Raw genomic sequence first — 55,359 nt, forward strand, 5'->3', positions numbered from 1 at the left:
TGCGGGTAGGCCGCCGGGCCCTCGACGAGGGCGCCGACCTGCGCGAGGGCGGCGGCGGCCTGCCGGGGCACCGGGTGGCCGAGGACCTCGGCCTCGCCGCTCGTCGCGTGGACGAGGCCGAGGAGCATCCGCACGGTCGTCGTCTTGCCCGAGCCGTTGGGCCCGAGGAAGCCGTACCGGTCGCCCGGCCGCACGAGCAGGTCGAGGCCGTCGACGGCCGTGACCCGCCCGAAGCGCTTCGTGAGGCCCCGCGTGGCGACGGCGGGGGTGTCGGGGCTGGGGTCGGTCACTGGTCCTCCCGGAACGGGGGTGGTGAGGCGAGCAGGGCGGTGGCGACCTCGTCGAGCAGCGCGGGCTCGACGAGCCCGGCCACGACGTAGGCGTGGAAGCGGTCCTCGCCGCGGACGAGCTCGACGTTGAGCAGGCTCGAGCCGATGCGGACGACGGAGCCGCCGGGCAGCTCCTCCTCGACCGAGCCGGCGCGCGTCGCGTTGCCGACGACCTCGCGCGCCACGCGGCCGGGCAGCGGCAGCACGAGGACGCGGGTCAGTCCCGTGCCGTAGGTGCTCGCGCCGTCGAGGACCTGCGTCGACGCCGGGAGGCCGGCGAGCTCGTCCGGCAGGTCCCACGGGGAGCGCTGCGCGACCCGGGCGACGAGGTCCGGGGCGGAGTCCAGGGAGCGTCGCGCGGTCGGCGGCGACGGCGGGTCGAGGACGTCGGCGGGGGGCCGTCCGGTGCGCACCCCGCTCACCTCGCTGACGAGGGCGTCGGCCCCGCCGCGCGCGGTGACGACGACGCGCAGCGGCAGGCCGGTCTCGCGGTCGACCCAGACGTCGGCGCGGGCGAGGGTGCTGCGGGCCGAGGCGGGGACGACGCGCAGGCCGTCCGTGGTGCGTCCGTCGATGCGCTGTGGGGGCAGGGCGGACAGGCGGTCGTCGGGTCCGACGGCGGACAGCAGGCGGCGGCCCGCGTTCGGTGCGACGAGGTCGTCGGCCCGGGGCAGGCGGACCGACGGGTCGCCGGTGACGGTGGCGAGCCGCCGGCTGCCGTAGTCCCACGTCGTCGTCGAGGTGGCGAGGCCGTAGGTGTCGCGCTCACCGGCCGCGTCGACGGTGTCGACCCGCCAGCGCCGCGGGCCGTCCCACCAGATGCGGGTGCGGGTCGTCCCGCCGAGGAGCGTCGCGAGGTCGCCGAAGCCGCCGACGTCCGGCAGGGCCAGCCCGCCGCGGCTCTCGCCGACGGCGGTGTAGGCGACGGAGGCCGACGCCAGGGCCCGCTGCCGCACCTCCGCCGGGGTCGTCGTCGCCGCCCCGACCGCCACGGTCGACCGGAGGACGGGCACCGCGGCGAGCATCCCGACGAGCACGCCGGTCGCGGCGACGACGGCCGCCCACCGCCGCCGCGCGTCACGGCTGACGACGGTGCCCATACGGCATCCTCACCCGGGAACCGGCCGGGGACAACGTGTCCGATCGTCCGTCCACCGGCGCCGTCCAACCGTGCCCGCCGCGGCGCCGCTTCTCGCACCGCCTTCTCCGCGCGACCTGCGCAGGTCCGGGTGCGACCGCACGCGGATCCGCGCGGGTCGCCAGGAGGAGAGGCTGGACCCGTGCACGCGCCGCGGCGGCCGGCCGGGTCGGTCAGGTGCGCTGCTGCACCGTGATCGGGTGGTCGGGGTGGCGGCGCAGCCACTCCGCCGCGAACGGGCAGTCCGGCCGGACCGTCCGGCCGTGGGCGGCGAGGTCGTCGACCGCGGCCCGGACGAGCGCGCTCCCGACGCCGTGGCCCTCGAACTCCGGCCCGACCTCGGTGTGCACGAGCACGACCGCCGAGCCGTCGAGGCTGTCGCGGTAGGCCAGCTGTCCCGCGGCGTGCCCGTCGACCCGGGCCATCCAGGCCTTGTCGTCCTTGATCACCTCGACGTCGGACACGTCGCACCACCTCCTGCGCCCATGCTGGCACCTCCGGGCCGGATGATGCGCCGGTGCGGGGCCACTGTCCGAACGGCCCGTTGCCCGCGGCGCGTCGTCGGGGTGTACTGCGAGGGTGTCGAGCAGGACGGCCCGGCGCGGCGCCGGTGGCCCCGACGGGGTCCGGTCGGTCGTCGCGGAGTCCTGGCTGCGCTCGTCCGCCGCGGGCGTGGACCCCGAGGGGCACCTGCCCCCGGTCGTCCTCGACGGCGGTGACCTCGCCGACTACCGCACCGCGCACGCCCTCTCGCACGTCTTCCCGCTGCTCTACGACGTCCTCGGGCGCGCGGCGGTCGACTGCGACGCACTGATGGCGGTCGGTGACGCGAGCGGCCACCTGCTCTGGGTCGCCGGGGCCCGGCACGTGCTGCGGCGCGCGGAGGACATCAACTTCGTCGAGGGCTCGGCGTGGAACGAGCACTCCGCCGGCACCAACGCCCCGGGGATGGCCCTGCACCTCGACGGTCCCGCCGTCGTGCGCGCCGGGGAGCACTTCAACCGGCTCGTCCACCCCTGGTCGTGCGCGGCGGCGCCCATCCACGACCCGACGACGAGCGCGGTGCTCGGCGTCGTCGACATCACGGGCGGACCCGACGTCGCCTCCCCGCAGAGCCTCGCGATGATCCGGGCCGCGGCGCGGATGGCGGAGTCCGAGCTCGGCCGGCTCGCGCTGACCGGGACGGTGCTCGGGGGCGGGGAGCATCCCGGCGCCGGGCTCGGGCCGGGGGTCGTGCGGGTGCGCGGCCTGGGTCTGCCGGAGGCGGTCGTCGAGGTCGACGGGCGCACGCACCGGCTCAGCCGCCGGCACAGCGAGATCGTCGTCGCGCTGACCGAGAACCCGCGCGGCCTGTCGGCCGAGCAGCTCGAGACCGAGGTGTACCCGGGGCGGGTGACCTCGTCGACGTTGCGCGCCGAGATGACCCGGCTGCGGACGCTGCTCGGGCCGGAGGTGATGCTCTCGCGGCCCTACCGCGTGCAGGCCGAGACCGAGACGGACTGGTCCGGCGTGCTCGCGCACCTCGCCGCCGGACGGGTGCGCGACGCGCTGCGGGCGTACAAGGGGCCGCTGCTGCCGGGGTCGGAGGCGCCGGCGGTCGTCGAGCTGCGCGAGGTGCTCGAGGCGCGGGTGCGCGCCGCCGTGCTCGCCTCCGGCGAGGCCGACCTCATGGTCGGGTGGACCCGCTCGCGCTGGGGCGCCGGTGACCTCGAGATGTGGGAGCGCCAGCTCGACGCGCTGCCGGCGGCCTCCCCGCTGCGCCCCGTGGCCGAGGCCGAGGTCGCGCGCCTCCTGCGCGACGACGCCTGACCCGCCACCCCCCGTCCCCACCCGCCCCACCCGCCTCCCGTTTTCGGGGTCACCCCGAAATGTCCCCGAGACACGGCCTCGGAGCCGGGGTCTCGCGGACGAACCGGGGTGCAGCACGGTGACGGGGCGACCTCGCCGTGCCGGGGTGGTCCCGACGTGCCGAGGTGCTGTGGCAGGGCGGCGGGGCGAGGTCGGGGCGGCAGGGTGATGTGGGGGCGGCGGGGCGCGGTGGAGGCGGCGGGGCGAGGTCGAGGTGGGCCCGCGGTGCCGGGGTGGTCCCGTGGTGCCGGGGCCGCGCTGCAGCGTGGTTGCAACGTCGCCGCGCCTACGGTCCGTCCATCCCGCACCGGGCACCCCACGATCGAAGGAGATCGAGTCAATGACGACGTACACCCCGCCGGGCCGCGACGGCAGCAGCATCGAGGTCAAGGGCCGCTACGAGAACTACATCGGGGGCCAGTGGGTGCCGCCGGTCAGGGGCAACTACTTCGAGAACATCACCCCCGTGACGGGGCAGGCGTTCACCGAGATCGCCCGCGGCACCGCCGAGGACATCGAGCTCGCCCTCGACGCCGCGCACGGTGCCTCCGCCGCCTGGGGCCGCACGAGCGCGACCGAGCGCTCCAACACCCTCCTGAAGATCGCCGACCGGATGGAGGCCCACCTCGAGGACCTCGCCGTCGCCGAGACCTGGGACAACGGCAAGCCGGTCCGCGAGACCCTCGCCGCCGACATCCCGCTCGCGATCGACCACTTCCGCTACTTCGCGGGCGCCGTTCGTGCACAGGAGGGTTCGATCGGCGAGATCGACGAGTACACCGTGGCGTACCACATCCACGAGCCGCTCGGCGTCGTCGCGCAGATCATCCCCTGGAACTTCCCGATCCTCATGGCGGTCTGGAAGCTCGCCCCCGCGCTCGCGGCCGGCAACTGCGTCGTCCTCAAGCCGGCGGAGCAGACCCCGTGGTCGATCCTCAAGCTCGTCGAGCTCGTCGGCGACCTGCTGCCCGACGGCGTCCTCAACGTCGTCAACGGCTTCGGCGTCGAGGCCGGCAAGCCGCTCGCGTCGAGCCCGCGCATCGCCAAGGTCGCCTTCACCGGCGAGACGACGACCGGCCGCCTGATCATGCAGTACGCGAGCCAGAACCTCATCCCGGTCACGCTCGAGCTCGGCGGCAAGAGCCCGAACATCTTCTTCGAGAACGTCTCCGCGCAGCGGGACTCGTTCTACGACAAGGCCCTCGAGGGCTTCGCGCTCTTCGCGCTCAACCAGGGCGAGGTCTGCACCTGCCCGAGCCGCGCGCTCATCCAGTCCTCGATCTACGACGAGTTCCTCCAGGACGCCGTCGACCGCGTCGGGAAGATCGTCCAGGGCAACCCGCTCGACACCGACACGATGATCGGCGCGCAGGCGAGCAACGACCAGCTCGAGAAGATCCTGTCCTACATCGACATCGGCAAGCAGGAGGGCGCGAAGGTCCTCATCGGTGGCGCGCGGGCCGACCTCGGCGGCGAGCTGTCCGGCGGCTACTACGTCCAGCCGACCGTCTTCGAGGGCGAGAACTCGATGCGCATCTTCCAGGAGGAGATCTTCGGGCCGGTCGTGTCCGTCACCCGCTTCGAGGACGAGGCCGACGCGCTGAAGATCGCCAACGACACCCTCTACGGCCTCGGCGCCGGCGTGTGGAGCCGTGACGGCTCGCAGGCCTACCGGGCCGGCCGTGAGATCCAGGCCGGCCGCGTGTGGACGAACAACTACCACGCGTACCCCGCGCACGCGGCGTTCGGCGGCTACAAGCAGTCGGGCATCGGGCGCGAGACCCACAAGATGATGCTCGAGCACTACCAGCAGACGAAGAACCTCCTCGTCAGCTACAGCCCCGACGCGCTCGGCTTCTTCTGAGCCGATGAGCGTCCCGGCCACCGCGAGCCGGGTCGACGTCACGGGTGGGGCGGCGGAGCTCCTCCGCCGCCTCACCGCGACGTACGGCCCGCTGATGTTCCACCAGTCCGGCGGGTGCTGCGACGGGTCGGCCCCGATGTGCTACCCCGACGGCGACCTCATCATCGGCGACGCCGACGTCCACCTCGGGACGCTCGACGTCGGTCTGGACCGGGCTGTCCCCGTGTGGATCTCGCGGGCGCAGTTCGAGTACTGGCGCTACACGCACCTGACGATCGACGTCGTGCCCGGCCGCGGCGCCGGCTTCTCGCTCGAGGCGCCCGAGGGCGTCCGCTTCGTCATCCGCTCCCGGATGCTCACCGTCGACGAGCTGCACGACCTCGACGACGACTGACCGGCAGGGCCGCGGGACCGTCCGGCCGGGCGGTCCCGTGGCCGGTCCGGGCGTGCTTGGCTGGGGGGATGGACCGCGCCACCCTCCGCCAGATGCAGGCCCCGCTCCGCGAGCGCTACGCCGCCGACCCGTCCTCCGCGCACACACCGCTGCACGCCACCGCCGACTTCCGGGACGAGGGCGTCACCTGCACCGTCGACGGGTTCGCGGGACCGGTGCGGGCCGGGCTGCACCGCGCGACCGGCGGCGACGGCTCCGACGCGTGCAGCGGCGACATGCTCCTCGAGGCGCTGCTCGCCTGTGCCGGGGTGACGCTGCGCAGCGTCGCGACGGCCATGGACCTGGCGCTCGGCGAGGTGCACGGGGTCGCCGAGAGCTCGTTCGACGCCCGTGGCACCCTCGGCCTCGACCGCGCCGTGCCCGTCGGCATCGGACCCGTCACCCTCACGTTCACCGTCGCGACGGACGCCGACGACGCCGCGCTCGAGCGGCTGGCGACCTCGACGGAGCGGTACTGCGTCGTCGGGGCGAGCCTCCGTGAGGCCCCCACGGTCGTCGTCCGCCGGGCATAGCCTGTCCCCAGCACGGCGACCCGGCCGCACGAGGAGGACAGCAGGATGAGCGCACCCCCCGGATGGCACCCGCAGCCCGACGGCCGCGACCGCTGGTGGGACGGCCAGCAGTGGACCGACCACTTCCGGGACCCGGTGGCCCCCGCCGCTCCGGCGCCCTACGGCACCCCGGGCGCGCCCCAGGGCCAGTGGCCGCCACCGAAGCGCGGGATGAGCGGCGGCGCCAAGGGCTGCCTCGTCGCCGCGGTCGTCGTGGTCCTGCTCGTCGTCGTGGCGCTCGTCGTCGGCGGGATCTTCCTCGCGCGCACCGCGAACCGCGTCGTCGAGGACGTCCGGACGTCGTTCCCGACCTCGAGCGCGTTCCCCTCGGGGCTCCCCAGCGACCTTCCCGGAGGCGGCGAGCCGGTCGAGGTCTCGGTCGGTGAGGGGTTCGAGCTGGGATCCGCGAGCGTCGAGCCCGGCTGGACCCTCGGGAGCCTGGCCGGCGTCGGCGCGACGGTCGACGGGATGACCGTCACCTTCGGCGGCGGCAACGCGCTCCCGGTGGTGTTCTCGATGGACTTCGACAACGGAGCGTCGACGACGTGCACGGCGAGCCCGGCGGAGGGCGCCGACTCCGGTGACGTCTCGTGCCTCCCGATGGTCGACAACGCCCCGGACGACGGCGCCCGGGTCACGGTCACCCCACGGTTCTGACGCTGCGGGTCACGGCCGCCGGGTCACGGCCGCCGGCTCACGACCCGGTGGCGTTGACGACGTCCTGGACGAGCTCGTCGGTGCGCAGGTCGGCGGGGTCGACCTCCGGCGAGAACCCCATCCGGACCACGACGAGCCGCTGCGACGGCACGACGTAGACGCGCTGGCCGTCGTGCCCGCTCATCCAGTAGGCGTCCGCCGGCAGGAGCGGCGTGACGAGGGAGCCGTCGGCCTGCCGGTTGACCCACCAGCCGGCCGCGTAGCCCTTCTCCTCGCTGCGGTCGACCGGCTCGGCCGTCGTCGAGCGCTGCATCCAGCCCTCCGGCAGCAGGCGCTTCTCCTCCCAGACCCCGTCCTGGAGCGCGAGCTGCCCGAGCACTGCCCAGTCCCGAGGCGTCGCCCACAGGTACGAGCTGCAGACCGGCGTGCCCGCGGCGTCGGTCTCCCAGACCGCCGACGACAGGCCGAGCGGGGCGAACAGCTCGGTCCGGGGGAAGTCGCGGTCCGGGGTGTCGGCGAGCGAGGACAGCCACGAGCAGACGAGATTGGTCGAGCCGCTCGAGTACTGCTGGTAGGTGCCCGGCCGGTGCGCCAGCGGCTGGCTCGCGACGTACTCCGCCATGTCCGGCGCGTCGTAGAGCATCTCGGTGATGGGGGTGCCCAACGAGTAGGTCTCGTCCCACCGCAGCCCGCTCGTCATCCGCATGAGCTGGTCGACGGTGATGTCGGCGCGCCCGTCGGTCCACTCCGGGCGCAGGTGGTCCTCGCCGAGGTCGAGCCCCCGGTCCAGGACGTACCGGCCGACGAGCAGGTTGGTCGCGCTCTTGGCCATCGACCACCCGAGCTGCGGTGTGCCGGGGGTGAACCCGTCGGCGTACCGTTCGGCCACGAGCTTGCCGTCCTGGACGACGACGACGGCCCGCGTGCCGAGCCGTCGCTTGGCGGCGTTGGTCAGGTCGTCGCCGAAGGCCCGGGCCATGGCCCGGCTGAGCGCCTTGTCGGCGCGCGGCACCTCGGCCCCCTCGAACGGGTTGCCCTCCGGCTCGACCTTGGTCGCCCGGCGCTGGTCCTGCGGCTGCTCGGGCGCGACGGTGCAGCCGTACCCCGGCGTGTACCAGGCCTTCTGCTTGGCGAGGACCCAGGCGACGGCGGAGGTCGAGGAACCTCCGGCCTCGTCGACGTAGCCGGTCAGGTAGGGCACGAGCGGGTTCGGCGGCAGGTCGGCCCCGGGGTCCTTGCGCCCGGCCACGAGCTCGACGGCACACGCGTTGTGCGCGGCGTAGCCGGTGCCGGTGCGCAGCAGCGGTCGGTACTGGCGGTACCCGAGCACGGCGCCGACGACGACGAGCACGAGCAGGACGGCGAGGATCCGGCGCAGGACACGCATGGCGGGACGGTACCGCCCGGTGGCACGCGCTGCGGGGACGTCGGCCGAGCGGCCGGGACCCGCAGGTCAGGCGGCGGGCAGGGCCTCGAGGCGCAGCCGCAGGCGGTCGAGCAGCTGGGTGAGCAGGCGCGAGACCTGCATCTGGCTCACACCGATCGACTCGCCGATCTCGCGCTGGGTGCGCTCCTCGACGAAGCGCATGCGGATGATGACCTGCTCGCGCGGCGTGCAGCGACGGACCTCCTCGCGCAGCGTCGCGGACAGCGCGAGGTCGTCGGCCCAGTCGGCCGACCCGGTCAGCAGGTCGCCGACCCGGCCACCGCCGGGCAGCGGCGCGTCGAGGGAGTCCGGGGTGAACGCCGACCCGGTGGCCCGGGCGTCGCGGACGTCGACCTCGCTGCGGCCGATGGCCTCGGCCACCTCGCCGGCGGTCGACTCGCGGCCGAGGCGGTGCCGCAGGGCCTCCTCGGCGGCGACGAGCTCGGAGCGCAGCTCCTGGAGGGCGCGCGGCGGGCGCACCGCCCAGCCGGCGTCCCGGAAGTGCCGCTTGAGCTCCCCGCGGACCGACGGCACGGCGTAGGCGACGAAGCCCCGCCCGGCCCCGGGCCGGTAGCGCCGCACGGCGGCGACGAGCGCGGCCCGCGCGACCTGGACGAGGTCGTCGGTCTCGATGCCGCGCCCGGCGTACCGCAGGGCGAGCGAGTCGGCCAGCGGCAGGGTCTCGGTGACCACCGCGGTGAGGACCCGGTCGTGCTCGGGGCCTGCGGGTGACCCGTGGAGCTCGACGAGGAGCGACTCGAGCCGCTCGTCGTGCTCGCGACGCTGCAGTTCGCGGCCGGAGACGTGGTGGTCCCGGGTGGGGACCTGCTCGACGGCGACGATCTGGGACATGGCACTACCTCCGGTCCACGACGAAGACCGGTGGCACCTTGCTCGACCACCGCAGACCCCGATCGGGGTCTGGTCCCGACGCTAGACGGACCTTCGACGTCCGAGGGCGGGAGGGTCACGGAAGTTCGACAAACTTTCGGCAGTACCGAGCGGCCGACGATGCGGCTCGCCTCGAACTCCCCTGCCGGACAACGACTTCGCCCCCTCCCGCGCGAATCGGCGGAAGGGGGCGAAGGTTCGACAGGTCGTGTCCGCTCAGTCGTCGGAGACGTGGATGACGAGCTTGCCGCGGACGTGGCCCTCCTGGCTGCGGGCGAAGGCGTCACGCACCTCGTCGAGGCCGTAGCGGCCGGCCACGTCGACGGTCAGGCCGCCACGGGCCGCGAGGTCGGCGAGCCACTGCAGCTCCTCGCCGTCGGGCCGCACCCACACCCACGACCCGCCGTGCTCGATGACCGACGGGTCGGCGACCGAGGCGTGCCGGCCGCCCTCGCGCAGCACGCCGAGCGTGTCGTCGAGGACCCCGCCGACGAAGTCGGCGACGGCGTCCACACCGTCGGGAGCCAGGGCACGCACGCGCTCGACGAGGCCGTCGCCGTACGTCACGGGCTCGACGCCGAGCTCGCGCAGCCGGTCGTGGTTGGACTCGGAGGCGGTCCCGATGACGCGCGCGCCGAGCTCGCGGGCGACCTGCACCGCGAGGAGCCCGACCCCGCCGGCGGCGGCGTGCACGAGCACGGTGTCGCCCCGGCCGACCTCCAGGCGCTTGAGCGTGCGGTAGGCGGTCTGGCCGGCCAGGGGGAGGGCGCCCGCGCTGTCCCAGTCCAGACCGGCCGGCTTCTTCGCTGCCGCGCGCACCGGGACGGTGACCAGCTCGGCGAAGGTGCCGCCGTGGACCCAGTCCTTGCGCGCATAGGCCAGCACCTCGTCACCGACGGCGAGCTCCGGGGTGTCCGGTCCGACGGCGCGGACGACGCCGGCGACGTCCCAGCCGGGGACGACGGGGAAGGTGGCCTCCATCATCCCGTCGAGGCCGCCGGACATCAGCTTCCAGTCGACGGGGTTCACCGAGGCGCTGCGCACCTCGACGAGGGCCTCGCCGGGGCCGACCTTGGGGTCGGGGAGGTCGTCGCGGACCTCGAGGACGTCGAGGTCGCCGTAGTGGTCGTAGGTCACTGCTCGCATGGGAGAGTCAGCGCCACGGACCCCGGGCGGCATTCCCGCGCGTCCCCGCACCCTCGACGCGTCACGCCGCGCGGAAGCTCGTCGATCGGTGTTTGTGCCGGTCACGGGCGGGGTACGGTCGGGTGGCCCCGCCACCGCGGGGAGCACGAACGGACGAGGAGGTCCGGGGGATGACGACCGTTCACGTCGCCGAGGGGGCGACCGGCGCGGGGGACGACCCGCTGCTGGCGTCGCACCTCGCCGAGCTGCGCACCGCGCTCGCCGACCACCCGTTCCCCACCCACCAGGACGACCTCATCGCGTCCTGCCTCGCGCTCGGCACGCCCGCGCGGGTCTGCTGCCGGCTCTCCCTCCTGGATCGAACGCACGAGTACGCCTCGCTCGACGAGGTGCAGGCCGCCATCGTCGCGGCCTGCCCGCCGCCCGGCGCCTGACCCCGGCCCCACACCCGGCGACACCGCAGTCATGGTCGCGATCACGACCACTCCTGCGGTGTAGCCCGCGTCCGGCGTCCGGCGGCGGGGGGTGCCGACGGGTCCGGGACGCGACCGCGACCCACTAGCGTGGCCTCCCACGGGACCCCGGACGGCCGGGGCCACGACCGAGAGGAACCACCCCGATGGCCGGTGGGCTCGTCGCACTGCTCGACGACATCGCCGCGATCGCGAAGCTCGCGGCCGCGTCCGTCGACGACGTGGGGGCCGCGGCCGGGCGGGCCAGCGCGAAGGCCGCCGGCGTCGTCGTCGACGACACCGCCGTCACGCCCCGCTACGTCACCGGGGTCTCGCCGGAGCGCGAGCTGCCGATCATCAAGAAGATCGCCATCGGCTCGATCCGCAACAAGCTGCTCATCATCCTGCCGGTGGCCCTGCTGCTCAGCCAGTTCCTCCCGTGGCTGCTCACGCCGATCCTCATGCTCGGCGGCACCTACCTCGCGTACGAGGGCGCCGAGAAGATCTGGGAGAAGCTCGCCCACCACGAGGCGCACGCGGAGCCGGTCACCGAGGTCGGGCCCGAGCAGGAGCAGCAGATGGTCTCCGGCGCCATCCGCACCGACCTCATCCTCTCCGCCGAGATCATGGTCATCGCGCTCGACGACGTCGCGTCCGAGCCGTTCCTCACCCGGGCCGCCGTGCTCGTCGTCGTCGCGGTCCTCATCACCGCGCTCGTCTACGGCGTCGTCGGGCTCATCGTCAAGATGGACGACATCGGGCTGCACCTGGCCGGCCGGGAGTCCAGCGGCGCCCGCCGGGTCGGGGAGGGCCTGGTCCGGGCCATGCCCAAGGTCCTCTCGTTCCTCTCGACCCTCGGCATCGTCGCGATGCTCTGGGTCGGCGGTCACATCCTCCTCGTCGGCGCCGACGAGCTCGGCTGGCACGGCCCGTACTCGCTGGTCCACCACGCCGAGGAGGCCGTCCACGACGCCACCGGTGCGCTCGGTGGCCTGCTCGGCTGGCTGACCAACACCCTCGGCTCGGCGGTCGCCGGCGCGGTCGTCGGCGCCGTGGTCGTCGCGGTCGTGCTCGCCGTGAAGCGGGCCCGCGGCGGCGACCAGCAGGACGCCGCGGTGTCGCACTGACACCGCGGCGTCCCCCGCGCGTCAGGCGCGGGTCGCGGTGAGCAGCAGGTACTCCCAGCGCATCCGGCCGTCGGCGTCCGTCCCCTCGCGGGCCACGCCGTCGATGGCGGCCTCGAGGGCAGCCCGCTGCTCGGGGTCGTCGGCGACCGAGCGGTGCACGGCCACCGTCGGCCCGTAGCGCTCGACGAAGAACGTCCGGAACTCCTCCGGGGTCGCGAAGCCCTCGACGACGAGCTCGCGGCGCTCGGCCCGCAGGTCGCGCACGCCGTCGCCGAGCAGGCCCTCGACGTGCTCCGGCCGCCCCCACAGCGGCGGCGGCTGCGCCCCGGGCGGCGGGGGCGGCGCCCACGGCCGGATGGCGGCCAGCAGCCGGCCGATGAACCCCTCGGGTGTCCAGGACAGCAGGGCGACGCGCCCTCCGGGCCGGCAGATGCGCAGCAGCTCGCCGGCCGAGGCCTCGTGCACCGGCGCGAACATCACGCCGACGCAGGAGAGCACGACGTCGAAGGTCGCGTCCGGGTAGGGCAGGTCCTCGGCGTCGGCGACGTCCCAGAGGACCTCGAGCCCGGCGTCCCGGGACCGTTCCCGCCCGACCTCGACGAGCTCGGGCGTGAGGTCGGACGCGGTGACGTCGGCGCCGGCGCGCGCGGCCGGCAGCGAGGCGTTGCCCGCGCCCGCGGCGACGTCGAGGACGCGCTCGCCCGCGGTGACCGCGGCGGCCTCGACGAGCACCTCGCCGAGGTGCGGGATGACCCGGTCGGCGACGCTCGGGTAGTCGCCGAGCGCCCAGAGGGCGGCATGGCGGGCCTTGACCTCGGGCGGGGCCGGCGGGGCGTGGTGGACGGTCATGGTGGTCTCCTCTCGTCGGGCGACCAGCGTCCCGCCGGGCCGTGCCGGCCATCCAGTGCCGGATGTGGACCGCCTCCGGTCCACGATCTGTACTGGCGCGCCGGGCCCGGCCAGCGGTTCACTGGACGCACCGGCGTCGGCGGCGACCACCCGTCCGCCGTCCGGGGGAGGTGTGCGATGGCCTCGACCTACGGCCAGTTCTGCCCGGTCGCCAAGGCGATGGAGGTGCTCGACGAGCGGTGGACGCTGCTCGTCGTGCGTGAGCTGCTCTGCGGCAGCACCCACTTCAACGACCTGCGGCGCGGGGTGCCGCGGATGTCGCCGACGCTGCTCTCGAAGCGGCTGCGGAGGCTCGAGCGCGCGGGGGTGGTGGAGCGCCGGGTCGTCGGCGGCCGGACGTCGTACCACCTGACGCGCAGCGGGGAGGAGCTGCGCGGGGTCGTCGAGGCGCTCGGGGCCTGGGGGGTGCGCTGGGTCGGTGACCTCGGCCAGGAGGACCTCGACCCGCACCTGCTCATGTGGGACCTCAAGCGGACGCTGCCCCTCGACCGCTGGCCGCGGGAGCGCACGGTCGTCGCCTTCACCTACACCGACGTCGAGCCGCGCGCCCGGCGCTGGTGGGTCGTCGTCGACGGGGCGTCGGTCGACGTGTGCGACGCCGACCCGGGGTTCGAGGTCGACGCGGCGCTCACGACGACGCTGCGCACGATGACCGAGATCTGGCGCGGTGACCGGGCGTGGGAGGAGGCGGTGCGGGGGCGGCTCGTCGCCATCGACGCGCCGGCCGACGTCGTCCGCGCCGTGCCGGGCTGGGTCGGCATCTCGACCCTCGGCGCCGTCCCGCGCCCGGCCTGACGCTGCGGTCGGGCCGGGCGGTGGGAGGCATCCGCCGGGGTGGGGCGGGGTGTCAGGACGAGGGGGCGGCGGCGCGCAGCTTCTCGAGGAGCTCGGGGGCGACCTCGTCGAGGAACGGCGTCTGGTGCTCGCCGCCGACCTGGACCAGCGCGATGTCGGTGAAGCCGGCCTCCCAGTAGGGCGCGACGGCCTCGACGATCTTGTCGAGGTCGGGGCCGCACGGGATGGACTCGGCGACGTCCTCCTCGCGGACGAACTGGGTGGCTCCGCTGAAGCCCATCGGGGTCGGCAGGTCGGCGTTGACCTTCCAGCCGCCGGCGAACCAGCGGAACTGCTCGTGGGCGCGGGTGACGGCCGTGGCCTCGTCGCGGTCCCAGCAGATCGGGATCTGGCCGATGGCGCGGGCGCCGGAGCCGATCGTCGAGCCGGCGAGCTCGTTCCACTGCTCGACGAGCTCGGCCTCGGGCTGGACGGCGATGAGGTGGTCGGCGAGCGGGCCGAACCGCTCGATGCCCGCACGGCCGCTCACCGCCACGCCGATCGGGACGCCCTGCTCGGGCAGGTCCCAGAGGCGCGCGGAGTCGACGTCGAAGTACTCGCCGCGGTAGGTCGTCAGCTCGCCGGTGAACAGCTCGCGGATGATCTCCATCGCCTCGGCGAGCATGTCCTGGCGCTGGGCGACCGGCGGCCAGCCCTGCCCGATGACGTGCTCGTTGAGGTTCTCGCCGGAACCGAGGCCGAGGGTGAAGCGGCCGTCGGCGAGGATCTGGAGGGTCGCGGCCTGCTGCGCGACGACGGTCGGGTGGTAGCGCATCGTCGGGCAGGTCACGTAGGTCGCGAGGTCGACCGTGCTCGTCGCGTGGGCGACGGCGCCGAGCATCGTCCAGGCGTGGGGGGCGTGGCCCTGCTCGGTGAGCCAGGGCGAGTAGTGGTCGCTGGAGACGAGCAGGTCGAAGCCGGCGGCCTCGGCGCGCACGGCGGCGTCGACGAGCTCCTTGGGGCCGCTCTGCTCGGTCATCAGGGTGAAGCCGAAACGGGTCACGCGTCCTGCTCCTCGGGTCGGGCGGGGGCCGGCGGGTCCGGCCGCTCGCCCGTCCTCGTACCCCGCGGCGCCCCGCGCCGAACCCCTCGCCCGCGTCCACCCCGCCTCCCTCCCGCGAACGCGTGTTGACCCGCCGGTGGACCCCGGCGGGTTCACACGCGTCCGCGCTGGCCGGGGGCGTGGATGGCGCCTACCGTCGGGGGATGGGGTACCCACCACGCCTGTACGACGGGGACGACGGCGAGGTCTCGGCCTGGACGCACCCGGCCGACCGCCCGCCGGACCTGACCTACCCGAACGGCAACGAGGTGCACTACCTCGCGTCGGGGGCCTCGACCGGCGGCCTCTTCGGCCTCTACCGGTGGACCTTCGCGGGGCCACCGAGCGGGCCGGGGCCGCACTTCCACCGGACGCTCAGCGAGTCCTTCCACGTCCTCGAGGGCCTCGTGCGGATCTTCGACGGGCGCGACTGGGTGCGCGCCGGCCCGGGCGACTTCGTCCACGTGCCGCCGGGCGGCGTCCACGGCTTCCGCAACGAGGACGGGCCCGCGCGGATGCTCCTGCACTTCGCGCCGGGGGCGCCGCGCGAGGGGTACTTCGAGGGCCTCGCCGCGGGCACCGGCGGCTGGAGCCGCGAGCACTACGACGCCTTCATGGCCGAGCACGACAACATCTGGGTCGACGGCTCCTGAGCCCGACCGCCGCCCCTCCATCCGCGAACGCGTGTGAAACCGCCGGGGACGTCCGGCGATTTCACACACGTTCGCGAGAGGGAGGGAGGGTCAGGTCAGGGGCGGCGGGGGCCGAGGCGTCGGGCCAGCACCCCGGCGGCGACGAGCAGCAGCACACCGGCGCCACCGGCGAGGAGGATGGTCGTCGCGTCCTGGCCGGCCGAGGCGCCGACCGCGACGTAGGCGACCGTCCCCGGCACCACGCCGAGCGCCGTCCCGAGCAGGTAGTCGCGCCGCCCGACCCGGCTCACGCCGGCGCCGTAGTTGACGACCGTGAACGGGACGAGCGGCGTGAGGCGGGCGATGACGACCGCCAGCAGCCCACGCTCGCGCAGCACCCGCCGCACCCGCTCGACCCGGGCCCCGGTGATGCCGTCGACCGCGTCGGCGCCGAGCCGGCCGGCCAGCTCGAACGTCACCCAGGCGCTCGCGACCGCACCGACCCACGACAGCGCGCTGCCCGCGCCGAGGCCGAAGAGGGCGCCGGCGATGCCCGCGAGGAGGTTCTTCGGGACCGGGACGAGGGTGAGGACGACGTGCAGCACGACGAAGACGACCGGACCCCACGCGCCGCTGGCGGCGACGGCACGGCGCACCGTCGCGAGGTCGCCGCCGAGCAGGAGCAGCGCCAGTCCGCCGGCGAGCAGCACCCCGACGACGAGCCCGACGAGGCGCAGGCGGGCGGCGGTCGAGGACGGCATCCCGGTCAGCCTAGGCGCGGGTGGGGACGTCGCCCGCGCCCGCATCCGGGCTTGCTCGAGCGGCGCCGAGGCCGCTCAGCGAGCGGGTGCGCAGGTGTCGGCGGTCGCCAGCCGCCGGACGAGGGCGCCGACGCCGAGGGCGGCGACCGGCACGAGGGCCCGCGTCGTCACGGCGACGCCGTCATCAGCCGGGCGCGGGCGAGCAGGACGAGCGGGCTCGCAGCCCAGGGGGCGGTGGCGAGGACCCGGGCGGGCGGTCACCGCCGGTCGGTGGCCTGCTCGGCGGGCTCGTCGGCGCAGGTGCAGCGGGCGGGCGGCGGGACGGACGCCATGACCATGTCGGCGTGCATGCCGCAGCCGGCCCAGGTGGTCTTGCCGCAGACGTGGCAGGTGGCGGGGGAGCACATGGGGACCTCCGGGAGGGCAAGGGGGGAGCGGTCGACCACAGGATGACACATACCCATGGGGGTATCAAGTCACGAACAGCGACCCGGTCAGGCGAGTCCCGCCGCCCGGGTGCCGGTGGACCGCGAGCGGACCGCGACCACCCCGGCGGCGAGCACGACGGCGGTGATCACGCCGAACCCGAGGCGCGGCTCGAGGGGCACGAGGATGCCGATGGTCCCGCCGACGACCCAGAAGGCCTGGAGGATCGTCTCGGACCACGAGAACACCCGCGCGCGGACGACCTCGGCGACGTCGCGCTGGATGAGGGCGTCGAGGCACAGCTTGGCCAGCTGCCCGAAGACCCCGCCCGCGAGCCCGACGAGGGCCAGCACCCAGACGGAGTAGAAGAGTGCCGTGGCGAGCGCGGCGGCCGCCGCGACGACCGCGATGGCGGTGGCCATCACCTCCGGCGCCGGGGTCTCCTTGCGGTTGCCGATGAGCGACCCCACGCCGTTGCCGACGCCCGCGGCCCCCGCGACGACGGCGAGGACGAGCGGGCCGTTCCAGCCGGGGATGGGGTGCTCGCGCATGAGGAAGGTGAGGAACAGGGTGAGGAACCCGGTGAGGAGGCGTGCGCCCGTCGTCAGCCACAGCACGTAGCGCACGGTGACCGGCAGCGCCCGCAGCCGGCGGGCGCCGCGCTCGGGCGAGCCGATGGGCTCCTCCCCGACCGGCGTGCCGTCGACGTCGAGCTCGCCGAGGCTGGAGTCGACCCGCGCCGGCAGGCGGATGGCCAGGACGGTGGCGGCGACGAAGATCACGAAGGCGACGCGCAGCGACCAGTCGGGCCCGATGCGCGACGCGGCCCCGGCGACCCCGCCGCCGAGGACCATCCCGACGATGCCGGCGATGTTGAGGCGCGAGTTGGCGCTCACGAGACCGATGCCCGCGGGCAGCAGGCGCGGGACGGCGGCGGCGCGGGCGACGGCGTAGGACCGAGATGCCACGAGGCACCCGAGGGCTGCGGGGAAGAGCCACGGGCTGTCCTCGAGGACGGCCGTGGCCAGCACCCACGCGAGGAAGCCGCGCATCGCGAGGGTCGTGCCGAGCGCCCAGCGGCGCCCGTGCCGGAAGCGGTCGAGCAGCGGCCCGATGAGCGGCGCGAGGAGGAGGAAGGGCGCCATCGTCAGGAGGAGGAAGAGGGCGACCCGGCCGCGGGCCTCGTCCGTCGGCATCGCGAAGACGGTGCCGGCGAGCGACACGGTGACGGCGGCGTCACCCGCCACGTTGACCGCGTGCAGCTCGGTGAGCCGCGCGAGCCCGGTGTCGGCGGCGCCGTCGGCCCCCGCGAAGCGCCGGAAGCGCTGCCCGGCGGCCCGGCCCCCGCGCCCGACGACCCGCGCGGACGCGGCGCCCCCACGGCCGACCGCCCGCAGGCCCCGGCCACCCCCGCGGCCGACGGCGCGGGCCCCGTCGGTGAACCGGCGCGGGCGCGCGGCGCGCGGCTCCTGCTCCGGTGGGGTGGAGGGCGGGACGGTCACGCACCGATCCTGCCTCGTGCCGGGCGGGTCGTGGGGGACCGGGCCGCCGTCGTGTCCGTCCCGTGGTCGCCCGCCCGCGCCACCGGGCCGGAACAGCCGCCGTCGACGTGGCGTTGAGCGACGCATGACCACCTCCGAGACCGGCATGGCCGAGCGCTACCAGAGGGCCCGGGGGCTCTTCGAGCACGGCGAGTTCCAGGCCGCCGCGGAGGAGCTCTCGCAGCTCGTCGACACGAGCGCCTACGAGCCGCCGCTGCACGGGACCACCGAGCTCCGGCTGCTCCTCGCGCGCTCCTACTTCCACTCCGCGCAGCTGTCCCGCGCCGAGACCGTGACCCGCGCCATCCTCGTCGACGACCCCGACGAGGCCTACGCGAACCTGCTCCTGGGGCGCACCCTCCAGCGCCAGGGGCGAGCGGCCGAGGCCAAGCCGCACCTCGTGATGGCCGAGCTGCTCGGCGGCTACGGCGACGAGGGCCGGCTGCCCCCGGTCGTCAGCGACGAGGGGGTCGGGGGCGTCGTCGACGTCGAGCCGCCGGCGCGGGGTGTCGACCGCGGCACCGACGAGCCCCACCCGGGCACCCCGTGACCGACTACGGGCACGCGCTCGAGCTCGGGATCTTCCCGACGCCCGAGGTCTCCTCGGCCGAGCGCGTGCTCGAGCTCGCCCAGCTCGCCGACGTCCTCGGCCTGGACCTCGTGACCGTCCAGGACCACCCGTACCAGGCGCGCCACCTCGACGCGTGGACCCTCCTGTCGGTCATCGGGGCCCGCACGACGGCCGTGCGGGTCGCGCCGAACGTCGTCAACCTGCCGTTGCGCCCGCCGGCGGTCCTCGCGAAGTCGGTGGCGACGCTCGACGTGCTGACCGGCGGCCGGGTCGAGCTGGGCCTCGGCGCCGGTGCCTTCTGGGACGCCATCGAGGCGGCCGGCGGCACCCGGCTCTCGCCCCGCGAGGCGGTCGACGCGCTCGAGGAGGCGGTCGCGGTGCTGCGTGCCATGTGGTCCGGCGAGGGCACGGTCCGCGTCGACGGCCGCCACCACCGCGTCCACGGCCTGCACGCGGGGCCCGCGCCGGCGCACCCGGTCGGCCTCTGGCTCGGCGCCTACAAGCCGCGGATGCTGCGCCTCACCGGTCGCGTCGCCGACGGCTGGCTGCCGAGCATGGGCTACGCCGACCCGGACGCGCTGGGGGCGATGAACGCGGTCGTCGACGAGGCGGCGCTCGAGGCCGGCCGGGCACCCGAGGACGTGCGGCGGCTCTACAACGTCTTCCCGGCGCGCTCCGGCGGCGGCAGCGGGCTGCGCGGCCGGCCGTCCGACTGGCCCGAGCAGCTCGCTGCGCTGACGCTCGAGCACGGGATGTCGACCTTCGTGCTCGGCACCGACGACCCCGGGCTGGTGCAGGCGTGGGCGCGGGAGGTCGCGCCGGCGACGCGCGAGCTCGTCGAGGCCGAGCGGGCGCGGCGGGCCTCCGGATCGGTGCCGGCACCGGCCGAGGAGCCGGTCGAGGTCCAGGGCGAGCCGGCTCCCGGCATCGAGACCTCGCGCCGGCAGGCCGCCACCGCACCGCCGTTCGTGCCGACCCCCGACGACGGCCGCCGGCTGACCGGTGACCTGCCCTGGGACGAGGCGTCGCGTCCGAGGTACCCGGACTCCTCCGACTCCTCGGGCTACACCGAGGCGCAGCTGGCCGTGCCGCGCCACCTCGTCGACGTCCACGACCACCTGCGCACCGAGCTCGCCCAGGTCCGCGACGTCGTCGACCAGGTCGCCCGCGGGATGCTGTCGGTCGGCTCGGCCCGCTCCGCGGTCAACGCGATGACGATGCGCCAGAACCAGTGGACGCTCGGCGCGTACTGCGAGTCGTACTGCCGCGTCGTCACCGGGCACCACACGCTCGAGGACGCCTCGATCTTCCCGCACCTGCGGTGGACCGACCCCGCCGCGGCACCGGTCATCGCCCGGCTCGAGGAGGAGCACGAGGTCATCCACGACGTCCTCGACGACGTCGACCGCGCGCTCGTCGCGCTCGTCGCCGACGAGGACGGGGCGATGGACCGGCTGCGGCACGTCGTCGACGTGCTGACCGACACCCTCCTGTCGCACCTGGCCTACGAGGAGCGCGAGCTGATGCACCCCCTCGCGCGCCACGGCTTCCACTGACCCGACTTCCTGCCCGTCCGCCACCCGGACGCCTCGAGAGCCCGACTGATGGCGAGTTCCGCCGCTCGACACGCCGCTGAACGGCGTGTCGAGCGGCTCAACTCGCAAGAAGTCGGGAAGGGCCGGGGTCAGGGGTGGGCTGGGTGGGAGGCGTGGGCGGCCTCGAGGGCGAGGAGGTGCTCCTTGGCCGCGGGACCGCCGGCGTACCCGCCGACCCCGCCGGCCGCCGGCAGCACCCGGTGGCAGGGCAGCGTGACGCACAGCGGGTTGCCGCCGAGCGCGGTGCCGACCGCCCGCGCGGCGCCCGGGTGCTCGACCGCGGCGGCGAGGGCCGCGTACGTCGTCCGCTCGCCGTAGCCGACCCGCGCCGCCAGGCCGGTCAGCACCTCGCGCTGGAAGGGCGACGCGAGGGCGAGGTCGGGTTCGACGTCGACCCGGCGCGTGCGTCCGGCGAGGAAGTCGCCCAGGGCCCGGCGCGCGGCGTCCGTCGGGGCGGGATGGCGCAGCACCCGCGGGCTGACGGACGCGGCGAGGCGGGCGAGCCAGCGTTCCTCGGCCGCGTCGTCCGGGGCGAAGGCGGTCGCGAGCACCCGACCGTCGTCGCGCACCGCGACGAGCATCCGCCCGACCTCGGTGTCGTCGAGGACGTACGAGACGTCGGTCGGCGCGAGGCGGGGCGGTCCGGCCAGGGGCGGGTCGAAGGAGGTGAGGGCGGTGAGGGCAGCGGGCGTGGTGGTGGGGTCGGTCATCGGAGGTCCTCCGGGTCGGTGAGGTCGAGGCGCAGGGCGGCGAGGGCGTCGCTGACCAGCCGCCGGCTCATCCCGGGCGACGTGCCGAGAGCGGCCGCGACCGCGCGGTGGTCGAGGTCGCCGACGAAGCGCAGGACGACGGCGTCACGCTGCCGGGGCGGCAGGGCGGCCACCCGCGCCCAGAGCCCGTCGTCGGGCGGGGTCGGCGGGTCGACGACGGGGGCCTCGGCGAGGACGGCCGGGTCCTCGTGCGGGGTCGTGCGCCGGGCGGCACGGTGGTGGTCCATCGCGCAGCGGTGGGTGACGGTGAGGAGCCACGAGCGCAGGTTGCGGGCGTGGGTGAGCCGGGGGTACGCGGCGAGCGCCCGGGTCCACGCCTGCTGCGCGACGTCGTCGGCGTGCACCGGCCCGACGAGGCCGTTTGCGAGACGGGCGACGTCGCGCCAGTGCTCGTCGACGAGGTGCTGGAAGGGCGGGAGGCTCACGATGGTCCAACGGTAGGGCGGCCGGGAGTGTGAGTGGCGTGACCGCGGGCCGGCCGCACCACCCGCGGGTCGGCCGAACGGCGCGTCCTCGGCCCCGAGGCGTCGCGGACGGCCGTGACCGTGGATGATGGTGTCCCGTGACCGTCGAGCAGCAGACGACCACCCGTCCCCTCGTCGTGGCCCACCGTGGCGCCAGCGAGGAGGAGGCCGAGCACACGCTCCGGGCCTACCGCAAGGCGTTCGCGCACGGCGCCGACGGGGTCGAGTGCGACGTGCGCCTCACGGCCGACCACCACCTGGTCTGCGTGCACGACCGGCGCGTCGAGCGGACGTCGAACGGGTCCGGTGTCGTCTCGACCCTCGAGCTCTCCCGGCTCGAGCAGCTCGACTGGGCGTCCTGGAAGAGCGGCCCCGGCGAGTCCGAGCGCCCCGAGTCCGACCCCGAGCGCGGGCACCTGCTGACCCTGCGACGCCTGCTCGACACCCTCGTCGACACCGGTGACGAGGTGCTGACCCTCATCGAGACCAAGCACCCGACCCGGCACGGCGACGACGTCGAGAAGACCCTCGTCCAGGTGCTGCGCTTCTTCGAGCTCGACCGGGGCGACCGCCCCGGCCGACCGCACGTGCGGGTCATGTCGTTCTCCGCGCGCGCGCTCGCGCGGGTGCACCGGCTCTCGCCGCAGATCCCCCTCGTCCACCTCCTCGCGGCGACGGGCCGTCCGCTGCCGCCCGACGGGACGCTGCCCAAGGGGGTCGGCACCGTCGGCCTCGACATCGTGTTCCTGCGCAGGAAGCCGTCGGTGGTCGAGAAGTACCGCCGGCACGGCCACGACGTGTTCGTGTGGACGGTCGACGACGAGGCCGACATGGACCTGTGCCGCGAGCTCGGGGTCGACGTCGTCATCACCAACCGCCCCGGGACGGCCATCGCCCGGTTCGGGAGCAGGTTGTAGCGTGACGCCCGTGACCTCGGAGAACACACCCCCGACTCCCGACGTCGAGGAGGAGGTGCTCGGCGTCGTCGAGTCCTCCGGGCCCGGCGCCGACAGCATCATCTGCACCGTGCGCGTCCCGTCGGACGCCTCGTCGGTCGGCCGCGTCCGCCGCGCCATCGTCACCGACCTCACCGAGCGCGACCTCGACGAGGACCTCGTCGGCGAGGCCGAGATGGTGACCTCGGAGCTGCTGACCAACGCCGTGCGCCACGCCCGTCCGCTCTCGGACGGCACGATCCGCGTGCGGTGGAAGATCCGCGGCGACGTCGTCGAGGTCGAGGTGACCGACGGCGGCGGCGCCACCGTCCCCAAGCCGGCGCCGCGCACGGTCTGGCTCTCCTCGGGCCGCGGCCTGCGCATCGTGCGCTCGATGGCCCACGAGTGGGGCGTCACCGAGGACCGCACGGGCAACGTCGTGTGGGCCACGCTCGGCGGGCCCAGCCGCCGCCGCGCCACCTGAGCGACGTCCCTTAGGGTGCTCGCATGGGCAAGGCATCCCGACGTCAGCGCGGCTCCGACCGCACCCCGAAGGCCGCGCGCCCGGCGCCGGCCCCGTTCGAGGCGCGGCCCTTCGCCGGCCTGCCCGGCGAGACCGACTGGGTCGCGATGCGCGAGATCCTGCCGGCGGCCACCGCGGTCGTCCGGGTGCGCCCCGAGCACGTCCCCGACGGCGCCCCGTCGGAGGTGACCGTCGCGACGGTCCTTCCGATGGCCTGGCCCGCGCTGCACCGCACCGACGGCACCGTGCTCATCGGCACGCAGTCGGGCAACGCGAGCGGCGACGCCTCCCGCGACCTCGCCGCGCAGCTGCTCGCCGGCCTCGCCGCCGAGCAGGGCACCCCGGTGACGAGCACCCCGCAGGTCACCGCCGACAGCCCCCGCCTCCAGGACGTCCTCGCCGAGGACACGACCTTCGAGGTCACCGTCCACGAGGGCTTCGACTTCTGGGTCGAGGGCCAGGAGCTCGAGGGCGAGGCGCAGGAGTCGCTGGAGCGTGCCAACTCCTCCGTCGTCCCGACCGTCGCGATGACCTCGCTGCCGTCGGCGTACTGGGTGCGCATCGGGGACCGTGCGCACGTCCGGCTCGTCCTGCCCGAGGACGAGGACGTCGCCACCGACGCGCTCGCCCGCCTGCACGCCGCCGGTGAGGACGGCCTGGGCGAGGGGACCCGCCTCCTCGGCGCCTTCCGGACCGGCGGCCTGCTCGTCCCCGTCTGGGACCTCGACCCCGAGCTCGAGGCCGGTGACCACGAGTCCGAGCTCGCCGCGTTCGGTGAGCGCTACCGGGCCGCGCTGGCCGCGGACGCGCCCCTGACGCCCGAGGAGCGGCGCGCCCGCTCGGGGCTGCTCAGCCGCCAGGTCACGCTCCGCTGATGGCCGGGGTCGCGGCGGTCGTCCCCTGCAAGGACGAGGCCGACCGCATCGGGGCCACCGTCGCGGCGGTGTCCGCGCTCGACGTCGTGACCCGCGTCGTCGTCGTCGACGACGGCAGCTCCGACGGCACGACCGCCGCGGCCGAGGCCGCCGGCGCCGACGTCGTGCGCCACCCCGTCAACCGGGGCAAGGCGGCGGCCCTGCGGACCGGTGTGGCCCGGGTCCGCGAGCTGGAGGCCGCGGCCGGAGAGGCGCCGGCCGCGCTGCTCTTCGTCGACGGCGATCTCCAGGAGACCGCGTCCGCGCTCGGCGTCCTCACAGACGCGGTGCTCGACGGCAGCGCGGACATGACGATCGCGACGCTGCCCGCGCAGATCACCGCCGGTGGCGGGCGCGGGCTGGTCGTCGGCCTCGCCCGGCGAGGCATCGAGCACCTCACGGGTTTCCGTGCGGTGCAGCCGCTCTCGGGGATGCGCTGCCTGTCCCCGGGGGCCTACGAGGCTGCGTCGCCGCTCGCGCGTGGCTGGGGGGTCGAGACGGCGCTGACCGTGGACGTGCTCCGTGCCGGGCTGCGCGTCCTCGAGGTGCCCTGCGAGCTCCAGCACCGGGTGAGCGGCCGCGACTGGCGCGGCCAGCTGCACCGGGCCGGCCAGTACCGCGACGTGTGGCTGGCCCTGGTCCGGCGCGGTTGGCGGCCGTGGCAGCGGGGCTGAGCGCCGCCCGGCACGACCCCCCGACCGTCGCGTCGGACGGGCCGGTGCGCACCGACAGGGTGCGCCGGCTGCTCCTCGGTGCCTCCGTGGCGCTCCTGCTCGTCGTCGGCCTCGCCCGGCCGAACGCCGCCCAGCCCGACCTGTCGCCGCGCGGCTGGGCACCGGGCACGCTGCTGCCGCTCGACCTCTCGCCCGCCCTCGTCACCGGCGTGCTGTGGGCCGCGTACCTCGTCGGTGCCGCAGCGGTCGTGCTCGGGCTGCGCTCGGGCACACCGGCCCTGCGGGGATGGCGGGTGCCGGGAGCGCTGGCCGTCGCCGCGCTGCTCACCGCGCCCTTCGGCTCCGCCGACCACGTCAGCTATGTCGCGTACGGGCGCATCCTCGCCACCGGGGGCAACCCGTGGGTCGAGTCGCCGAGCGACTGGATGAACGGCACCGACCCCGTGACGAGCCGGGTCGAGGCGCCCTGGACCGAGGAGCCGAGCGTCTACGGGCCCTTCGCCACGCTGCTGCACGGACTGTCGGCCCTCGTCGGCGGACCCCAGCTGCGGCAGGAGGTCTGGATCTGGCAGCTGCTCGTCGTCCTCGCCTGGCTCGGCGCGCGCTGGGCGCTGAGGTCGGCCCTCCCGGCGCGCCTGCACGGCCGGGTGGACGCGGCGTGGACCCTCAACCCGCTCGTCCTCGGGGCCGGGGTGCTCGGGGCGCACGTCGACGTCGTGGCCGCGGCGCTGCTCGTCGTCGCCGTCGCGCTGCTGGTCCGGCTGCCCGGCCCGGCCGGGCTCGCCTGCGCCGGTGGGGTGCTCGCGCTCGCGGCCTCGACGAAGGTGACGTACGGGGTCGGCCTGCTCGCCGTCGTGACGGCCCTGTGGCTGGCGCGCGACCGGTCGGCGCCGGTCGCGTCGGCGCTGCGCCGCGTCGCCGTGCTCGTCGGCGGCTTCGTCGTCGTGGCCGGGCTGCTCCAGCTCTGGGGCGGGTCGCACGTCTACGACCAGCTGCTGCGCTCGCGGCAGGCCGTCTCGCTCGCGACGCCGTGGCGCCCGCTCCTCGAGGCGCTGCGCTCCTCCCTCGGCAACGCGGACGCCCGGACGCTCGTCAGCGCCGGGGCCGCCGTGCTGGCGGTGCTGCTCGCGGTCCTCCTGGGGCGCGCGACGCGTGGAGCCGTCCGCAGCACCGACCCCGCCTCGCAGCGCCTCGCCGCCACCGCCCTGCGCTGGACCGCCGTCCTCTCGCTGGCCTACTCGCTCGCCGCCCCCTACTCGCTGCCCTGGTACGACGTCCTCGTCTGGGCCGCGCTGCCCGCGCTCGCCGCCGGCTGGGTCGACCGGCTCGCCCTCGCCCGGCTGCTGCTCATGTGCCTCGCGTACGTCCCGGGCCGGGTCCTCGGGATGACGCCCGGCGTCGAGTCCGTGACGCTCGGGTTCCGGCGCGAGGTCGCGCCGTGGCTCGCGCTGCTCGTGTGGCTCGTGGCGGTCGGGGTCAGCGTCGCCGTCGGCCGGCGCGGGTCGGCGCCGTCGTCCGTGCCTCCTCGAGCAGGTACCCCACCGACACCGACACGATGAGCGGGACGGCGAGCGTCGCCCCGACCGCGGGGATGGCCACGCCGGAGTCGTTGACCGCGAACCCGATCGCCAGCACGAGGAACAGCGCGACGAGGCCGGGGCGGAACGTCGGTGCCGCGTCGAACGAGCGCTGCAGCGAGCGCGAGCCCCACGACGTCGGGCGCGCGAGGACGTAGGCGACGAAGAGCAGGGCCGCCGGCACGAGGAGCGTCAGGGGCGCGTTCTCGCGGAGGATCTCGAGGTTCTGCTCGGCCTTGCGCACGACGATGTCGTCGGCCGTGCCGTCGATGATCGACTGGACGAAGCGGCCGAGGTGCGTCCGGCTGCCCGGCGGCCGCAGCCAGTCGGCCCCGGCGGCCGCGAAGAACACGACGACGACGGAGACGACGATCAACCCCCAGCGCTTCCACGTGAGGCGGATGCCGAGGATCGTCAGGACGAGGTAGACGACCGCGGGCAGGAGCGCCGGCGGGCCGCCGAGGTCGGCGCCCCAGAACGGCGCCGCGTCGACGAGCAGCGCGACGAACCCGATGCCCCCGACGGCGACCGCCGCGGCGACCCGCGCCCCGCGCAGGACGAGGACCGACGAGACGGCCGTCGCGAGGAGGATCGCCGCCGTCCCGAACAGGGCGAACGTCGGGTTCCCCATCCCGTAGAAGCGCCCGGCGACGACCGGCTGCAGGCCCATCAGAGAAGACAGCTGGAGGCGGGAGCCGGTCATGACGTCGGCGGCGAGGACGACCGCGGTGACCGCCGAGACGAAGGCCATCGGCCCGAGGGGGCGCTTGCCCCACGGCCCGCGGAGCGCGACGCCGGCGATGACGGCGACGAAGGCCAGCACCGTCGCGACGACCGCGAGCATCTCGACGGGGAAGCGCCACCACGGCACGAGGTTGGCGAGGAAGGTCGAGACCGGGACGGCGGCCGCGGCCACCGACAGCACGCGCACCCGCGTCAGCACCGTCGTCCGGGTGGCCTCCGAGCCGATCCGGCCCTTCCAGACGAGGAGCACGAGCAGGTAGACGACGAGCTGGCCGTACGCGAAGACCTGGAAGAACGGCTCGACGAGGCCGTGGACGTCGTGGCTCGCCTCGTCGAGGTCCCGCAGGTGGGTGAGCCGCTCGGTGGCGCGGCGCTCGGAGCCGTCCGGCGCGGGGTCGGTCGTCAGCGGCGAGCCGGCGACGGAGTCGGGGACGGGCAGGCCGACCCCGGCGAGCACCGTCGCGGTGAGGTCGGGGGCCTGGGCGAGGCCGTCCTGCCGGGTCGAGCCGGAGACGAGCGTGCCGGGGCCGAAGTGCGGGCCACGGGCGAGGACCATCCGCAGCCGCTCGGAGAGACCGGCGTCCGACAGGCTGGCGACGACGAAGTCGGCGCCGTTCGGGCCGGCGTCGAGGACCTGCCCGATGCGCTGGTCGACCGCGCGCACCTGCTCGACGCGCGAGCCGGTGGCCCGCTCCCCGGGTGCGAGGTCGTCGGGGTCGCGGACCGTGCCGACGTCGACGAGCGTGACGGGGCAGGTGTTGAGGTCGACGAGCAGGTCGTCCGGGACGAAGTCCATCTGCTGGGTCACGCGGCCGTCGGGCAGCGCGCCGCCCAGCGCGGCGTACGGGCCGACCGTCGCGACGCACATCTTCTGGGCGTCGACCTGCTGGGCGAGCAGCCCCAGCCGGGTGTCGAACTTCTGCTCCGCCGCGGCCGCCTCGTACTGCGGCCACTCCGTGACGCGTCCGTCCTGCACGGTCGGCGGGCCGGGGCAGGCACGGTCGGCGGGGTTGGCAGCGTCGCCGGTGCGCGGCACGGCGGCCCGCGAGCCGGCGGACAGCCCGAGCCACCCGTCGGCGGGGCAGGTGTTGGACCACACGGAGCGGACCGACAGCGTCGCGCCGGAGCCGTTGCGCAGCATCGACCAGAGGGTCGGGGTGTCGCGGGCGTTGACGTCGGACCACGACAGGCCGCCGGTGCCGACGAGGACGACGGCGCCCGTGGGCTCGCGCGCGGCGGTGGCCGAGGACCCCGGGACCGCGAGCAGGAGCCCGCCGACGACGGCCACCAGGGCCACGGCGACGGCGAGGGCTCTGCGGGTCACGCGGCCCAAGGGTAACGACCCGTGGTGAGAATGGTGTCGTGACCTCCCCGCCCGCCCGACGCCCCGCCGTGCCCCGGCACCGCTGGATCCTCGCGGTGGTCCTCGTGGCGCTCGCCGCCTCGCCGGTGGCCCTGCGCTACCTCGTCTTCTGGCCGCTGGACCAGTGGCAGGTCGACGTCGACGTGTACCGGCAGGCGGGGGTCTCGATCCTCACCGGGCGGCCCGTCTACTCGGCGATGACCGAGGCGCCGCAGCTGCTGCCGTTCACCTACCCGCCGTTCGCGGCGTTCCTCGGGATCCCGTTGGCGCTCATCCCGTTCGGTGTCGTCGGCTGGCTCTGGACGGCGATGCAGGTCGTCGCGACGACGGCCATCGTCTGGTACGCCGGCCGGGCGCTGCTGGCCCGCTCCGGGTCGTGGCTGCCGCTGGCGCTCGCGGCCCTCACGGCGCCGATGCTCTGGCTGCACCCCGTCGGCGACGGCATCCGGTTCGGGCAGGTCAACGCCTTCATCGTCCTCGCCTGCGTCATGGACCTCGTCGAGCCCCGACCGCGCCTCGCGCGCTGGCTGCCCAAGGGCGCGCTCATCGGGCTGGCCATGGCGGTCAAGCTGACGCCGGGGGTCTTCGTCGTCCACTTCCTCCTGACCCGGCGCTGGAAGGAGGCGGCGACCGCCGTCGCGTCGGCCGCGGTCGCGACGCTGCTCGCGGCCGCCGTGCTGCCCGGCACCTCGTGGACGTACTGGACCTTCGCCCTGCGCGACCCCACGCGGCTCGGGCCGAACGCGGGGACGGCCAACCAGTCGGTGCGCGGCTTCCTGCTGCGCCTCGGCCCGGAGGGGCTGCCCGGCACCGTGATCTGGCTGGTCGTCGTGGCCGGCATCGCGTGGGTGGGGTTCCGGCTGGCCGCCCGGATGTACCGCGCCGGCGATCCCGTCGGCGAGCTCGCGGTCGTCGGCATCGTCGCGTGCCTCGTGTCGCCGGTGTCGTGGGTGCACCACTACCACTGGGTCGTCGTCGTCGTGCTGGCGCTGCTCGGAGCCCGGCCGTGGGAGGAGCGGCACCGGCTGTGGGCCGCGGCGGCCGTCACGGTCTTCTTCACGCTGCGCCTGCCGTGGTGGGGCATCGACTGGCTCGCGCAGCGGGACTGGCCGCAGTGGCCGGGGCGGGTGCTGCAGAACGCCGACGTCGCCGGTGGGCTGGCGTGCCTGGCGCTGCTGTGGTGGACCGCCCGTCGGCGGGACCGGGAAACTGGGGCGGGCGCCGGCGCCGGTGCGGACCCGGACGTCGAGGCGCGGCCGTCGTCCCCGGCCCTAGCCTGAGGGCATGCTCGACATCGGACCGGCGGAGGCGCTGCTGCTCGCGGTCCCCGCGCTGCTGCTCCTCGCCGCGGTCGCGCTCGTCGTGCTCCTCCTCGTGCGGACGGCCGGGCTGCGCCGGCGGGTCGACGCCCTCGAGGCGCACCGCCCGGCCGGCGACACCGACGTCAGCGCGCTGCGGGCGGAGGTCGCCCAGGCGCTGCGGCACGTCGCGGTGGTCCGCTACGACGCGTTCGGCGACATGGGCGGCCGGCTGAGCTTCAGCGCGGCCGTCGTCGACGACCGGGGCGACGGCCTCGTCATCAGCTCGATCCACGCGCGCGGCGAGTCGCGCACCTACGCGAAGGGGGTCGTCGGCGGCGCGTCCGAGGCGACCCTCTCGCCCGAGGAGCAGCAGGCCCTCGCCGCCGCCCGCACCGGCAAGGAGCAGCCATGACCACCCGCTTCGGCTACCTCGGACCCGAGGGGACGTTCACCTCGATGGCGCTGGACGCGTGGCCGGCCGCCGGCGACGGGGCTGAGCGCGTCGCGTTCGGGTCGGTCGGGGCGGCGCTCTCGGCGCTGCGGGCCGGCGACGTCGACGGGGCGATGGTGCCCATCGAGAACTCCGTCGAGGGAGGTGTGTCGGCGACGCTCGACGCCCTGGCCAGCGGCGACCCCCTCGTCGTGACGGGCGAGGTGCTCGTGCCGGTGCGGTTCGTCCTCGCGGCGCGCGGCGGGGTGTCGCTCGCCGACGTCCGCGCCGTCGGGACGCACTCGCACGCGTGGGCCCAGGTGCGCGGCTGGATGGCGACGCACCTGCCCGAGGCCGTGTACGTGCCGACACTGTCGACGGCGTCGGCCGCCGAGACGCTCGGGGCGGTGCACGAGGGGCGCGCCGGTGCGGTGGACCAGGCGGGCGCCGGCTCGCCGCAGTTCGACGCGGCGGTGTGTGCACCGGCCGCGGCGTCGCTGCACGGGCTGTCGACGCTCGCCGAGGGCATCGGCGACATGCAGTCGGCGGTCACCCGCTTCGTGCTCGTCGCGCGGCCGGGCGCGATGCCGGCGCCGACGGGGGCCGACAAGACGACGGTCGTGCTCTACCAGCGTGAGGACCACGCCGGTGGGCTGCTGGAGCTGCTCGAGCAGTTCGCGGCGCGGGGCATCAACATGACGCGGCTGGAGTCGCGGCCGACCAAGGAGTCGATGGGGGCGTACTGCTTCTCCGTCGACGTCGAGGGGCACGTGCTCGACGAGCGGCTCGGTGAGGCGCTCATGGGGCTGAAGCGGATCTGCGCCGAGGTGCGCTTCCTCGGGTCCTACCCCCGGGCGGACCGGCAGCCCGCGACCGTCGGGCCGCGCGCGAGCGACGCCGACTTCGCCGCGGCCCGGGAGTGGATCCAAGGGCTGCGCGCCGGAGGCGCCTGACCCGTCGAGGGCCGGACCCCGACCCCTGCCCCGTCGTGCCCACCGCCGCCGATCCTGAGAGCGGGCCCCGGTATGGATGACTCCCAGCCTCCATGCGCCCCGGAAGGTTTACCTTCCACCCGCAAGCATCTGGTTGCACAGGGAAGGTTTCCCTTTCACCCCGCAAGTGTCTGGTTGCTGCAGGAAGGTTTTCCTTCTCCGCGGGAACCATGTGGTTGCGCCGGCGAGGTTTTCCTTCCGCGCAGCATGGATGTGGTTGCGCGGGGAAGGTTGACCTTGCGGCCGGAAGCAGATGGTTGCGAGGTGGAAGGTAAACCTTCCGGGGAGACAGGAGGCTGGGAGGGCACACCTCGACCTTCCGCTCTCAGGATCGCGGTCCCCGCGCCCCGGGTGCTCCGGTCGGGACGGTCGGAGGGTGGGGGGCGTCGGGTGGTCGGGGGCTCACGCGCCGGCGGGCTGCCGCCCCATCCCCAGCCACCAGCGCTCTCCGTCGCCCCAGTGGAGGTAGAGGTACGGGCCAGAGATCTCGAGTCGCGGCCGGGACGACAGCATCTCGAGCGCCCACGCCTCCTGCGCCATCCGGTCGGCGTCCAGGCACGCCATCTCGGTCACGGCGAGCCCGTCCGGGACGGCCAGCCGAGAGTCCTCCACCGCCACGCGCCCCCCGCCGGAGTTGCACCCCGGCTGCACCGTGAGCCGATCCCCGTCGACGGAGAACGACAGGGTCCGCGGGACGACGGGGGCCGGGGCCCCGGTGGTGTTCACCGCCACCCACCGCCCCGCGAGGTCGTCCACCGACGCGACCGGGCGAGACCCGTTCGCCGAGCCGTCGCCCCCGTCGCCCACCACCTGCAGCCGTAGGGCTGCCGCCCCCGCGACGACGAGCAGGACGACGGCGAGGGCGGCCGCCACGCGACCGGACAGGCGCTGCATGCCCGTGCGACGCCCGTCAGAGCTGGACGGTTCCGCCGGCGGTGCCTCCGGACGTACCGCTCGGGTCGTCTGGCGACGCGTCCGGCGACGCCGCGGACCCCGTCGCGGACCCCGTCGCGGACCCCGTCGCCGGACGCCGCTCCGGGATGCCCCCGGGGTCCGTGTGGGCCGTCACCCACGCGTCCACCTCGTCCCACCGGGCGTCCAGCCACGCCGCGAACGCGACCGGGTCGGACGGCACGTCCTCGCTGCGCCAGGTCCACGTCCGCACGAGGAAGGGCCGGTCGCGGAACGGCATCGCGTCCCAGATGAGCCGCGGGCTCGAGAGCTGCCCGTACCCCGCGTGCGCCACGACCATGACGTCGGCCTCGGGACGGGCCTCGCGCGCCGCCCAGGCCCCCCGCGTCTTCGGCGGGAGCACGTTGACCAGCGCCTCGGCCCGGGCGGCCCGGCGGTGCTCGCCGCGCCGCCGCAGCCGCTCGATGAGGTGCGCCCGGCGTGACGGCGTCCAGTTCTGGCCCTCGGGGAAGATGAGCAGGACGTCGTCGTCGCCGAGGGTGCCGGCCATCCCGCGCACACCGGCCAGCCGGTCCTCCCCGGCCGACGGGACGAAGAACGAGTCGAGGCGGGTGAGGATCGTGTCGACCCCGGGGTCCCACCGCAGCGCCTCGGCGAGGACGATCCGCGGCAGCCGGCCGGCGGTCCGGGCCAGCAGCCAGGCGACGGCCAGCGAGTCGAACGGCCCCGCGTGCCGCGCGAGGGCGAGGAGCGGACGCCCCGCGGTGCCGAAGTGCATCCGCTCGGTCAGCCGGACCTCGAGCCCCAGCCAGCGCCGCGTGTAGAACATCAGGGAGTCGAGCGCGTCGGACAGCAGCCGCTCGTGCGCCTCGCGCCACTCCGGCGCCCGGTCGTCGTGGGGCTCCGCCCCGAGCACCCAGCAGCGCACGAGCATCCGGATGTCGACCCACATGAGCAGGACGGCGAGGCAGGCGCAGCGGAACAGCCGCGCGCGCCGGTCGACGAGCGAGTGCAGGGCCCCGGCCACGACGACCGGCACCATCAGCCCGGTGACGACGAGGCCGACGAGCGGCCAGAGCGGCGCCAGCACGCGGCGGACCGCCCGTGGCGGCGGGGGGATGCCTCGAGCGCCCATGCCCGCGAGCCTAGGGCCAGGTCCGGCTGCGGGACAGGGCCTCCGGCGGGTGCCCCGTCAGAGCGCGGCCAGGTACGCCGCCGACGCCTCGAAGGCCTGCCGCTCCCGCTCGCGCATCCGGGAGGACCGGGCCGCGCGCAGCGACACGCTGGGGGTCGACTCGGCCCCGCTCGGCAGGACGTGGGTCTCGACCTCGGCCGGGACCGACGCCATCTCGTGGACGTAGCGGTGGCGCCGGGCGATCTCGAACGCCACCGTCCCGACCTCCCACGGCCGGCGAGGCGGCGCCAGCGGCTGCTCGACGCGCCCGACCTGGAGGACGAACACCCGGGTCGCCCCGAGCGCCAGCGCCCGACCCACCGGGATCGAGTGCACGAGACCGCCGTCGAGGTGCGACCACCCGTCGATGACGACCGGCGGGAAGAGTCCCGGCACCGAGCACGACGCGACGACCGGCCACGTCAGCGGGCCGGCGTCGAACCACGCGGCGCTCGCGTCCTCGATGCGGGCCGCGACGCACTGGAACGGCACCGCCAGCTCCTCGAACGTCGACACCGGCAGGTAGGTGTCGATGACGTGCCGCAAGGGCGCGTTCGACAGCAGGTGGGTGCGCGACCGGGCCGCCCGCGCCGCCTGACGCACCGGGTTCTCGACGAACACCCCCTCGCGGACGACCGCCTCCCAGACCTCGGCCAGCCGGCCCGCCCCGGCGGGCGTCGGGTCGGCGGCCACGAACGCCCCGTTGAGCGCCCCGATGCTCGTCCCGAGGACGAGGTCGGGCACGACACCGGCGTCGGCCAGCGCGCGGACCATCCCGACCTGCGTGGCCCCGAGGACGCCGCCCCCGCCGAGGACGAACGCCGTGAGCCCCTCGCCGTCCGCCATCCCCCCATGATGCCGCCCGGTAGCCTGCGACCATGGCTGGCGCGGCGATCTTCGACCTCGACCGCACCCTCCTGCAGGGCGGCACCGGGCCGCTGCTCTCGCGCGCGATGTACGACCTCGGCGTCGTCAGCCGGCGCCTGCCCGGTGAGGGCCTGCTCTTCAAGGCCTTCGACCTCATCGGCGAGACCCTGCCGAGCATCGCCCTGGCCCGCCAGGCCACGCTCGTCGCGCGCGGCCGCGCCGGGGACGCGTTCGACGCGGCGGCCACCGCTGCGGCGGAGACGATCTCCGCGGTCATCCACCCGTTCGCGCTCGCGCTCATCGAGCAGCACCGCGCCGCGGGCCGCCCCGTCGTCCTCGCGACGACGACGCCGGAGCACCTCGTCCGCCCGCTCGCCGACCGGCTCGGCGTCGACCACGTCGTCGCGACCCGGTACGCCCTGACCGAGGACGGGCGCTTCAGCGGCGACCTCGAGGGGCCGTTCGTCTGGTCGCGCGGCAAGCTCGACGCGGTGCGCGCGTGGGCCGCGCGCGAGGGCATCGACCTCGCCGAGTCCTTCGCCTACTCCGACTCGATCTACGACCTGCCGCTGCTCTCGGCGGTCGGCACCCCGGCCGCGGTCAACCCCGACCCGCGGCTCACCGTCTACGCGCTCGCCCGGGGGTGGCCCATCGTGCACTTCGACGTCTCGCCCGGAGTCGTCAAGATCCCGGTCCTCGGGGTCGAGCTCCAGCGGCTGCTGTTCCTCGCGAGCCCCCCGCTGCTCACGCCGTACGCGCGCTTCGACGTCGGCGGCACGGAGAACGTCCCGCGCACCGGGCCGGCGATCCTCGTCGGCAACCACCGCAGCTACTTCGACATCCCCGCGATGATCCAGATGATGCGCCGCACCGGCCGCACGGGGCGCATCCTCGCGAAGAAGGAGCTCTTCGACGTCCCGGTCGTCGGGGCGCTCGCCACCGCCCTCGGCGGCATCCCCGTCGACCGCGCCGGCGGTGGGCAGGAGTCCTTCGAGACCGCGGCCGTCGCGCTCGAGGCCGGCGAGCTCGTCTGCCTCCTGCCCCAGGGCACGATCCCGCGCGGCGAGCGGTTCTACGACCCGGTCCTCAAGGGGCGCACCGGCGCCGCCCGGCTCGCCGCCGCGACCGGCGCCCCCGTGATCCCCTTCGGGATCTGGGGCAGCGAGAAGGTGTGGCCGCGCAGCTCGGCCGCCCCGCGGATGCTCGCGCTCACCGACCCGCCGACGGTCCGCGTACGGGTCGGCGAGCCGGTCGAGGGGCTGGGGGGCACCCCCGCGGCCGACACGAAGAGGATCATGGCGGCGATCGTCGACTGCCTCCCGCCCGAGGCCCGCGAGCAGCGCACCCCGAGCGCCGAGGAGATCGCGCTCGCGACCCCGCGCGGCCGCTGACGACGGGCCGGCCCGCCCTGCGGAACGCCGTTTCCGGGGCGTGGTCGGACAGACCCCGCCATGACGGTCCGCCAGGGGCTCGCCTGGGTGCTCTACGTCGGGGTGGTGCTGCCCCTGCTCCTGCGGCCGGCGCGCCGCGCCGCCGGGCAGCCGCGAGAGGTCGACCCGGCCCACGAGACGGCGAGCGCCTGACCCGGGAGACGAGGCCGCGCAGGCCCCTGCGCCGGCGCGGACCCGCCTCCGGTCAGGACGCTACCGACGGCCACCGCCGGCTGCGATGGGGAGAACTCCCCTCCTGACGAAATATATTCCGCACCAATGGAAATGCGCAAACGCTGGTGTCGGGCCGCCTCGGGCGACAGGGTGGGACCATGACCGCGCCCACGACCGTCATCCTCTTCGGCGCCACCGGCGACCTCGCGCAGCGCAAGCTCATCCCCGGGCTGCTGCACCTCTTCCAGTCGCGCCTGCTCGACGACCTGCGTGTCGTCGGCACCTCGCTCGACGACAAGTCACCGGACGAGTTTCGCGACTTCGCCCACACCGCGATCCGTGAGCACAGCACCCGCGACATCGACGAGGCCGACTGGCGCGAGTTCGTCCAGCGGCTCGACTACGTCCCGCTCTCGGCCGGGCCCGACGCGCTCGCCGAGGCCGTCGGGCGGGCCGAGAAGCAGCTGCCCGGCGAGGTCGAGCTGCGACTGCACTACCTCGCGGTCCCGCCCAGGGCGGCGCTCGCGGCCGTGCAGACCATCGCCGACGCCCGGCTCGTCGAGCGCAGCCGCGTCGTCATGGAGAAGCCCTTCGGCCACGACCACGCGAGCGCCGTCGCGCTCAACGCCCAGCTGCACGAGGTGTTCGACGAGGACCAGATCTTCCGGATCGACCACTTCCTCGGCAAGGAGCCGGCGCAGAACATCCTCGCGTTCCGCTTCGCCAACGGCCTCTTCGAGCCGATCTGGCACCGGAACAACATCTCCCACATCCAGATCGACGTCCCCGAGACGCTCGGCCTCAGCCAGCGCGCCGACTTCTACGAGGCGACGGGCGCCTACCGCGACATGGTCGTCACGCACCTCTTCCAGATCCTCGCCTTCACCGCGATGGAGCCGCCGACGGCGCTGGAGCCGCTGGCCATCAGCCGCGAGAAGAACAAGGTCTTCCGCTCGATGCAGCCGATCATGCCGTCCGACGTGGTGCGTGGGCAGTACACCGGCTACCACCAGGAGCCCGGGGTGGCGGCGGACTCCGACACCGAGACCTTCGTCGCGCTCAAGTGCTACGTCGACAACTGGCGCTGGGCGGGGGTGCCGTTCTACCTGCGCACCGGCAAGCGGATGGCCGAGGGCGCGCGGATCATCTCCATCGCCTTCAAGGAGCCCCCGCAGTCGATGTTCCCGAAGGGCTCGGGCGTCGGCGACCAGGGGCCGGACCACCTGACCTTCGACCTCGCGGACCGGTCCCGGATGTCCCTGTCCTTCTACGGCAAGCGGCCCGGCCCGGGCTTCCGGCTCGACAAGCTCTCCATGCAGTTCTCGATGCAGGAGACGAGCTGGGCCGGCGCGGTGCTCGAGGCGTACGAGCGGCTCATCTACGACGCGGCCCGCGGCGACCGGACCCTCTTCACGTCGGCGACCGGCATCGAGCGGCTCTGGGAGATCAGCCAGCCGATCCTCGACAACCCGCCGCCGGTGCACCCGTACGCGCAGGGGACGTGGGGCCCGAACCAGATCCACCAGCTCATCGCGCCCTTCACGTGGCGGCTGCCGTTCGAGCGCACCTGGCGCGAGCACACGAAGGGCTGAGCGCCGTCCGGCGCGGCCGGCGCCGGCGACCTCGGGTCAGGCGCCGGCCGGCCGCCCGTTCTCGGTGCGGACGACGAGCACGCGCGGCTGCACCTCGACCGAGAGGCGGCTCGCCTCGCCGATGATGTCGCCGTCGACCTGGACCCGCTGCGGATCGTCGACCTGCACGGTCGCCGTCTGGCACTTGTGCCGCGCGAGGTTGGCGTTGGTCCGGTCGCTGCGGGTGATGACGCGCGCCGCGACCGACGCCCACGCGGCCACCCCGCGGGGCGCCAGGACGATGACGTCGAGCATGCCGTCGTCGGGCTCGGCGTCCGGGAGCAGGTCGATGCCGCCGGTGATCTTGCCGCAGTTGCCGATGACGACCATCCGCGCCCGCTGCGTGGCCGGTGGGCCCCCGTCGACGGTCAGCGTGACCTTGAAGCGCTCGGTGAGCATGTGGCGCAGGCCCGCCGGGACGTACGCGCCCCAGCCGATCCGCGACTTCAGCTGCTCGGACGTCGAGTCCATGATCGCGGCGTCGAGGCCCATCCCGGCCATGACGAAGAAGGCGTGCCGCTGCGCGCCGGCGCTCGAGCCCTCGCCGGCGCCCTCCTCGAGCTCGAGGTCCTCGGGGTCGAGGGTCAGCCAGGCGGCGTCGACGTGCCGGTTGCGCCCGGTGAGGGCGACGACCATCGCGCGCTCGAGGTCGTCGACGGGCATCTCGAGGTTGCGGGCGAGAAGGTTGCCGGTGCCGCCGGGCAGCAGCCCGAGCGGGACGCCGGAGCCGACCATCTCCTGGGCGACGGCGCGGACGGTGCCGTCGCCGCCCAGCGCGCAGACGAGGTCGACCCCGCTCGCGAGGGCCTCGCGGGTCTGGCCGAACCCGACGTCGTGGACGGTCGTCTCGTGCAGCTCCGGCGGGGCCCAGTCCTGCGCCTCGCAGACGCGGGCGAGGGTGGCGCGGACGGCGTCGAGGTCGTCGAACTTCGTCGGGTTGACGACGACGGCCACCCGCTTGCGCGGCGGCGGAGCGTCGTCGACCCCGCGGAAGCTGTCACGCGAGGGGCGCTGGGCCGCGACGTGCCGCCCCGGCTCGCGCGCGGACAGCACGAGGTAGACGCCGACGACGGCGAAGAGCACCGCCACCGCGACGCCGACCCAGGTCCACGCTTCGCCAGACACACACCGGAAGGTACAGGAGGCCCGGCACGCCCGTAGTCTGCGGGGATGACCGAGAACGCCGACGCCGCCCTGGTGCCCGACACCAAGGACTGGACGTGGGTGCTCGAGCGCCCGTGCCCCGACTGCGGCTTCGACCCGCGGGCCGTCGCCTCCGACGACATCGCCCGGCTGGTGACCGCCTTCACGGACCCGTGGGCGTCGGTGCTCGAGCGTCCCGACGCCGCCGTCCGGCCGGACCCGGCCACGTGGTCGCCGCTCGAGTACGCCTGCCACGTGCGCGACGTCTGCCGCCTCTTCGAGGAGCGGCTGGAGGGCATCCTCACGCAGGACGACCCGACGTTCGGCAACTGGGACCAGGACGCCACCGCCGTCGCCGAGCGCTACGGCGAGCAGGAGCCGGCCACCGTCTCCGCGCAGCTGCGGGAGGCCGCCGCCGGCCTCGCCGACCGGTTCGCCGGCGTCGAGGACGTCGCGTGGTCACGGACCGCCACCCGCTCCGACGGCGCCCGGTTCACGACCCTGTCCTTCGGCCGCTACGGCCTGCACGACCTCGCGCACCACCTCGTGGACGTCGGGGTCGCCCTCCCGTGAGTCCCGAGCTCGTCTACGTCCTGCTGGGCGGGGCGCTCCTCCTCGCGGCCGTCCTCCCGCAGGCCCTGCACCGCTGGGCCCTCTCGGCCCCGATGGTCCTCGTGGCGGTCGGGCTCCTCGTGGGGACGACCGCGGTCTCCGGTGACGTCGTCATCGACCCCGTGGCGCTGCGCCCGTGGATCGAGCACCTCGCCGAGTTCACCGTGCTCGTCGCGCTCATGGGCGTCGGGCTCGCGCTCGACCGCCCGCTGCGGCCGCGGCTGCGCGCGTCCTGGGCCTCCTGGGAGCCGACGTGGCGGTTGCTCGGCATCGCGATGCCGCTGACCATCGGCGCGGTCGCCCTGCTGGCCTTCGGTCCGCTCGGGGTGGCGTTCCCCGCGGCCCTGCTGCTCGGGGCGGCGCTGGCGCCGACCGACCCCGTCCTCGCCTCGGACGTCCAGGTCGAGGGGCCCACCCTCGAGGGGGACGACGACGACCTCGACGAGGACGACGAGGTGCGGTTCGCGCTGACGAGCGAGGCCGGGCTCAACGACGGCCTCGCGTTCCCGTTCGTCTGGGCGGCGATCTTCCTCGCCGGCGCGGCCCCGGCCGGCGGCGTGCTGCTCTGGGTCGGCTGGGAGCTCGTGGGGAAGGTCGTCGTCGGCGTCGCGGTCGGATGCCTCGTCGGCTGGGTGCTGGCCCGGCTGGCCTTCCGGGCCTCGCGCCGCTCGCTGAGGCTGGCCGAGGTCGGTGAGCCGCTCCTCGCCCTCTCGGCCCTCCTCCTCGCCTACGGCGCGGCCGAGTTCGCGCACGGCTACGGCTTCCTCGCGGTCTTCGCCTGCGCGATGACCATCCGCTCCTTCGAGCGCCACGACCAGTACCACCGGCACATGCACGACGTCGTCGAGCGGCTCGAGACCCTGCTCACCCTCGTCATGCTGCTCGGGCTGGGCTTCGCGATCACGACCGGGCTGCTCGCCAACCTCGACTGGCGCGGCGTCCTCGTCGGGCTGCTCCTCGTCTTCGTCATCCGGCCGGTCGCCGGCTACGTGTCCTTCCTCGGCCACCGCAAGGGCACCCGCACCGCGTGCCTCAGCGTGCCGGAGCGGCTCGTCATCGGCTTCTTCGGGGTCCGGGGCATCGGCTCCCTCTACTACCTCGCCTTCGCGCTCGGCCACGCGCGCTTCACCGAGGAGCGCTGGCTGTGGTCGGCCGTCGGGTTCACCGTGGCCCTCTCGGTCGTCGTCCACGGCGTCCTCGCCACCCCCGCCATGCGCTGGTTGGAGCGCCGGCGCGACGAGGCGGCCGCCGAGGGCGGGGGGCGCCCCGGCGGGCCGGGCGGACCGGACGGGATGGCCCGTGCCGCCTGAGGTCCGTGACGGCCCGCTCGTCCTCGTCGTCGTCAACGACCCCGACAGCGGCCCCGGGCGCTTCGGGGCTTGGCTCGAGGAGGCCGGGGTGCGGCTGCGGGTCGTCGACGGCCCGTCCGTGCCGGCGACGACGGAGGGTCTCGACGGCGTGCTGCTCCTCGGCGGCGGCTTCATGCCGGACGCCGACGAGCGCGCCCCCTGGCTGCCGGCCGAGCGGCGGCTCGCGGCCGCCTGCCTCGACGACGGCACGCCGCTGCTCGGCATCTGCCTCGGCGCCCAGCTCCTCGCGCTCGTCGCCGGCGGCCGGGTCACGGCCGACTCGGGGCGCCCCGAGCGGGGGTCGGTCGTCGTCCGGCGCACGCCCGCGGCCACCGGTGACGCGCTGTTCGGCGGCCTCGCGGACACCTTCCCGGCGATCCAGAACCACCGGGACGAGGTGACGGCGCTACCCGAGGCGGCCGTGCACCTCGCGGCCTCCGCCACCTGCCCGCACCAGGCCTTCCGGGTCGGCGCCGCCGCCTGGGGCGTGCAGTTCCACCCGGAGGCCTCGGCCGAACGCCTCGAGCGCTGGGACGCCGGCCGGGTCGCGGCCGAGGGGTTCGACCTCGACGCGCTGCGGGCCGCCGCCCGCGCCGCCGAGCCCGCGTCGGAGGCGGCCGCCCGGGCGCTGCTCGTCGCCTTCGTGGCCGTGGTCGGGCGAGGTCAGGAGCGGGCGAGCGAGCGGCCGGGGATCGCGTCCAGCAGCCGGCGCGTGTAGTCCTCGCGCGGGTCCGCGAACAACGCCTCCGGGTCCCCGTGCTCGACGATCCGGCCGTCCTTCATCACGTAGACCCGGTGCGCCACCAGTCGCACGACGGCCAGGTCGTGGGTGATGAACAGGTAGGACAGCCCGAGCTCCTCCTGGAGCCGGACCATGAGGTCCAGGACCTGCTCCTGGACGAGGACGTCGAGCGCGCTGACGGCCTCGTCCATGACGACGAGGCGCGGGTCGAGCGCCAGGGCGCGGGCGATGGCCACGCGCTGACGCTGCCCGCCCGACAGCTCGTGCGGACGGCGCTCCGCGAGCGCGACCGGCAGGGCGACCCGGTCGAGCAGCTCGCGGACGGCGACCCGGCGGGTGCGGGCGTCACCGACGCGGTGGACGACGAGCGGCTCTGCGACGGCCTGCTCGACGGTGTAGCGCGGGTCGAGGGACGCGTACGGGTTCTGGAAGACCGGCTGCACGGCCCGCCGGAAGCCGCGCAGGCGGCGGCCGCGCCGTCCGGTCACGTCCTCGCCGTCGAAGTGGACCGTGCCCTCGTCCGGGTCCTCGAGCCTGAGGGCGAGACGGGCGGTCGTCGACTTGCCGGAGCCCGACTCGCCGACGACCGCGACGGTCCGACCGACCGGTACCTCGAGGTCGACCTGGTCGACGGCGGTGAGGGGCTCGGACCTCCCGGGCACCCGGTAGCGCCGCACGACACCGGACAGGGTGAGCAGCGGGCTCTCCTCCCCGGGGTCGACGGCACCCTCGGAGGCGCCGGCAGGACGGTCCCGCACCTTGCGCACCGCGAGGCCGGGCGCTGCCCCGAGGAGACGGCGGGTGTACTCGTGACGGGGCTGTGTGACGAGCTCCTCCGCAGGCCCGGTCTCGACGATCTCTCCCCGGTACATGACGGCCACGCGGTCGGCCCGTTCGGCCGCGAGGGCGAGGTCGTGCGTGATGAGGACCACCGCGGACCCGAGGTCGTCGGCCAGCTCGGCCATCTGGTCGAGCACGAGCCGCTGGACCGTGACGTCGAGGGCCGAGGTGGGCTCGTCGGCCAGCAGCACCTCGGGGCGGCAGGCCAGGGCCATCGCGATGAGCACCCGCTGGCGCATCCCTCCGGAGAACTCGTGCGGGTACTGGTCGACCCGGTGCCCGGCGTCCGTGAGGCCCGCGCGTTCGAGGAGGGCCACGGCCTCCGCTCGGGCCGCGGACCCCCGGGCGCGGTCGTGCACCTCGAGGGCCTCGGCGATCTGGGCTCCGACGGTGAGCACGGGGTTGAGGCCGGTCATCGGGTCCTGCGGCACCATGCCGACGCGTCGGCCACGCACGTCGCGCAGGGTGCGCTCGTCGGCGGTCGTGAGGTCGAGGTCCCCCAGCCGCACGCTGCCCGCGATGATCCGGCCGTTCTCGGGCAGCAGCCGGTTGACGCACGAGGCGAGCGTGGACTTGCCGGAGCCGGACTCGCCGACGACGGCGACGGTCTCGCCGGCACGGACGTCGAGGTCGACGCCACGGACCGCCTCCACGTCACCGCGCGCGGTGCTGAACGCGACGCGCAGGCCCCGCACGGAGAGGACGGGGCCGGCGCGACCGGGGTCGGACGGGGTGCTCATCGCGTGGTCTCCTCACCGCGGGGTGCCGCCGCGAGGACCGCGGCAGCGATCTCGTCCCCGGTGGCCAGGCCGGCCAGCGGGTCGGGGGTCTCCGGCGCCGGTGGGACGGCGAGGAGCGGCCCGGTCGTGCCGTGCAGTCGGGTGGCGGCCGCGGCCACGACGACACCGGTGGCCGGGTCGAACGCCCAGAAGGTCCCGGTGAACCCGCTGTGCCAGAGCCACCTCCCGGGACCGCCGCGCCCGTTGGCCCGGTCGTGGACTCGGAACCCGAGCGCCTGGCTCGGGTCCACGGCGGTCGGGCGCGCGAACCGGTCGAGGAGGGTGGTGTCGACGAGTCGTCCGTCGGTCAGGGCGGCTCCGAGGAGGAGGAGGTCGGCGAGCGGCGCGAAGAGCCCGGCGTGACCTGCGACGCCACCGAGCGCGTGCGCCGCGTTGCCGTCGTTCGCACGTCCCCGGACCGGACCGGCGCGCCAGCCCCGGAAGTCCGCGCCGTCCGCGTCGACCGGGTACGGCCGGCCGGTGGCGACCATGACCTGCTCGACGACGTCGCTGTCGGAGCTGGTGGCGGCCTGCGCCGCCGCGACCGGGCCGAACCGGGCGGCGAGGCCCAGCGGTTCGGCGACGCGGGAGCGGAAGGCCACGTCGAGGTCCTCGCCGCAGGCCCTCTCGACGACGAGCCCCGCCAGGACCATCCCCAGGTCCGAGTAGCGGCGCTCGTGGCCCGGAGGGCGGTGGAGGGGGAGGGCGAGGACGCGCTCGAGGGTCCCCTCGCGGTCGGTGCCGGCGAGGTAGAGCGGGCGCCACGGCGGCAGCCCGGCGCTGTGCGAGAGCAGGTCCGCGACGGTGGCGTCCTCGCGCAGCCGGGCGTCGACGGCGTCCGGGAGGTACTCCCCGACCGGGGCGTCCACGTCGAGCAGCTGCTCCGCGGTGAGGAGGAGGGCGAGCGTGGTGGTCACGGCGACCTTGGTCACCGAGGCCAGGTCCAGCCGGCAGTCGGGGGTCATCGGCGTCCCCTCGGCGTCGGCCGACCCCAGGTCGGCCCAGCCGGATGCGGCGACGTCGCACCCGCCGTCGGGGGTGCGCCACCCCACCACGGCTCCGGCCGGGTGGCGCTCGCCGAGGGTGAGGAGGTGCTGTGCCGTGTCGGCCGGTGAGCTCACGGAGCCCCCTCGACGACGAGCGAGCCGGGCCAGCTCGCGAGCGGGGGACCGGGCCGCCAACCGCCGACCCCCGGGACGAGCACACCGCCGAGGACGCGGGGGCCGCAGGCCCCGGTGCAGGACGGGACGTTGCCGGGCAGGCCGTGGGCGGTGGCCCAGCCGATGAGGGCGAAGGCCACGGCCTCCTTCTGGTCGGAGGGGATCCCGAGGCTCTCGGTCGTGGTCAGCTCGACCCCCTCGAGGAGCGCACCGAGCCGGGTCATGAGCCCGGGGTGGCGGACCCCGCCACCGGACGCGACGACGAGGTCGAGGTCCGCGGCCCGCACGGCGTGGGCCACGGTGCGCGCGGTGAGCTCGACGAGGGTCGCGACGAGGTCGGGGAGGAGGGGGTGCGTCCCCGCACGGGCGAGCGCGTCGTCGAGGTAGGCGCGGTGGAACAGCTCCTTGCCGGTGCTCTTCGGCGCGGGCAGCGCGTAGTACGGCTCGGCGAGCAGGACCTCGAGCAGGCCCTCGTCGACCGTGCCCGCCGCCGCCAGCCTGCCGTCCTCGTCGAACGCCGCGGCGCCGTCGGTCCCGGTCACCACGGCGGCGTCGACGAGCGCGTTGGCCGGCCCGATGTCCCAGGCGACGGGGTCCGCGCCCGGTGTGCAGACGGTGATGTTCGAGATGCCGCCGAGGTTGAGCGCGCCGGCGCGCCTGCCGTCGGTCCCGCCCAGGAGGAGCCGGTCGAGCACCGGGACGAGCGGCGCGCCCTGCCCACCGGCGGCGAGGTCGGCGGCGCGCACGTCGGCGACCACGGGGACGCCGGTGGCCTCGGCGATCCACGCCGGCTGCCCCAGCTGGAGCGTGCCCAGGGCCTTCCCGGCCTCGACCCAGTGGTACACGGTCTGGCCGTGGGAGCAGACGAGGTCGACCGCGCCCACGGCCTCCAGCGCGTCGGCGGCGGCCGCGGCGAACGCCTGCCCGATCCGTGTGTCGAGCTCGCACACCGCGTCCATCCCGACGGCCGTCGGGGGCAGGGCGTCGAGCAGCAGGCGGCGGAGGTCCGCCGGGTAGGGGGCGGACGCGGTGTGCACGAGCCGCATCCGCAGCCGGTCGCGGTCGGCGACGAGGTCGACGACCGCGACGTCGATCCCGTCGTGCGAGGTGCCGGAGATCATCCCGAGGACGCGCATCAGCGACCCCCGGCGCGCGGGTCGAGGGCCGAGCGCAGCGCGTCCCCGAGCAGGTTGAGCCCGACGACGGCGACCACGAGCCCGATGCCGGGGAACACGAGCAGCCACGGGGCGATGACCGCGAGCGTCTGGGCGTCGTAGACCATGCCGCCGAGGGAGGCGGCGGGCGGCGGCGTGCCGAAGCCGAGGAAGCTGAGCGAGGCCTCCGTGAGGATCGCCCAGGACAGCGACAGCGTCGTCTGGACGACGAGGATGCCGGTCATGTTGGGCACCACGTGCTCGACGAGCGTCGAGAGGCGCGAGCGCCCGACGGCCTGGGAGGCGACGACGTACTCGGCGGAGCGCAGGCTGAGCACGGGGCCCCGGGCCACGCGCGCGAAGATCGGGACGTAGACCACGGCGATGGCGATGCTCACGGTGAGCCAGCTGCGCTCGAGCGTGGCCGCGAGCGCCAGGGCCAGGAGGAGCGAGGGGAACGCGAAGAGGATGTTGGTCAGCATGCCGACGAGCCGGTCGACCAGCCCGCCGAAGAAGCCGGCGAGCACCCCGAGGGTGATGCCGACCGCCCCGGACGCGGCGACGGAGACGACGGCGACCCGCATCGAGTTCGCGAGACCCGACGCGACACGGGCGAAGACGTCACGGCCGAACTGGTCGGTCCCGAACCACGCGTCGCCGGACGGGCCGAGCAACGAGCGGGAGACGTCCTGAGCGGCGGGGTCCCGCGGGGTCAGGCCCAGGGCGGCGACGAGCGCGAGGCCCACGACCAGCACCATGAGCAGCACCCCGACCGCGCCCGAGGGCGTGCCGAAGGCGGCCCGCCACGCACGCGCCCGACCGGCGGCGGCCGCGCCCGGCTCGAGACCGGTCTCGGTGGCGCTCACCGGGCACGCACCCGGGGGTCGACCAGCCGGTAGACGAGATCGGTGAGGAGGTTGACGAGCACGAACATGACGGCGATGACGAGCACGGTGCTCTGCACCACGGCGTACTCCTTCTGCTGGAGCCCGAGCAGCACCTGGCGGCCGATGCCCGGGACGGCGAAGATCTGCTCGGCGACGAGCGCGCCCGAGAGGAGGAAGCCGAACTGCAGGCCCGTCATCGTGACGACGGGGATCAGGGCGTTGCGCAGCACGTGCCTCACCTGCAGCAGTCGCGGGGGCACGCCCTTGGCCCTCGCTGTCCGGACGAAGTCCTCCGAGCGCACCCCGAGGATCGCGGTGCGCGTCGTCTGCAGCACCGGCGAGGCGATGCTGACGCCGAGCACGAGCGCGGGCAGGGCCATCTGCTGGAGGTTGAGCCAGGGGTCCTCGAGCAGGGTGCGGTACCCCTCGCCGTTGGGGTACCAGCCGAGCTGGTTGGCGAGGAACGTGGCGAGGGCGGTCGCGAGGAGGAACGAGGGGACGGACAGCGAGAGCAGGCTCCCGAGCTGGGTCGCCCCGTCACGGGCCCGCCCCGGACGGCTGGCGGCGAGCATCCCCCCGGGGATCCCGAGGAGCAGCCCGACGACGATCGCGAGGACCGCCAGCTCGACGGTGTTGGGGAGCGCCTGCGCCGTGAGGGCGGCGACGCTCGTGCCGGAGGCCGTCGAGAGCCCGAGGTTGCCCGACAGGACTCCGCCGAGCCACCCGAGGTACTGCACGGGCCACGGTCGGTCGATGCCGTAGTACGCCTCGAGGGAGCGGATCTGGTCGGGGCTCAGCTCCCCGGCCGCGATGCCGTACGACGCGGTGATCTGGTCTCCCGGCACCACGCGCAGCACCACGAAGGTGAGCAGCGAGACGCCGACGAGGGTGACGACGGCCTCGGCGAGCCGGCGGACGAGCGGACGGGAGAGGGCTGCGCGCAGTCGGGTCATGTCAGCCGAGCGAGGCCTTCCACAGGGTGCTGAGGCTCGCGTCGGTCCGGGCCTCGAGCCCCTGCATCGCGCTGTCGTGGACGAGGAACAGCTTCGGCGTGAACAGCCACACCCAGGCCGCCTGGTCGACGAGCTCGTCCGAGACCTGCGTGTAGACGGCCTTGCGCTCGGCCGGGTCGGTCGTCGCGACTCCCTCGGTGAACAGCCGGTCGAGCGAGGGCGAGGAGTAGCCCGCCACCTTCTGGAAGCTGCCCTTGCTCGTGAAGTACCGGGCGTACATGGTGTTGGGGTCGGCACTGCCCCCGTTGAGCGCGATCGCCGCGTCGAAGTCGCCCGCCAGCCAGCGGTCGACGTAGTCGCCGGAGTCCAGGCTCTCGAGCTGGACCCGGATGCCCACCTTGCCGAGCTGGGCCTGGATGGCCTGGGCCTCGTCGACCGCGGTCGAGTACAGGCCCTGCGACGTCATGAGCTTGAGGTCGAAGCCGTCGGGCGTCCCCGCGGCGGCGAGGTACTGCTTGGCCTTGGCCAGGTCCTGCTCGGGGCAGGGCTGGGCGGCGGGGTCGGAGCGGTACTGGGGTGAGGTGATGGGGCCGGTCACCTCACCGGCTCCGAGGGCCGCGGAGTCGACGACCTCCTGCCGCGAGACCGCGCACTGGATGGCGAGCCGCGTGTTGACGTCCGAGAGCGTCGGTGACGACGCGCGCAGCTGGAGGGCGTGATAGCTTAGCGAGTCGACGGCCGTGCTCGTGACCTTGCCCGTCCCGGCGGTCCGCGCGGTGATCGGGTCGTCGAGCACCGTGAGGTCGACGGCCCCGGTGCGCAGGGCCGAGACCATGGCCTGCTCGTCGGGGATGACGCGGAACTCCAGGCCCGCCGCGCCCGGCGTGCCGCCGTAGTAGGAGTCGTTGCGCTTCAGGGTGATCGACTGGTTCGGGGTCCGGGTGTCCCAGGCGTACGGGCCGGAGCCGAGCGGCGTCTTCTCGAGGGTCGCCGGGTCGGCGTCGGAGGGGACGATGCCGGTGTTGGTCCCGGTGAGGCCGCTGGGGAACGAGGCGTCCGGACGGCTCAGCGTCACGACGACGGTCTGGGCGTCGGGAGCCTCGACGGAGGCGACGCTCGCGAAGTACGACGCCGACGTGGCCTTGGACTCCGGGTCCATGATCGTCTCGAACGTGTGCTTGACGTCGGCCGAGTCGAGGGCCGACCCGTCACTGAAGGTGACGCCCTGCTTGAGGGTGAAGGTGTAGGTGAGCCCGTCGTCCGAGACGGTCGGCAGCTCGGCGAGCCCGGCGACCGGTTCGGAGTTCGCCCCGGTGTCGAGCAGGGTGCTGTAGACCTGCGACAGGACCTGGATCGCCTGCTTGGAGGTGACCGTCCACGGCAGCGTCTGGGTGGGGTCGGCGCTGATGCCGACGACGATGCGCCCGTCGCCGGACGCGGCCGTGCCGCTGGTGGCCCCGCCTCCGCAGGCCGAGAGGCCGAGGGCCGCGCAGAGGGTGAGGGCCGCGGTGGCCCGGGCGGACGGTCGTCGGACGGAAGGCATCATCGGCTCCTGGAGGTGGTCGGAGGGCCCGTGTCCCCGCAGCTCGGGGACCGGCACGGTCCACGCGGCCGATGCTAGGTCAACAAGTCACGCAGTGGAACGCGTGGACGTTACTTATTCACGATCCGAGCGGTCGACGGCCACCGGCAGGTGTCCGTCGAACGGGGGTGCGGCCTCCGTCCTCACGGCGCCACACTGGGCGCGTGCCGTCCGCCGCCACCGTCCTCGCCTTCGCCCTCGCCTCGGTCGTCATCGTCGCGATCCCGGGTCCGTCGGTGCTCTTCACGATCGGCCGTGCCCTCTCGGCGGGGCGCCGAGCCGCGCTGCTCACGGTGCTGGGGAACGCGGGCGGCATCCTCACCCAGATCGTCGCGATCGCCGTCGGTCTCGGTCCCCTCGTCGCCTCGAGCGCGGCCCTCTACACCGGGCTGAAGCTCGTCGGCGCCGGCTACCTCGTGTACCTCGGCGTCCAGTCGGTCCGCCACCGCCGTGACCTCGCGGCGGCGCTGTCGTCCGGGCTGCCGGCCGCGCCGGCCTCGCACGCGGTCCGGGCGGGCTACGTCGTCGGCGTCACCAACCCGAAGTCGCTCGTGTTCTTCATGGCGCTGCTGCCGCAGTTCGTCGACCGCACGGGCCCGGTCGCGCTCCAGCTCCTCGTCCTCGGCGCCGTCTTCGCGGTCGTCGCGCTGGCGGGGGACGGCGCGGTGGCGCTCGCCGCGTCGCGGTTCCGCGAGTGGTTCGCGTCGTCCCCGCGCCGGATGGAGCGGGTCGGTGGCGTCGGCGGGCTCATGATGGTCGGCCTCGGCACCGGCCTGCTCGTCACCGGCCGTCCCGACTGAGTCGGCGGCCGGGCGGCGCTCAGGTGGCCGGCGGCGCCTCGGGCAGGGGGTCGTCGTGCTCCCCGGCGTGCATCGCCCGGTCGACCCGCAGGACGACGACGGCGCCCAGCACCGCGGCCACGCCCCAGCCGAGCGCGGCGACGTTCTCCCACCAGAGCAGCGGCCGCAGCCGCTCGATGCCGGCGAGGACGGTCTCCTCGCTCGTGCCCATCTGGGCTGCGACGCCCTCCTCCGCCACCCTGGTGGCGGCCGCGACGGTGCGCGCGAGGACGAGGGTGACCCACCAGACGGTGATGACCCACGGCCCCGGCGAGCGCGGGACCCGGTCGCCGAGGCCGCGCCACAGGTCCCGGACGAGGCCGTGCGGTCGCACGAGGTTGAGGAAGGGCACGAACCACACGCCGACCGTCCACCCGCGCGAGAACCGCAGCGCGCCCGGGTCGACCCGGTCCGAGCCGTAGGCGCTGTGCAGCCACGCGACGAAGAGCGCCGCGGTCACGAGGGAGGCGAGCGCCGACCCCACCTGGAAGAGGAGACCGGCCGACTCGAGGAGCTCGCCCTCCCCGGTGAGGATCGAGGAGGGGTCGTCGACCCAGCGGCCGAAGAGGGCCCAGGCCCAGATGTTCATCCCGATGAGCGCGACGGCGCTCACCACGTGCAGGGCGAAGAGCGCGAGCAGCGCGTAGCCGAGGGTGCGGAAGCCGCCTCCCCGGCGCTCCTTCTCGAGGAAGAGCGGCCCGTCGACGACCCGGGGCGTCCAGGCCCGGCCGTCCCACCAGCGGTGGCGCGCGGCGTCGGCGGGGTCGCGGTGCCATCCCGGGAGGGGAGCACGGCCCGACGCCTGCTGCGCCCGGGCGGCCCCCGACCCGCGCGCCATCCACGAGTCGGTCCAGCCGGTGCCGTCCCACTTGCGCAGCCGGCTCGCGTCCTCCGGGTCGTCGTACCACCCCGCGGGCGCGCCCGCCATCACCTGTCCCCCAGTGCTCATGCGCAGAGTGTGGCGGCAACCGGTTCGCGGCACATCCCGATTCGGTGAGGTTGTGGACAACCCGGCCGGGCGAGGTGGCCCGGCGCCGGGAAACACGGAGGAGGCGCCCCCGACCGCGTCGTTAGACTCGCCGACGTGATCGACATCAGGCTGCTCCGGGAGGACCCCGACACGGTGCGCGCGAGCCAGCGCGCCCGCGGTGAGGACGACGGCGTCGTCGACGCCGTGCTCGCCGCCGACGAGCGCCGCCGCTCCTCGCTCACCGCCTACGAGCGGCTGCGCGCCGAGCAGAAGTCGATGGGCAAGGACGTCGCCCGCGCCCAGGGCGCCGAGAAGCAGGCGCTCCTGGCCCGCACCAAGGAGATCGCCGCCGAGGTCAAGGCGCTCTCGGCCGCGGCCGACGACGCCCAGACCGAGCTCGACGCGCTGATGCGGACGATGGGCAACGTCGTCGAGCCCGAGGTGCCGGCCGGCGGCGAGGACGACTACGTCGTGCTCGAGGAGGTCGGGACCCCGCGCGACTTCGCGGCCGAGGGCTTCGAGCCGAAGGACCACCTCGCGCTCGCCGAGGGCCTCGACGCGCTCGACATGGAGCGTGGCGCCAAGGTCGCCGGCTCGCGCTTCTACTTCCTCAAGGGCGTCGGCGCGCGGCTCGAGATGGGCCTGCTGCACCTCGCGATGCAGAAGGCGATCGGGCTCGGCTTCGTCCCCCTCATCACCCCGACGCTCGTCAAGCCCGAGGTGATGGCCGGCGCCGGCTTCCTCGACCACCACGCCGACGAGGTCTACCGGCTCGAGGCCGACGACCTCTACCTGACCGGAACCTCGGAGGTCGCGCTCGCGGGCTTCCACGCCGACGAGGTCGTCGACCTGTCGGCCGGGCCGGTCCGCTACGCCGGGCAGTCGACCTGCTACCGCCGCGAGGCCGGCTCGTACGGCAAGGACACCCGCGGCATCATCCGTGTGCACCAGTTCAACAAGATCGAGATGTTCGTCTACTGCCGTCCCGAGGACGCCGCCGCTGAGCACGAGCGCCTGCTCGCCCTCGAGAAGGAGATGCTCGCGCTCGTCGAGGTGCCCTACCGGGTCATCGACACCGCCGCCGGCGACCTCGGTGGGCCGGCCGCGCGCAAGTTCGACTGCGAGGGTTGGGTGCCCACGCAGGGCCGCTACCGCGAGCTGACCTCGACCTCGAACTGCACGACCTTCCAGGCGCGCCGCCTCAACACCCGCTTCCGGGGCGAGGCGGGCAACGAGGTGGCGGCCACGCTCAACGGCACGCTCGCCACGACGCGCTGGCTCGTCGCCATCCTCGAGAACCACCAGCAGGCCGACGGGTCGGTCGTCGTCCCCGAGGCGCTGCGGCCGGTCGTCGGCCTCGACGTCCTGACGCCCGTCCGCTGACCCGCCCCGCCCCGGCCACCCCGGCCGGTCAGGCCGGGAGGTCCGGGTTCCTGCCGAACCGCCGGATCTCGTGCGGCCAGCCGCAGGCCGCGGAGATGCGGGCGCCCCACTCCCGGGCGGCCGCGTCGTCGGGCACGTCGACGACCGCGAACCCGCCGAGGAACTCCTGCGTCTCGACGTAGGGGCCGTCGGTGACGACCACCTCGTCGCCGACCGTCGGGTCGACGGAGTAGACCGGGGCGTCCTCCTCGAGTCCGCCCGCGAAGACGTAGACGCCGGCGGCGCGCATCTCGTCGACGACGGCCAGCGCGAGGGGGGCCCTCGACGCGAACCACTCGGCGGGGTGCTCCCCGACCCACTGCTGGTTGAAGTACAGGAGGTACTCGGCCATCACTCGTCCTTCCGTCACGGCGGCCCGCCCGTCGAGCCGTCCCACGTCCCGATGACGAGCGAGCCGCGCCGGGATCGACACGCTAGCGGCCCGATCCCGTGGACGGCGGCGACGGCGTCAGCGCACGGGCAGCCCGGCGGCGGCGAAGGCCCGCCGCGCGATGTCGCGCAGGACCTCCTGCTTGCGGGCGTTGTACTGCATCGCGTGCTCACCGGCCCCGACCGCGGCGTCGGACGCCTCGCGCTTGACGGCGGCGTAGCGGTCGCGGTCGTCGTCGTGCGCGCGCAGCCAGTCGCGGAAGACGCGGTCGCGCCACGGGCCGGCGCTGTCGGGCCCGAACACGTGGAGGTTGGCCGCCGGGTCGGCGTGCCGCAATAGGCGGTGGCCGTCCCACCACGGCTCACGTACCCAGAGGACGAAGCCGGCCGCCTCCAGCGCGGGGACGTAGTGATCCTCGTCGTCGGGGTCCGCGACGACGAGGTCGAGGTCGATGACGGGCTTGGCGGGCAGGCCGGGGACCGATGTCGAGCCGATGTGGTCCAGCTGCAGGACCCGGGGCCCGAGCGCGTCGCGGACGAGGCCGTCGAGCCGCTCGAACGACACCGGCCAAGCCGGATCCGGGTCGACGACGGCGACCATCGGGGACGGCCCTCCGGCGACCCACGGGGAGGCGCCGGGGGGCGGGGTGTCGTCGGGGAAGGACGCGATCTCCTCGGCGGTGGCCACCGTCGCACCCTAGTCCGGTGGGCCGAGGTCGGCTCCCCCTCGCGGGGGAGGCCGCACACCGCGGCCCGACCTAGGCTGGTCGCCATGCCCAGCCCCGTGCGCCCCGCGCAGCCCGCGCGACCCGTCCTCGCCCGCGTCGCCGGGTGGTTCGGGGCCGACGAGACGTGGCAGCGGCCGCGACCGCCCGTCGGCCGCGCCGACGTCGCCTGGGCGGTCGCCATCGGGGTCTTCGGCCTCGTCGCGCTCGAGCTCGTCCGCAGCGTCGGCGTGCTCCGTGAGACCGGCGCCCCGTGGTGGGTGCAGTGGCTCGCCGTCGCCACCGGCGCCGGGCTGCTCGTCGGCCGGCGGCGCTGGCCGGTCACCGTCGCCGCGCTCGCCGCCGTCCACATGATCGTCGTCGGCGTGACGATGCCGATGGTCATGGGCCAGTTCACGATGCAGGTCATCTACTTCGTCGCCCTCATGTCGGGGGTGGCGTGGGCGCGCGACCGGCGCTGGATGCTCGTCGTCGTCGGGGTCATCGTCGTCGTGATGTTCACGTGGATCGCGCTGCAGTTCGCCCTCGGCAACGCGGCGCAGGACTACGTCGACGAGGCCACCGCGGGCGAGCGCTACGGGGTCCTCGGGCAGATCCCCGCGGCGGTCCTGCTCACCCTCGTCATCAACGTCGTGTACTTCGGTGGGGCGGTCGTCATCGGCCAGCTGCAGTGGCGCTCGGCGCGCGACCGCGCGGTGCTCGAGCGGCAGGCGGCCACCATCACGGCCCAGACCGAGGCGCTGCGCCAGCGCGCCGTCACCGAGGAGCGGCTGCGCATCGCGCGCGAGCTGCACGACGTCGTCGCCCACCACGTGTCGGTCATCGGCATCCAGGCCGCGGCCGCCCGGCGGGTCATGGACCGCGACCCGGAGGCCACGCGGACGGCGCTCGCCGGCATCGAGGGGTCCTCGCGGGAGGCGGTGACGTCGATGCGCGGCCTCCTCGGCACGCTGCGCGAGGTCGAGCGGCCGGGCGCCGCGTCGGACGCCGCCGCCCCCGGGCGCGCGCCCCAGCCGGGCCTCGCCCAGCTGCCCGACCTCGTCGCGGCCTGCACGACCCCGGGTCGCCGCGTAGCGCTCGACGTCGTCGAGGCCCGGCCCGGGGCCGCGTCCCGGCTCGGCACGCCGCTGGCCCACTCCATCCACCGCACGGTGCAGGAGGCGCTGACCAACGTCGAGAAGCACTCGACGGCCACGCGCGTCTCGGTCGTCGTCCGGCTCGACGACGTCGCGGGGTTCGCCGAGGTCGAGGTCGTCGACGACGGCCGCCCGCGTGCCGGCACCTCCGGCAGCGGCCTCGGTCAGCTGGGCATCCGCGAGCGGACGGCCTCGCACCGCGGCACCGTCGAGATCGGCCCGCGGCCGACGGGCGGCTACCGGGTCCGGGCCCGCTACCCGTGGCGCGAGGCGGCGCCCGGCGTCCCCGACAGCCCGGACGGCCTGCCCGACGCCGAGGTGGTGGAGCAGTGAGCGGCGAGACCGGCCCGACGGACGCGACCGACGCCGCCGCACCGCTGCGGGTGCTCCTCGTCGACGACCACGCGATGGTCCGCTCGGGCTTCACGATGATGCTCTCGGTCGAGGACGACCTCGAGGTCGTCGGCCAGGCCGCGAACGGGGCCGAGGCCGTCGTCGTCGCCCGCGAGACCAGGCCCGACGTCGTCCTCATGGACGTGCAGATGCCCGTGCTCGACGGCATCGAGGCGACGCGGCGGATCGTCGCCGAGGACCTCGGCCGGGTCGTCGTCCTCACGACGTTCGACCGCGACGACTACCTCTTCGACGCGCTCGACGCCGGGGCCAGCGGCTTCCTCCTCAAGAACGCCGAGCCCGAGCAGCTCGTCGAGGCCGTCCGTATCGTCGGCTCCGGCTCGGGCATCCTCGCGCCGGAGGTGACGCGCCGGGTCATCGAGCGGATGACGAGCGAGCGCCCGGCCCCGCGCCGCCCCGACCCGCCGGGCCTGGACCGGCTGACCGAGCGCGAGCGCGAGGTGCTCGTCCTCGTCGGGCGCGGCCTGTCGAACGGCGAGATCGCGCGCACGCTCTTCCTCGGGGAGGCGACGGTCAAGACGCACGTGTCGAACTGCCTCGCCAAGCTCCAGCTGCGCGACCGCGTGCAGGCCGTCGTCCTCGCGCACGAGGCGGGCCTCATCACCCCGGCGGAGGGCTGAACCCACCCACGGGGGGATCCGCCGACGGCCGCGGGCGCCTAGCGTCGGAGGCATGTTGGAGATCAAGGGACTCACCCGGCGCTTCGGTGACACGACCGCCGTCGACGGCGTCAGCTTCGACGTCCGCGACGGCATCCTCACCGGCTTCGTCGGCGGCAACGGGGCGGGCAAGACGACGACCATGCGGATGGTCATGGGCGTCCTCGGCATCGACGGGGGGGAGGTGCGCTGGCGCGGCCGTCCGGTGACCGCGCAGGACCAGCGGCGCTTCGGGTACATGCCGGAGGAGCGCGGCCTCTACCCCAAGCAGCGCGTCCTCGACCAGCTCGTCTACCTCGCCCAGCTCAAGGGGATGGAGGCCGCGGTGGCGCGCGGCGCGGCGCAGGAGCACCTCGAGCGGTTTGGGCTCGACGGCCGTGCGGGCGACCGGCTCCAGGAGCTGAGCCTCGGCAACCAGCAGAAGGTGCAGGTCGTCGCCGCGCTGCTCCACCGGCCGACGGCGCTCATCCTCGACGAGCCGTTCTCCGGCCTCGACCCGACGGCCGTCGACTCGATGGCCGACATGCTGCGTGA

General features: G+C 75.0%; 57 protein-coding genes (2 of these 57 cut by a window edge). 30 read left to right on the top strand and 27 right to left on the bottom strand.

Features of this window, described 5'->3' with window-relative positions:
• From J3473_RS12395 to J3473_RS12405, 3 genes are all read right to left on the bottom strand, one after another.
• A protein-coding gene (locus tag J3473_RS12395) for an ABC transporter ATP-binding protein (RefSeq protein ID WP_207023858.1) crosses the window boundary here: on the bottom strand, positions 1-290 show its 5' portion. 664 nt of this gene lie to the left of the window's left edge; 290 of the gene's 954 nt are visible here — the first part of the coding sequence; its start codon is at positions 288-290; the stop codon falls past the left edge of the window.
• A complete protein-coding gene (locus J3473_RS12400) occupies positions 287-1,429 on the bottom strand; it encodes a hypothetical protein (RefSeq protein WP_207023860.1) in 1,143 nt (380 codons plus the stop codon). Before J3473_RS12400 ends, J3473_RS12395 begins: the two co-directional genes overlap by 4 nt.
• 211 nt (positions 1,430-1,640) lie before the next feature.
• On the bottom strand, positions 1,641-1,931 hold the full coding sequence (locus tag J3473_RS12405; protein ID WP_242525843.1) for a GNAT family N-acetyltransferase: 291 nt from the start codon (positions 1,929-1,931) through the stop codon (positions 1,641-1,643).
• 115 nt (positions 1,932-2,046) lie between these two features.
• On the opposite strand from J3473_RS12405, the gene J3473_RS12410 reads away from it, so the two are divergent.
• The 5 genes from J3473_RS12410 (at position 2,047) to J3473_RS12430 (ending at position 6,841) form a co-directional block, all read left to right on the top strand.
• Complete coding sequence (locus J3473_RS12410) at positions 2,047-3,276, top strand: GAF domain-containing protein (RefSeq protein ID WP_207023862.1); 1,230 nt, start codon at positions 2,047-2,049, stop codon at positions 3,274-3,276.
• Positions 3,277-3,655: 379 nt separating this feature from the next.
• Positions 3,656-5,179 carry an aldehyde dehydrogenase family protein gene (locus J3473_RS12415; protein ID WP_207023864.1) on the top strand — a complete coding sequence of 508 codons (1,524 nt, stop codon included), beginning with the start codon at positions 3,656-3,658 and terminating at the stop codon, positions 5,177-5,179.
• Between the two features lie 4 nt (positions 5,180-5,183).
• A complete protein-coding gene (locus tag J3473_RS12420) occupies positions 5,184-5,573 on the top strand; it encodes a DUF779 domain-containing protein (protein ID WP_207023865.1) in 390 nt (129 codons plus the stop codon).
• A gap of 92 nt (positions 5,574-5,665) precedes the next feature.
• Complete coding sequence (locus tag J3473_RS12425) at positions 5,666-6,145, top strand: OsmC family protein (RefSeq protein WP_242525844.1); 480 nt, start codon at positions 5,666-5,668, stop codon at positions 6,143-6,145.
• Positions 6,146-6,190: 45 nt separating this feature from the next.
• The gene (locus J3473_RS12430) at positions 6,191-6,841 is read left to right on the top strand and encodes a DUF2510 domain-containing protein (protein WP_207023869.1); all 651 of its coding nucleotides are present in this window, start codon (positions 6,191-6,193) and stop codon (positions 6,839-6,841) included.
• Positions 6,842-6,878: 37 nt separating this feature from the next.
• Here the strand turns inward: J3473_RS12430 and J3473_RS12435 are convergent, their stop codons facing one another.
• The 3 genes from J3473_RS12435 to J3473_RS12445 all read right to left on the bottom strand — a co-directional run bounded on the left by J3473_RS12435 (position 6,879) and on the right by J3473_RS12445 (position 10,304).
• Positions 6,879-8,228, bottom strand: a complete 1,350-nt coding sequence (locus J3473_RS12435) for a serine hydrolase (protein ID WP_207023872.1) — start codon at positions 8,226-8,228, stop codon at positions 6,879-6,881.
• A 66-nt stretch (positions 8,229-8,294) separates the two neighbouring features.
• A complete protein-coding gene (locus tag J3473_RS12440) occupies positions 8,295-9,119 on the bottom strand; it encodes a sigma-70 family RNA polymerase sigma factor (RefSeq protein ID WP_207023873.1) in 825 nt (274 codons plus the stop codon).
• Between the two features lie 255 nt (positions 9,120-9,374).
• Positions 9,375-10,304, bottom strand: coding sequence for an NADP-dependent oxidoreductase (locus J3473_RS12445; protein WP_207023876.1), 930 nt, complete (start codon positions 10,302-10,304; stop codon positions 9,375-9,377).
• 170 nt (positions 10,305-10,474) lie between these two features.
• On the opposite strand from J3473_RS12445, the gene J3473_RS12450 reads away from it, so the two are divergent.
• Together J3473_RS12450 and J3473_RS12455 are read left to right on the top strand one after the other, a co-directional pair.
• Entirely contained in the window at positions 10,475-10,738 is a 264-nt protein-coding gene (locus J3473_RS12450; protein WP_030527146.1) for a hypothetical protein, read from the top strand.
• 185 nt (positions 10,739-10,923) lie between these two features.
• Entirely contained in the window at positions 10,924-11,883 is a 960-nt protein-coding gene (locus J3473_RS12455; RefSeq protein WP_207023879.1) for a DUF808 domain-containing protein, read from the top strand.
• A 21-nt stretch (positions 11,884-11,904) separates the two neighbouring features.
• Here J3473_RS12455 and J3473_RS12460 read toward each other — a convergent pair whose 3' ends face one another.
• Positions 11,905-12,732 carry a methyltransferase domain-containing protein gene (locus J3473_RS12460; protein ID WP_207023882.1) on the bottom strand — a complete coding sequence of 276 codons (828 nt, stop codon included), beginning with the start codon at positions 12,730-12,732 and terminating at the stop codon, positions 11,905-11,907.
• A gap of 177 nt (positions 12,733-12,909) precedes the next feature.
• Between J3473_RS12460 and J3473_RS12465 the strand changes: the two genes are divergently transcribed.
• Positions 12,910-13,587, top strand: a complete 678-nt coding sequence (locus tag J3473_RS12465) for a helix-turn-helix domain-containing protein (RefSeq protein ID WP_030527143.1) — start codon at positions 12,910-12,912, stop codon at positions 13,585-13,587.
• Between the two features lie 52 nt (positions 13,588-13,639).
• Here the strand turns inward: J3473_RS12465 and J3473_RS12470 are convergent, their stop codons facing one another.
• Positions 13,640-14,629 carry an LLM class F420-dependent oxidoreductase gene (locus tag J3473_RS12470; protein ID WP_207023884.1) on the bottom strand — a complete coding sequence of 330 codons (990 nt, stop codon included), beginning with the start codon at positions 14,627-14,629 and terminating at the stop codon, positions 13,640-13,642.
• Positions 14,630-14,832: 203 nt separating this feature from the next.
• Between J3473_RS12470 and J3473_RS12475 the strand changes: the two genes are divergently transcribed.
• Positions 14,833-15,321 carry a cupin domain-containing protein gene (locus J3473_RS12475; protein ID WP_207023887.1) on the top strand — a complete coding sequence of 163 codons (489 nt, stop codon included), beginning with the start codon at positions 14,833-14,835 and terminating at the stop codon, positions 15,319-15,321.
• Between the two features lie 95 nt (positions 15,322-15,416).
• Here J3473_RS12475 and J3473_RS12480 read toward each other — a convergent pair whose 3' ends face one another.
• The 3 genes from J3473_RS12480 to J3473_RS12490 all read right to left on the bottom strand — a co-directional run bounded on the left by J3473_RS12480 (position 15,417) and on the right by J3473_RS12490 (position 17,989).
• Positions 15,417-16,061 carry a TVP38/TMEM64 family protein gene (locus tag J3473_RS12480; protein ID WP_051750248.1) on the bottom strand — a complete coding sequence of 215 codons (645 nt, stop codon included), beginning with the start codon at positions 16,059-16,061 and terminating at the stop codon, positions 15,417-15,419.
• Between the two features lie 257 nt (positions 16,062-16,318).
• Positions 16,319-16,468: a hypothetical protein gene (locus J3473_RS12485; protein WP_207023889.1), complete on the bottom strand. Its 150-nt coding sequence runs from the start codon at positions 16,466-16,468 to the stop codon at positions 16,319-16,321.
• An 87-nt stretch (positions 16,469-16,555) separates the two neighbouring features.
• On the bottom strand, positions 16,556-17,989 hold the full coding sequence (locus tag J3473_RS12490; protein ID WP_242525845.1) for an MFS transporter: 1,434 nt from the start codon (positions 17,987-17,989) through the stop codon (positions 16,556-16,558).
• 124 nt (positions 17,990-18,113) lie between these two features.
• Here J3473_RS12490 and J3473_RS12495 point away from each other — a divergent pair, with 124 nt between their 5' ends.
• Both J3473_RS12495 and J3473_RS12500 read left to right on the top strand, forming a co-directional pair.
• Positions 18,114-18,578 carry a M48 family metallopeptidase gene (locus J3473_RS12495; RefSeq protein WP_207023893.1) on the top strand — a complete coding sequence of 155 codons (465 nt, stop codon included), beginning with the start codon at positions 18,114-18,116 and terminating at the stop codon, positions 18,576-18,578.
• Positions 18,575-20,155 (top strand): LLM class flavin-dependent oxidoreductase, encoded by a 1,581-nt coding sequence (locus tag J3473_RS12500; RefSeq protein WP_207023894.1) that lies wholly within the window; start codon positions 18,575-18,577, stop codon positions 20,153-20,155. Before J3473_RS12495 ends, J3473_RS12500 begins: the two co-directional genes overlap by 4 nt.
• A 128-nt stretch (positions 20,156-20,283) precedes the next feature.
• On the opposite strand, the gene J3473_RS12505 is transcribed toward J3473_RS12500, so the two are convergent.
• Together J3473_RS12505 and J3473_RS12510 are read right to left on the bottom strand one after the other, a co-directional pair.
• Entirely contained in the window at positions 20,284-20,904 is a 621-nt protein-coding gene (locus J3473_RS12505) for a methylated-DNA--[protein]-cysteine S-methyltransferase (protein ID WP_207023896.1), read from the bottom strand.
• Positions 20,901-21,389 carry an RNA polymerase sigma factor gene (locus J3473_RS12510; RefSeq protein ID WP_207023898.1) on the bottom strand — a complete coding sequence of 163 codons (489 nt, stop codon included), beginning with the start codon at positions 21,387-21,389 and terminating at the stop codon, positions 20,901-20,903. The genes J3473_RS12505 and J3473_RS12510 overlap by 4 nt, the downstream gene beginning before the upstream one ends.
• A 137-nt stretch (positions 21,390-21,526) precedes the next feature.
• Between J3473_RS12510 and J3473_RS12515 the strand changes: the two genes are divergently transcribed.
• From J3473_RS12515 to J3473_RS12535, 5 genes are read left to right on the top strand one after another with little or no spacing between them, the layout of a single operon-like run.
• Complete coding sequence (locus J3473_RS12515) at positions 21,527-22,345, top strand: glycerophosphodiester phosphodiesterase family protein (protein WP_207023900.1); 819 nt, start codon at positions 21,527-21,529, stop codon at positions 22,343-22,345.
• A 10-nt stretch (positions 22,346-22,355) separates the two neighbouring features.
• Entirely contained in the window at positions 22,356-22,847 is a 492-nt protein-coding gene (locus J3473_RS12520) for an ATP-binding protein (RefSeq protein ID WP_306790185.1), read from the top strand.
• 23 nt (positions 22,848-22,870) lie between these two features.
• Entirely contained in the window at positions 22,871-23,761 is an 891-nt protein-coding gene (locus J3473_RS12525; protein ID WP_030527132.1) for a DUF5926 family protein, read from the top strand.
• On the top strand, positions 23,761-24,474 hold the full coding sequence (locus J3473_RS12530; protein WP_207023902.1) for a glycosyltransferase: 714 nt from the start codon (positions 23,761-23,763) through the stop codon (positions 24,472-24,474). Before J3473_RS12525 ends, J3473_RS12530 begins: the two co-directional genes overlap by 1 nt.
• A complete protein-coding gene (locus J3473_RS12535; protein ID WP_207023904.1) occupies positions 24,459-26,033 on the top strand; it encodes a hypothetical protein in 1,575 nt (524 codons plus the stop codon). Before J3473_RS12530 ends, J3473_RS12535 begins: the two co-directional genes overlap by 16 nt.
• On the opposite strand, the gene J3473_RS12540 is transcribed toward J3473_RS12535, so the two are convergent.
• The gene (locus tag J3473_RS12540) at positions 25,951-28,119 is read right to left on the bottom strand and encodes a hypothetical protein (RefSeq protein ID WP_207023907.1); all 2,169 of its coding nucleotides are present in this window, start codon (positions 28,117-28,119) and stop codon (positions 25,951-25,953) included. The genes J3473_RS12535 and J3473_RS12540 overlap by 83 nt on opposite strands.
• 38 nt (positions 28,120-28,157) lie before the next feature.
• Between J3473_RS12540 and J3473_RS12545 the strand changes: the two genes are divergently transcribed.
• Genes J3473_RS12545 through pheA form a run of 3 tightly spaced genes read left to right on the top strand, consistent with a single transcriptional unit; the run spans position 28,158 to position 30,842 of the window.
• Positions 28,158-29,438, top strand: coding sequence for a glycosyltransferase 87 family protein (locus J3473_RS12545; RefSeq protein ID WP_207023909.1), 1,281 nt, complete (start codon positions 28,158-28,160; stop codon positions 29,436-29,438).
• A 4-nt stretch (positions 29,439-29,442) separates the two neighbouring features.
• Positions 29,443-29,871 (top strand): DUF4446 family protein, encoded by a 429-nt coding sequence (locus J3473_RS12550; protein WP_030527127.1) that lies wholly within the window; start codon positions 29,443-29,445, stop codon positions 29,869-29,871.
• The gene (gene pheA, locus J3473_RS12555) at positions 29,868-30,842 is read left to right on the top strand and encodes a prephenate dehydratase (protein WP_030527126.1); all 975 of its coding nucleotides are present in this window, start codon (positions 29,868-29,870) and stop codon (positions 30,840-30,842) included. The genes J3473_RS12550 and pheA overlap by 4 nt, the downstream gene beginning before the upstream one ends.
• Positions 30,843-31,283: 441 nt before the next feature.
• On the opposite strand, the gene J3473_RS12560 is transcribed toward pheA, so the two are convergent.
• From J3473_RS12560 to J3473_RS12570, 3 genes are read right to left on the bottom strand one after another with little or no spacing between them, the layout of a single operon-like run.
• Entirely contained in the window at positions 31,284-31,775 is a 492-nt protein-coding gene (locus J3473_RS12560) for an META domain-containing protein (protein WP_207023911.1), read from the bottom strand.
• Between the two features lie 16 nt (positions 31,776-31,791).
• Positions 31,792-32,928, bottom strand: a complete 1,137-nt coding sequence (locus tag J3473_RS12565) for a 1-acyl-sn-glycerol-3-phosphate acyltransferase (protein WP_207023913.1) — start codon at positions 32,926-32,928, stop codon at positions 31,792-31,794.
• A gap of 57 nt (positions 32,929-32,985) precedes the next feature.
• A complete protein-coding gene (locus tag J3473_RS12570; protein WP_207023915.1) occupies positions 32,986-33,813 on the bottom strand; it encodes a patatin-like phospholipase family protein in 828 nt (275 codons plus the stop codon).
• Positions 33,814-33,845: 32 nt separating this feature from the next.
• Here J3473_RS12570 and J3473_RS12575 point away from each other — a divergent pair, with 32 nt between their 5' ends.
• From J3473_RS12575 to zwf, 3 genes are all read left to right on the top strand, one after another.
• Complete coding sequence (locus J3473_RS12575; protein WP_207023917.1) at positions 33,846-35,225, top strand: HAD-IB family hydrolase; 1,380 nt, start codon at positions 33,846-33,848, stop codon at positions 35,223-35,225.
• A gap of 60 nt (positions 35,226-35,285) precedes the next feature.
• Positions 35,286-35,417 (top strand): hypothetical protein, encoded by a 132-nt coding sequence (locus J3473_RS19660; protein ID WP_256437946.1) that lies wholly within the window; start codon positions 35,286-35,288, stop codon positions 35,415-35,417.
• Between the two features lie 179 nt (positions 35,418-35,596).
• Positions 35,597-37,030 (top strand): glucose-6-phosphate dehydrogenase, encoded by a 1,434-nt coding sequence (gene zwf / locus J3473_RS12580; protein ID WP_207023919.1) that lies wholly within the window; start codon positions 35,597-35,599, stop codon positions 37,028-37,030.
• Between the two features lie 36 nt (positions 37,031-37,066).
• Here the strand turns inward: zwf and J3473_RS12585 are convergent, their stop codons facing one another.
• Positions 37,067-38,194 carry a diacylglycerol kinase family protein gene (locus tag J3473_RS12585; RefSeq protein ID WP_207023921.1) on the bottom strand — a complete coding sequence of 376 codons (1,128 nt, stop codon included), beginning with the start codon at positions 38,192-38,194 and terminating at the stop codon, positions 37,067-37,069.
• Positions 38,195-38,239: 45 nt separating this feature from the next.
• Between J3473_RS12585 and J3473_RS12590 the strand changes: the two genes are divergently transcribed.
• From J3473_RS12590 to J3473_RS12600, 3 genes are read left to right on the top strand one after another with little or no spacing between them, the layout of a single operon-like run.
• Positions 38,240-38,785 carry a DinB family protein gene (locus tag J3473_RS12590; protein WP_207023923.1) on the top strand — a complete coding sequence of 182 codons (546 nt, stop codon included), beginning with the start codon at positions 38,240-38,242 and terminating at the stop codon, positions 38,783-38,785.
• Entirely contained in the window at positions 38,782-40,134 is a 1,353-nt protein-coding gene (locus J3473_RS12595; protein ID WP_207023925.1) for a cation:proton antiporter, read from the top strand. Before J3473_RS12590 ends, J3473_RS12595 begins: the two co-directional genes overlap by 4 nt.
• The gene (locus J3473_RS12600) at positions 40,124-40,891 is read left to right on the top strand and encodes a type 1 glutamine amidotransferase (protein WP_207023927.1); all 768 of its coding nucleotides are present in this window, start codon (positions 40,124-40,126) and stop codon (positions 40,889-40,891) included. The genes J3473_RS12595 and J3473_RS12600 overlap by 11 nt, the downstream gene beginning before the upstream one ends.
• On the opposite strand, the gene J3473_RS12605 is transcribed toward J3473_RS12600, so the two are convergent.
• Genes J3473_RS12605 through J3473_RS12630 form a run of 6 tightly spaced genes read right to left on the bottom strand, consistent with a single transcriptional unit; the run spans position 40,837 to position 48,231 of the window.
• Positions 40,837-42,495 carry an ABC transporter ATP-binding protein gene (locus J3473_RS12605; RefSeq protein ID WP_207023929.1) on the bottom strand — a complete coding sequence of 553 codons (1,659 nt, stop codon included), beginning with the start codon at positions 42,493-42,495 and terminating at the stop codon, positions 40,837-40,839. The genes J3473_RS12600 and J3473_RS12605 overlap by 55 nt on opposite strands.
• Positions 42,492-43,655 (bottom strand): serine hydrolase, encoded by a 1,164-nt coding sequence (locus J3473_RS12610; protein WP_207023931.1) that lies wholly within the window; start codon positions 43,653-43,655, stop codon positions 42,492-42,494. Before J3473_RS12610 ends, J3473_RS12605 begins: the two co-directional genes overlap by 4 nt.
• Complete coding sequence (locus J3473_RS12615) at positions 43,652-44,830, bottom strand: anhydro-N-acetylmuramic acid kinase (protein WP_207023934.1); 1,179 nt, start codon at positions 44,828-44,830, stop codon at positions 43,652-43,654. The genes J3473_RS12610 and J3473_RS12615 overlap by 4 nt, the downstream gene beginning before the upstream one ends.
• The gene (locus J3473_RS12620) at positions 44,830-45,714 is read right to left on the bottom strand and encodes an ABC transporter permease (protein WP_207023936.1); all 885 of its coding nucleotides are present in this window, start codon (positions 45,712-45,714) and stop codon (positions 44,830-44,832) included. Before J3473_RS12620 ends, J3473_RS12615 begins: the two co-directional genes overlap by 1 nt.
• Positions 45,711-46,688 carry an ABC transporter permease gene (locus J3473_RS12625; RefSeq protein WP_030527112.1) on the bottom strand — a complete coding sequence of 326 codons (978 nt, stop codon included), beginning with the start codon at positions 46,686-46,688 and terminating at the stop codon, positions 45,711-45,713. The genes J3473_RS12620 and J3473_RS12625 overlap by 4 nt, the downstream gene beginning before the upstream one ends.
• Before the next feature lies 1 nt (position 46,689).
• Complete coding sequence (locus J3473_RS12630; protein WP_207023938.1) at positions 46,690-48,231, bottom strand: ABC transporter substrate-binding protein; 1,542 nt, start codon at positions 48,229-48,231, stop codon at positions 46,690-46,692.
• 203 nt (positions 48,232-48,434) lie between these two features.
• Here J3473_RS12630 and J3473_RS12635 point away from each other — a divergent pair, with 203 nt between their 5' ends.
• Entirely contained in the window at positions 48,435-49,070 is a 636-nt protein-coding gene (locus J3473_RS12635; RefSeq protein ID WP_242525846.1) for a LysE family translocator, read from the top strand.
• A gap of 19 nt (positions 49,071-49,089) precedes the next feature.
• On the opposite strand, the gene J3473_RS12640 is transcribed toward J3473_RS12635, so the two are convergent.
• Positions 49,090-50,058 carry a DUF4328 domain-containing protein gene (locus tag J3473_RS12640; RefSeq protein ID WP_207023941.1) on the bottom strand — a complete coding sequence of 323 codons (969 nt, stop codon included), beginning with the start codon at positions 50,056-50,058 and terminating at the stop codon, positions 49,090-49,092.
• Between the two features lie 135 nt (positions 50,059-50,193).
• On the opposite strand from J3473_RS12640, the gene serS reads away from it, so the two are divergent.
• Complete coding sequence (gene serS, locus J3473_RS12645; RefSeq protein ID WP_207023943.1) at positions 50,194-51,462, top strand: serine--tRNA ligase; 1,269 nt, start codon at positions 50,194-50,196, stop codon at positions 51,460-51,462.
• Between the two features lie 28 nt (positions 51,463-51,490).
• Here serS and J3473_RS12650 read toward each other — a convergent pair whose 3' ends face one another.
• A complete protein-coding gene (locus J3473_RS12650; protein ID WP_207023945.1) occupies positions 51,491-51,853 on the bottom strand; it encodes a YciI family protein in 363 nt (120 codons plus the stop codon).
• 117 nt (positions 51,854-51,970) lie between these two features.
• Positions 51,971-52,579 carry a GrpB family protein gene (locus tag J3473_RS12655; RefSeq protein ID WP_242525847.1) on the bottom strand — a complete coding sequence of 203 codons (609 nt, stop codon included), beginning with the start codon at positions 52,577-52,579 and terminating at the stop codon, positions 51,971-51,973.
• An 84-nt stretch (positions 52,580-52,663) separates the two neighbouring features.
• Here J3473_RS12655 and J3473_RS12660 point away from each other — a divergent pair, with 84 nt between their 5' ends.
• The 3 genes in view from J3473_RS12660 to J3473_RS12670 are tightly spaced (at most 52 nt apart) and all read left to right on the top strand, a layout consistent with a single transcriptional unit that may run on beyond the window.
• Positions 52,664-54,085 carry a sensor histidine kinase gene (locus tag J3473_RS12660; protein ID WP_207023947.1) on the top strand — a complete coding sequence of 474 codons (1,422 nt, stop codon included), beginning with the start codon at positions 52,664-52,666 and terminating at the stop codon, positions 54,083-54,085.
• Positions 54,082-54,786, top strand: a complete 705-nt coding sequence (locus tag J3473_RS12665) for a response regulator transcription factor (protein WP_256437947.1) — start codon at positions 54,082-54,084, stop codon at positions 54,784-54,786. The genes J3473_RS12660 and J3473_RS12665 overlap by 4 nt, the downstream gene beginning before the upstream one ends.
• A 52-nt stretch (positions 54,787-54,838) precedes the next feature.
• Positions 54,839-55,359: the 5' portion of an ABC transporter ATP-binding protein gene (locus J3473_RS12670; protein ID WP_030527104.1), read on the top strand. It continues 361 nt past the right edge of the window; only the first 521 of its 882 coding nucleotides appear in the window; it begins with the start codon at positions 54,839-54,841; its stop codon lies beyond the right edge, outside the window.

Source organism: Phycicoccus sp. DTK01, from assembly GCF_017312765.1.
Classification (GTDB): Bacteria; Actinomycetota; Actinomycetes; order Actinomycetales; family Dermatophilaceae; genus Phycicoccus; species Phycicoccus jejuensis.

Coding starts and splice junctions, on each gene's coding strand:
- J3473_RS12525 (WP_030527132.1), top strand. CDS start 22,871: ATGGGCAAGGCATCCCGACGTCAGCGCGGCTCCGACCGCACCCCGAAG.
- J3473_RS12590 (WP_207023923.1), top strand. CDS start 38,240: ATGACCGAGAACGCCGACGCCGCCCTGGTGCCCGACACCAAGGACTGG.
- J3473_RS12435 (WP_207023872.1), bottom strand. CDS start 8,228: ATGCGTGTCCTGCGCCGGATCCTCGCCGTCCTGCTCGTGCTCGTCGTC.
- J3473_RS12450 (WP_030527146.1), top strand. CDS start 10,475: ATGACGACCGTTCACGTCGCCGAGGGGGCGACCGGCGCGGGGGACGAC.
- J3473_RS12440 (WP_207023873.1), bottom strand. CDS start 9,119: ATGTCCCAGATCGTCGCCGTCGAGCAGGTCCCCACCCGGGACCACCAC.
- J3473_RS12420 (WP_207023865.1), top strand. CDS start 5,184: ATGAGCGTCCCGGCCACCGCGAGCCGGGTCGACGTCACGGGTGGGGCG.
- J3473_RS19660 (WP_256437946.1), top strand. CDS start 35,286: ATGACGGTCCGCCAGGGGCTCGCCTGGGTGCTCTACGTCGGGGTGGTG.
- J3473_RS12550 (WP_030527127.1), top strand. CDS start 29,443: ATGCTCGACATCGGACCGGCGGAGGCGCTGCTGCTCGCGGTCCCCGCG.
- J3473_RS12605 (WP_207023929.1), bottom strand. CDS start 42,495: ATGAGCACCCCGTCCGACCCCGGTCGCGCCGGCCCCGTCCTCTCCGTG.
- J3473_RS12575 (WP_207023917.1), top strand. CDS start 33,846: ATGGCTGGCGCGGCGATCTTCGACCTCGACCGCACCCTCCTGCAGGGC.
- zwf (WP_207023919.1), top strand. CDS start 35,597: ATGACCGCGCCCACGACCGTCATCCTCTTCGGCGCCACCGGCGACCTC.
- J3473_RS12460 (WP_207023882.1), bottom strand. CDS start 12,732: ATGACCGTCCACCACGCCCCGCCGGCCCCGCCCGAGGTCAAGGCCCGC.
- J3473_RS12445 (WP_207023876.1), bottom strand. CDS start 10,304: ATGCGAGCAGTGACCTACGACCACTACGGCGACCTCGACGTCCTCGAG.
- J3473_RS12615 (WP_207023934.1), bottom strand. CDS start 44,830: ATGCGCGTCCTCGGGATGATCTCCGGCACCTCGCACGACGGGATCGAC.
- J3473_RS12650 (WP_207023945.1), bottom strand. CDS start 51,853: ATGGCCGAGTACCTCCTGTACTTCAACCAGCAGTGGGTCGGGGAGCAC.
- J3473_RS12425 (WP_242525844.1), top strand. CDS start 5,666: ATGCAGGCCCCGCTCCGCGAGCGCTACGCCGCCGACCCGTCCTCCGCG.
- J3473_RS12480 (WP_051750248.1), bottom strand. CDS start 16,061: ATGCCGTCCTCGACCGCCGCCCGCCTGCGCCTCGTCGGGCTCGTCGTC.
- J3473_RS12630 (WP_207023938.1), bottom strand. CDS start 48,231: ATGCCTTCCGTCCGACGACCGTCCGCCCGGGCCACCGCGGCCCTCACC.
- J3473_RS12625 (WP_030527112.1), bottom strand. CDS start 46,688: ATGACCCGACTGCGCGCAGCCCTCTCCCGTCCGCTCGTCCGCCGGCTC.
- J3473_RS12430 (WP_207023869.1), top strand. CDS start 6,191: ATGAGCGCACCCCCCGGATGGCACCCGCAGCCCGACGGCCGCGACCGC.
- J3473_RS12475 (WP_207023887.1), top strand. CDS start 14,833: ATGGGGTACCCACCACGCCTGTACGACGGGGACGACGGCGAGGTCTCG.
- J3473_RS12415 (WP_207023864.1), top strand. CDS start 3,656: ATGACGACGTACACCCCGCCGGGCCGCGACGGCAGCAGCATCGAGGTC.
- J3473_RS12530 (WP_207023902.1), top strand. CDS start 23,761: ATGGCCGGGGTCGCGGCGGTCGTCCCCTGCAAGGACGAGGCCGACCGC.
- J3473_RS12560 (WP_207023911.1), bottom strand. CDS start 31,775: ATGCAGCGCCTGTCCGGTCGCGTGGCGGCCGCCCTCGCCGTCGTCCTG.
- pheA (WP_030527126.1), top strand. CDS start 29,868: ATGACCACCCGCTTCGGCTACCTCGGACCCGAGGGGACGTTCACCTCG.
- J3473_RS12400 (WP_207023860.1), bottom strand. CDS start 1,429: ATGGGCACCGTCGTCAGCCGTGACGCGCGGCGGCGGTGGGCGGCCGTC.
- J3473_RS12565 (WP_207023913.1), bottom strand. CDS start 32,928: ATGGGCGCTCGAGGCATCCCCCCGCCGCCACGGGCGGTCCGCCGCGTG.
- J3473_RS12505 (WP_207023896.1), bottom strand. CDS start 20,904: ATGACCGACCCCACCACCACGCCCGCTGCCCTCACCGCCCTCACCTCC.
- J3473_RS12465 (WP_030527143.1), top strand. CDS start 12,910: ATGGCCTCGACCTACGGCCAGTTCTGCCCGGTCGCCAAGGCGATGGAG.
- J3473_RS12660 (WP_207023947.1), top strand. CDS start 52,664: ATGCCCAGCCCCGTGCGCCCCGCGCAGCCCGCGCGACCCGTCCTCGCC.
- J3473_RS12570 (WP_207023915.1), bottom strand. CDS start 33,813: ATGGCGGACGGCGAGGGGCTCACGGCGTTCGTCCTCGGCGGGGGCGGC.
- J3473_RS12640 (WP_207023941.1), bottom strand. CDS start 50,058: ATGAGCACTGGGGGACAGGTGATGGCGGGCGCGCCCGCGGGGTGGTAC.
- J3473_RS12485 (WP_207023889.1), bottom strand. CDS start 16,468: ATGTGCTCCCCCGCCACCTGCCACGTCTGCGGCAAGACCACCTGGGCC.
- J3473_RS12495 (WP_207023893.1), top strand. CDS start 18,114: ATGACCACCTCCGAGACCGGCATGGCCGAGCGCTACCAGAGGGCCCGG.
- J3473_RS12455 (WP_207023879.1), top strand. CDS start 10,924: ATGGCCGGTGGGCTCGTCGCACTGCTCGACGACATCGCCGCGATCGCG.